50 protein-coding genes (2 of these 50 running past the window's edge) are annotated in these 57,671 nt (G+C 70.7%); 21 read left to right on the forward strand and 29 right to left on the reverse strand.

Annotated features, from left to right (window positions below):
- A protein-coding gene (locus RIN75_RS01370; protein WP_309109874.1) for a sodium:solute symporter family protein crosses the window boundary here: on the reverse strand, positions 1-1,482 show its 5' portion. Its footprint begins 27 nt before the window's first position; the window shows 1,482 of its 1,509 coding nt (coding positions 1-1,482); it begins with the start codon at positions 1,480-1,482; its stop codon lies off the left edge, out of view.
- 230 nt (positions 1,483-1,712) lie between these two features.
- Between RIN75_RS01370 and RIN75_RS01375 the strand changes: the two genes are divergently transcribed.
- Together RIN75_RS01375 and RIN75_RS01380 are read left to right on the forward strand one after the other, a co-directional pair.
- Positions 1,713-2,417, forward strand: coding sequence for a response regulator transcription factor (locus RIN75_RS01375; protein WP_309109875.1), 705 nt, complete (start codon positions 1,713-1,715; stop codon positions 2,415-2,417).
- A gap of 116 nt (positions 2,418-2,533) precedes the next feature.
- The gene (locus RIN75_RS01380) at positions 2,534-4,372 is read left to right on the forward strand and encodes an acyl-CoA dehydrogenase (protein WP_309109876.1); all 1,839 of its coding nucleotides are present in this window, start codon (positions 2,534-2,536) and stop codon (positions 4,370-4,372) included.
- Positions 4,373-4,448: 76 nt separating this feature from the next.
- Here the strand turns inward: RIN75_RS01380 and RIN75_RS01385 are convergent, their stop codons facing one another.
- From RIN75_RS01385 to RIN75_RS01415, 7 genes are all read right to left on the reverse strand, one after another.
- On the reverse strand, positions 4,449-5,237 hold the full coding sequence (locus tag RIN75_RS01385) for a DUF1206 domain-containing protein (protein ID WP_309109877.1): 789 nt from the start codon (positions 5,235-5,237) through the stop codon (positions 4,449-4,451).
- Between the two features lie 212 nt (positions 5,238-5,449).
- A complete protein-coding gene (locus tag RIN75_RS01390) occupies positions 5,450-7,186 on the reverse strand; it encodes a VanW family protein (RefSeq protein ID WP_309110416.1) in 1,737 nt (578 codons plus the stop codon).
- Between the two features lie 672 nt (positions 7,187-7,858).
- The gene (locus tag RIN75_RS01395) at positions 7,859-8,152 is read right to left on the reverse strand and encodes a co-chaperone GroES (RefSeq protein ID WP_309110417.1); all 294 of its coding nucleotides are present in this window, start codon (positions 8,150-8,152) and stop codon (positions 7,859-7,861) included.
- 49 nt (positions 8,153-8,201) lie between these two features.
- Positions 8,202-10,031: an NHL domain-containing thioredoxin family protein gene (locus RIN75_RS01400; RefSeq protein WP_309109878.1), complete on the reverse strand. Its 1,830-nt coding sequence runs from the start codon at positions 10,029-10,031 to the stop codon at positions 8,202-8,204.
- A 74-nt stretch (positions 10,032-10,105) separates the two neighbouring features.
- A complete protein-coding gene (locus tag RIN75_RS01405; RefSeq protein ID WP_309109879.1) occupies positions 10,106-10,480 on the reverse strand; it encodes an NTP pyrophosphohydrolase in 375 nt (124 codons plus the stop codon).
- A 448-nt stretch (positions 10,481-10,928) separates the two neighbouring features.
- Positions 10,929-11,075: a hypothetical protein gene (locus RIN75_RS01410; protein WP_170199033.1), complete on the reverse strand. Its 147-nt coding sequence runs from the start codon at positions 11,073-11,075 to the stop codon at positions 10,929-10,931.
- A gap of 222 nt (positions 11,076-11,297) precedes the next feature.
- Positions 11,298-12,491, reverse strand: coding sequence for an ATP-binding protein (locus tag RIN75_RS01415; RefSeq protein ID WP_309109880.1), 1,194 nt, complete (start codon positions 12,489-12,491; stop codon positions 11,298-11,300).
- Positions 12,492-12,623: 132 nt separating this feature from the next.
- Here RIN75_RS01415 and RIN75_RS01420 point away from each other — a divergent pair, with 132 nt between their 5' ends.
- Positions 12,624-13,244, forward strand: coding sequence for an SIMPL domain-containing protein (locus tag RIN75_RS01420; protein WP_309109881.1), 621 nt, complete (start codon positions 12,624-12,626; stop codon positions 13,242-13,244).
- Between the two features lie 6 nt (positions 13,245-13,250).
- Here the strand turns inward: RIN75_RS01420 and RIN75_RS01425 are convergent, their stop codons facing one another.
- The gene (locus RIN75_RS01425) at positions 13,251-14,528 is read right to left on the reverse strand and encodes an acetyl-CoA C-acetyltransferase (RefSeq protein WP_309110418.1); all 1,278 of its coding nucleotides are present in this window, start codon (positions 14,526-14,528) and stop codon (positions 13,251-13,253) included.
- An 84-nt stretch (positions 14,529-14,612) separates the two neighbouring features.
- Here RIN75_RS01425 and RIN75_RS01430 point away from each other — a divergent pair, with 84 nt between their 5' ends.
- Positions 14,613-15,932 carry a 3-oxoacyl-ACP reductase gene (locus RIN75_RS01430; RefSeq protein ID WP_309109882.1) on the forward strand — a complete coding sequence of 440 codons (1,320 nt, stop codon included), beginning with the start codon at positions 14,613-14,615 and terminating at the stop codon, positions 15,930-15,932.
- Entirely contained in the window at positions 15,932-16,744 is an 813-nt protein-coding gene (locus RIN75_RS01435; RefSeq protein WP_309109883.1) for a MaoC/PaaZ C-terminal domain-containing protein, read from the forward strand. The genes RIN75_RS01430 and RIN75_RS01435 overlap by 1 nt, the downstream gene beginning before the upstream one ends.
- Here RIN75_RS01435 and RIN75_RS01440 read toward each other — a convergent pair.
- Positions 16,741-17,418 (reverse strand): TetR/AcrR family transcriptional regulator, encoded by a 678-nt coding sequence (locus tag RIN75_RS01440; protein WP_309109884.1) that lies wholly within the window; start codon positions 17,416-17,418, stop codon positions 16,741-16,743. The genes RIN75_RS01435 and RIN75_RS01440 overlap by 4 nt on opposite strands.
- 101 nt (positions 17,419-17,519) lie before the next feature.
- On the opposite strand from RIN75_RS01440, the gene RIN75_RS01445 reads away from it, so the two are divergent.
- Together RIN75_RS01445 and RIN75_RS01450 are read left to right on the forward strand one after the other, a co-directional pair.
- Positions 17,520-18,161, forward strand: coding sequence for an SCP2 sterol-binding domain-containing protein (locus RIN75_RS01445; protein ID WP_309109885.1), 642 nt, complete (start codon positions 17,520-17,522; stop codon positions 18,159-18,161).
- Positions 18,158-19,375 carry an acyl-CoA dehydrogenase family protein gene (locus RIN75_RS01450; protein ID WP_309109886.1) on the forward strand — a complete coding sequence of 406 codons (1,218 nt, stop codon included), beginning with the start codon at positions 18,158-18,160 and terminating at the stop codon, positions 19,373-19,375. The genes RIN75_RS01445 and RIN75_RS01450 overlap by 4 nt, the downstream gene beginning before the upstream one ends.
- Positions 19,376-19,437: 62 nt before the next feature.
- On the opposite strand, the gene RIN75_RS01455 is transcribed toward RIN75_RS01450, so the two are convergent.
- The 4 genes from RIN75_RS01455 to pdhA form a co-directional block, all read right to left on the reverse strand.
- Positions 19,438-20,340, reverse strand: coding sequence for a MerR family transcriptional regulator (locus RIN75_RS01455; protein WP_309109887.1), 903 nt, complete (start codon positions 20,338-20,340; stop codon positions 19,438-19,440).
- A gap of 722 nt (positions 20,341-21,062) precedes the next feature.
- Positions 21,063-22,487: a dihydrolipoamide acetyltransferase family protein gene (locus RIN75_RS01460; protein ID WP_309109888.1), complete on the reverse strand. Its 1,425-nt coding sequence runs from the start codon at positions 22,485-22,487 to the stop codon at positions 21,063-21,065.
- A 13-nt stretch (positions 22,488-22,500) separates the two neighbouring features.
- Entirely contained in the window at positions 22,501-23,523 is a 1,023-nt protein-coding gene (locus RIN75_RS01465; RefSeq protein ID WP_309109889.1) for an alpha-ketoacid dehydrogenase subunit beta, read from the reverse strand.
- Complete coding sequence (gene pdhA / locus RIN75_RS01470; protein WP_309109890.1) at positions 23,523-24,716, reverse strand: pyruvate dehydrogenase (acetyl-transferring) E1 component subunit alpha; 1,194 nt, start codon at positions 24,714-24,716, stop codon at positions 23,523-23,525. Before pdhA ends, RIN75_RS01465 begins: the two co-directional genes overlap by 1 nt.
- A 442-nt stretch (positions 24,717-25,158) precedes the next feature.
- On the opposite strand from pdhA, the gene RIN75_RS01475 reads away from it, so the two are divergent.
- From RIN75_RS01475 to RIN75_RS01505, 7 genes are all read left to right on the forward strand, one after another.
- Positions 25,159-26,571, forward strand: a complete 1,413-nt coding sequence (locus RIN75_RS01475) for a M20/M25/M40 family metallo-hydrolase (protein WP_375295884.1) — start codon at positions 25,159-25,161, stop codon at positions 26,569-26,571.
- A gap of 219 nt (positions 26,572-26,790) precedes the next feature.
- Entirely contained in the window at positions 26,791-29,466 is a 2,676-nt protein-coding gene (locus RIN75_RS01480; protein WP_309109891.1) for a glucosidase, read from the forward strand.
- A gap of 156 nt (positions 29,467-29,622) precedes the next feature.
- On the forward strand, positions 29,623-30,444 hold the full coding sequence (locus tag RIN75_RS01485) for a transporter substrate-binding domain-containing protein (RefSeq protein WP_309109892.1): 822 nt from the start codon (positions 29,623-29,625) through the stop codon (positions 30,442-30,444).
- 84 nt (positions 30,445-30,528) lie between these two features.
- Positions 30,529-31,353 (forward strand): amino acid ABC transporter permease, encoded by an 825-nt coding sequence (locus tag RIN75_RS01490; protein WP_309109893.1) that lies wholly within the window; start codon positions 30,529-30,531, stop codon positions 31,351-31,353.
- Positions 31,354-31,367: 14 nt separating this feature from the next.
- Entirely contained in the window at positions 31,368-32,129 is a 762-nt protein-coding gene (locus RIN75_RS01495; protein ID WP_309110420.1) for an amino acid ABC transporter ATP-binding protein, read from the forward strand.
- Between the two features lie 117 nt (positions 32,130-32,246).
- Positions 32,247-34,844 (forward strand): hypothetical protein, encoded by a 2,598-nt coding sequence (locus tag RIN75_RS01500; RefSeq protein ID WP_309109894.1) that lies wholly within the window; start codon positions 32,247-32,249, stop codon positions 34,842-34,844.
- 73 nt (positions 34,845-34,917) lie between these two features.
- Complete coding sequence (locus RIN75_RS01505) at positions 34,918-37,299, forward strand: NEW3 domain-containing protein (RefSeq protein ID WP_309109895.1); 2,382 nt, start codon at positions 34,918-34,920, stop codon at positions 37,297-37,299.
- An 86-nt stretch (positions 37,300-37,385) separates the two neighbouring features.
- On the opposite strand, the gene mctP is transcribed toward RIN75_RS01505, so the two are convergent.
- From mctP to RIN75_RS01520, 3 genes are all read right to left on the reverse strand, one after another.
- The gene (gene mctP / locus RIN75_RS01510; protein ID WP_309109896.1) at positions 37,386-39,020 is read right to left on the reverse strand and encodes a monocarboxylate uptake permease MctP; all 1,635 of its coding nucleotides are present in this window, start codon (positions 39,018-39,020) and stop codon (positions 37,386-37,388) included.
- A complete protein-coding gene (locus RIN75_RS01515) occupies positions 39,021-39,287 on the reverse strand; it encodes a DUF3311 domain-containing protein (RefSeq protein WP_309109897.1) in 267 nt (88 codons plus the stop codon). It lies immediately after the preceding gene.
- A 121-nt stretch (positions 39,288-39,408) separates the two neighbouring features.
- Positions 39,409-40,107: a GntR family transcriptional regulator gene (locus tag RIN75_RS01520; RefSeq protein ID WP_309109898.1), complete on the reverse strand. Its 699-nt coding sequence runs from the start codon at positions 40,105-40,107 to the stop codon at positions 39,409-39,411.
- 99 nt (positions 40,108-40,206) lie between these two features.
- Here RIN75_RS01520 and RIN75_RS01525 point away from each other — a divergent pair, with 99 nt between their 5' ends.
- Genes RIN75_RS01525 through RIN75_RS01535 form a run of 3 tightly spaced genes read left to right on the forward strand, consistent with a single transcriptional unit; the run spans position 40,207 to position 43,150 of the window.
- A complete protein-coding gene (locus RIN75_RS01525) occupies positions 40,207-40,980 on the forward strand; it encodes a 5-oxoprolinase subunit PxpA (protein WP_309109899.1) in 774 nt (257 codons plus the stop codon).
- Positions 40,981-41,033: 53 nt separating this feature from the next.
- The gene (locus RIN75_RS01530) at positions 41,034-42,308 is read left to right on the forward strand and encodes a hypothetical protein (protein WP_309109900.1); all 1,275 of its coding nucleotides are present in this window, start codon (positions 41,034-41,036) and stop codon (positions 42,306-42,308) included.
- Positions 42,309-42,313: 5 nt separating this feature from the next.
- Positions 42,314-43,150, forward strand: coding sequence for a septum formation family protein (locus RIN75_RS01535; protein WP_309109901.1), 837 nt, complete (start codon positions 42,314-42,316; stop codon positions 43,148-43,150).
- A 41-nt stretch (positions 43,151-43,191) separates the two neighbouring features.
- Here the strand turns inward: RIN75_RS01535 and RIN75_RS01540 are convergent, their stop codons facing one another.
- Together RIN75_RS01540 and RIN75_RS01545 are read right to left on the reverse strand one after the other, a co-directional pair.
- Positions 43,192-43,692 (reverse strand): hypothetical protein, encoded by a 501-nt coding sequence (locus RIN75_RS01540; RefSeq protein WP_309109902.1) that lies wholly within the window; start codon positions 43,690-43,692, stop codon positions 43,192-43,194.
- A 231-nt stretch (positions 43,693-43,923) separates the two neighbouring features.
- Positions 43,924-45,735: a phosphoenolpyruvate carboxykinase (GTP) gene (locus tag RIN75_RS01545; RefSeq protein WP_309109903.1), complete on the reverse strand. Its 1,812-nt coding sequence runs from the start codon at positions 45,733-45,735 to the stop codon at positions 43,924-43,926.
- A gap of 695 nt (positions 45,736-46,430) precedes the next feature.
- Between RIN75_RS01545 and RIN75_RS01550 the strand changes: the two genes are divergently transcribed.
- Entirely contained in the window at positions 46,431-46,562 is a 132-nt protein-coding gene (locus RIN75_RS01550) for a hypothetical protein (RefSeq protein WP_309109904.1), read from the forward strand.
- A 6-nt stretch (positions 46,563-46,568) separates the two neighbouring features.
- Here the strand turns inward: RIN75_RS01550 and RIN75_RS01555 are convergent, their stop codons facing one another.
- The 8 genes from RIN75_RS01555 to RIN75_RS01590 all read right to left on the reverse strand — a co-directional run bounded on the left by RIN75_RS01555 (position 46,569) and on the right by RIN75_RS01590 (position 54,358).
- Positions 46,569-47,276: a hypothetical protein gene (locus RIN75_RS01555; RefSeq protein ID WP_309109905.1), complete on the reverse strand. Its 708-nt coding sequence runs from the start codon at positions 47,274-47,276 to the stop codon at positions 46,569-46,571.
- 79 nt (positions 47,277-47,355) lie between these two features.
- The gene (locus RIN75_RS01560; RefSeq protein ID WP_309109906.1) at positions 47,356-47,925 is read right to left on the reverse strand and encodes a cupredoxin family copper-binding protein; all 570 of its coding nucleotides are present in this window, start codon (positions 47,923-47,925) and stop codon (positions 47,356-47,358) included.
- Between the two features lie 57 nt (positions 47,926-47,982).
- Positions 47,983-48,864 (reverse strand): cupredoxin family copper-binding protein, encoded by an 882-nt coding sequence (locus RIN75_RS01565; protein ID WP_309109907.1) that lies wholly within the window; start codon positions 48,862-48,864, stop codon positions 47,983-47,985.
- Between the two features lie 26 nt (positions 48,865-48,890).
- Positions 48,891-49,790 carry a CopD family protein gene (locus RIN75_RS01570; RefSeq protein WP_309109908.1) on the reverse strand — a complete coding sequence of 300 codons (900 nt, stop codon included), beginning with the start codon at positions 49,788-49,790 and terminating at the stop codon, positions 48,891-48,893.
- Complete coding sequence (locus RIN75_RS01575) at positions 49,787-50,389, reverse strand: hypothetical protein (RefSeq protein ID WP_309109909.1); 603 nt, start codon at positions 50,387-50,389, stop codon at positions 49,787-49,789. The genes RIN75_RS01570 and RIN75_RS01575 overlap by 4 nt, the downstream gene beginning before the upstream one ends.
- 275 nt (positions 50,390-50,664) lie before the next feature.
- The gene (locus RIN75_RS01580) at positions 50,665-52,482 is read right to left on the reverse strand and encodes a dynamin family protein (RefSeq protein WP_309109910.1); all 1,818 of its coding nucleotides are present in this window, start codon (positions 52,480-52,482) and stop codon (positions 50,665-50,667) included.
- Entirely contained in the window at positions 52,479-52,844 is a 366-nt protein-coding gene (locus RIN75_RS01585; RefSeq protein ID WP_375295885.1) for a nucleotide exchange factor GrpE, read from the reverse strand. Before RIN75_RS01585 ends, RIN75_RS01580 begins: the two co-directional genes overlap by 4 nt.
- Complete coding sequence (locus RIN75_RS01590; RefSeq protein ID WP_309109912.1) at positions 52,841-54,358, reverse strand: dynamin family protein; 1,518 nt, start codon at positions 54,356-54,358, stop codon at positions 52,841-52,843. Before RIN75_RS01590 ends, RIN75_RS01585 begins: the two co-directional genes overlap by 4 nt.
- 87 nt (positions 54,359-54,445) lie before the next feature.
- Here RIN75_RS01590 and RIN75_RS01595 point away from each other — a divergent pair, with 87 nt between their 5' ends.
- The 3 genes from RIN75_RS01595 (at position 54,446) to RIN75_RS01605 (ending at position 56,887) form a co-directional block, all read left to right on the forward strand.
- Positions 54,446-54,928: a hypothetical protein gene (locus RIN75_RS01595; RefSeq protein WP_309109913.1), complete on the forward strand. Its 483-nt coding sequence runs from the start codon at positions 54,446-54,448 to the stop codon at positions 54,926-54,928.
- A 107-nt stretch (positions 54,929-55,035) separates the two neighbouring features.
- Positions 55,036-56,220, forward strand: a complete 1,185-nt coding sequence (locus RIN75_RS01600) for a sensor histidine kinase (protein ID WP_375295886.1) — start codon at positions 55,036-55,038, stop codon at positions 56,218-56,220.
- A gap of 10 nt (positions 56,221-56,230) precedes the next feature.
- Positions 56,231-56,887, forward strand: a complete 657-nt coding sequence (locus RIN75_RS01605) for a response regulator transcription factor (RefSeq protein WP_309109914.1) — start codon at positions 56,231-56,233, stop codon at positions 56,885-56,887.
- 20 nt (positions 56,888-56,907) lie between these two features.
- Here the strand turns inward: RIN75_RS01605 and RIN75_RS01610 are convergent, their stop codons facing one another.
- Positions 56,908-57,555 (reverse strand): hypothetical protein, encoded by a 648-nt coding sequence (locus RIN75_RS01610; RefSeq protein WP_309109915.1) that lies wholly within the window; start codon positions 57,553-57,555, stop codon positions 56,908-56,910.
- 91 nt (positions 57,556-57,646) lie between these two features.
- A protein-coding gene (locus RIN75_RS01615; RefSeq protein ID WP_309109916.1) for an SDR family oxidoreductase crosses the window boundary here: on the reverse strand, positions 57,647-57,671 show its 3' end. The gene runs 884 nt beyond the window's last position; the window shows 25 of its 909 coding nt (coding positions 885-909); the start codon falls outside the window, past its right edge; the stop codon is at positions 57,647-57,649.

Consider the following 57,671-nt stretch of genomic DNA (forward strand, 5'->3'; position numbering starts at 1 on the left):
GTCGGACTGCAACGAGTCCACCAACGCGGCCCGGTCCTCGGACGGCTCCGGCTTCAGCGCCAACCCGACCACCAGGTACAGCACCAACGACACCAGCAACGGCCAGGAGACGATCACCGCCTGGGTCACGAACTCCACCTTGTTCTGCTGCAACACGTACAGCACCGCCCACGTCCCGAGCCCGCCCACCACGGACGAGATCGCCGCCGACGGCCCGACCCGCTTGAACCACGGCAGCAGCCCCAGCATCAACGGGATCGCGATCGGCCCCATCGTCGCCGCCACCAGCGCGATCACGACCTTCAGCACGAACCCCTTGGTGTCCGCCGTCAGCGCGATCGTCATGGACAGCCCGATGAACGCGAACGTCGTGATCCGCGCCAACTGCAGTTGCGCGGCCTCGGACAGCCGGGTCACGCCCTTCCACAGGCGCGGCAACATGTCCCGGGTGATCACGGCCGAGATCACGTTCGCGTCCGACGACACCATCGCCATCGTGTGCGAGAAGAACCCGGCCAGCACCAGCCCGACCATGCCCGCGGGCAGCATCGCCTTGCCCATCTCGACGTACGCCTGCTCCGCGTTGGCCTCCATGCCCGGCACGATCAGCGGCGCCGCCCACATCGGGAAGAACAGCACGAGCGGCCACACCAGCCACAGCACGGAGGACAGCAGCGCCGACCGCTTCGCCGCCGCCCCGGACGGCGCGGCCATGTAGCGCTGCGCCAGGTTCCACATGCCGCCGTTGTACTCAAGCGTCTTGATCAGGAACAACGCCATGAAGAACACCAACGTGTACTGACCGGCCAACGGCTCGGAGTGCGACTCCGGCAGTTGGTCCCAGATCTCCCACATGAAGGAGATGCCGCCGAAGTGCGCGGCCACCGCGACGAACATCGCGATGCCCGCCAACCCCTGGATGATGAACTGCCCGAAGTCGGTCAGCGCGTCGGCCCACAGACCGCCGAGCACCGAGTAGACCATCGTCACCAGGCCGACCAGCGTGATGCCCAGCCACACCTCGACGCCCGCGAAACCCTTGAGCAGCAACGCGACCGCGACCCACTTCGCCGCGATGTCGACGACCTTCAGCGCCGCGCCGGCCCACGCCATGACCTGCTGCGTCGGCACGTTGTACCGGCGGGCGAGGTACTCCAGCGGCGACTTCACGCCGTGCTTCGAGCGCAGCCGGTTCCACGCGCCGGCCCACAGGAACGCGCCGATGCCCACGCCGACGCCGATGGTCAGCGCCCACCAGATGTAGACGGTGAGCCCGAGCCGGTAGGCCTCGGCGGCGAAGGCGACGAACATGACGGCGCTGTAGCCGGACATGTGGTGCGAGATGCCGGACAGCCACCAGGGCATCTTGCCGCCGGCGGTGAAGAAGTCCGCGATGTTCTTGATCCGCCCACGTGACCAGTAGCCGATGGCCACCATCACGAAGAAGTACCCACCTACGACCAGCCAGTCGAGGGTGCCCATCCAACCTCCCTGAACGTCCTCGGCGGGCGGCAGCGCGACAGAACGGGCGGCGGTGCGCGGCGTCCCACGTGCGGGTGTGTGACGTAGGTCTTACGGAGCCGTTGCACTGTGCGGAAGACCACAGCAGCCAACTGACTCACAGTTGTGACTCTTGTTCACATACGTGACCAAGTCATACCGACAGTTTTGTTTCGCGAAACCCCGTCATGTCCCCGCGGCGAACAACTCCCATGGACATGCAAACCGGTGTCAACGGCCGTCCGCTGCCCGCGGGCGCGGGCCGGCATGCCTCGGGGCCGGGGATCGCGCTGGTCGATCCCATCCCGCTGTTCCGCGAGGGCCTGTCGGCGGTCGTGCGCCGAACACCGGGCCTGAACTGGCTCGGCTCGACCGGGCACCTGCACACGGCCGTGCGGCTCCAGGAGCGGCTGCGGCCGGACGTGCTGCTGGTGGACTCGGTGCTGGACCCGCAGGGCCACCTGGCCACCCTGCTGGTCGGCAACGACCCGCAGCTCGTGGTGATCTCGCTCGTGCGCGAGCCGCACCGGACCGCGAAGTACGTGCGGGGCGCGCTCGCGGCGGGCGTGCGCGGGCTCGTGCCGCGCGGCGGCGAGGTGGGCGAGGTGCTCCAGGCGATCGTGCGCGGGCACCAGGAGCGCATGTACGTCGACCCGACGCTCGCGCCGCTGGCCGCGGGGTTCACGCCGACCGCCGAGGCCGGGTCGCGGCGGGCGCTGTCGCGGCGGGAGTACGAAGTGCTGCAGTTGATCGCCGACGGACTGGAGAACCAGGCGGTGGCCAACGAGCTGTACGTGTCGGTGGAGACCGTCCGCACGCACGTGAAGAACATCCTGCGCAAGCTGCGGGCCCGGGATCGCACGCACGCCGTGTCCCTCGCCTACCAGGCCGGACTGCTCAGCTCGAACATGAAGTGATCTCGTCTGCTCCGCCACAACCGGGTAGCCGCCCTTGCCGGGGTTACTGACAGGTAATAAACTGTTGTTACCGGTCAGTAGGGGACAGCCCCGACCTGTTTGGAGAGAGCGACGAGATGGGTCACTACAAGAGCAACGTCCGAGACCTCGAGTTCAACCTCTTCGAGGTCTTCAACGTGCAGGACCACCTCGGCACGGGGCCGTTCGAGCAGTCCGACGAGGACACCGCGCGCGGCGTGCTGGCCGAGTTGAACAACCTCGCGGTGGGCCCGCTGGCGGAGTCCTTCGCCGACGCCGACCGCAACCCGCCCGTGTTCGACCCGAAGACGCACTCGGCGACGCTGCCCGAGTCCTTCAAGAAGTCCTACCAGGCGATCTGGGACGGCGAGTGGTACCGCCTGTCCCTGCCCAACGAGCTGGGCGGCTTCGGCATCCCGCCGTCGGTGCAGTGGGCGGCGTCCGAGCTGATCCTGGGCGCGAACCCGGCGATCTACATGTACCTGGCCGGCCCCAACTTCGCGACCGTCGTGCACAAGAACGGCACCGACGAGCAGAAGCGCTGGGCCGAGATCATGATCGAGCGCGGCTGGGGCGCCACCATGGTGCTCACCGAGCCCGACGCCGGCTCCGACGTGGGCGCGGGCCGGACGAAGGCCGTGCTCCAGGAGGACGGCTCGTGGCACCTCGACGGTGTGAAGCGGTTCATCACCTCGGGTGACCAGGACCTAACCGAGAACATCATGCACCTGGTGCTGGCCCGCCCCGAGGGCCCCGGCATCGAGGCGAAGCCCGGCACCAAGGGCCTGTCCCTGTTCCTGGTGCCCAAGTGGCACTTCGACCCGCAGACCGGCGAGCCGACCGGCGAGCGCAACGGCGCCTTCGTCACCAACGTCGAGCACAAGATGGGCCTCAAGGTCTCCACGACCTGCGAGCTGACCTTCGGCCAGCACGGCGTGCCCGCCAAGGGCTGGCTGCTCGGCGAGGTGCACGACGGCATCGCGCAGATGTTCCAGGTCATCGAGTACGCCCGGATGATGGTCGGCACCAAGGCCATCGGCACGCTGTCCACCGGCTACCTCAACGCCCTGGCCTACGCCAAGGAGCGGGTGCAGAGCGCCGACCTGACCCGCATGACCGACAAGACCGCGCCCCGGGTCACCATCACCAACCACCCGGACGTGCGCCGCTCGCTCATGCTGCAGAAGGCCTACGCCGAGGGACTGCGCGCGGTGTACCTCTACACCGCCACGTTCCAGGACCAGGTCGCGCTGGGCGGCGAGGCCAAGGAGCTGGCGGAGAAGGTCAACGACCTGCTGCTGCCGATCGTCAAGGGCGTCGGCTCCGAGCGGGCCTACGAGCAGCTCGCGCAGTCGCTGCAGACCCTGGGCGGCTCCGGCTTCCTCCAGGAGTACCCGATCGAGCAGTACATCCGGGACTCCAAGATCGACTCCCTGTACGAGGGCACCACGGCCATCCAGTCGCTGGACTTCTTCTTCCGGAAGATCATCCGCGACAAGGGCCAGGCGCTGGGCTTCCTCAACGGCGAGATCCAGTCGTTCATCGACAACGAGGGCGGCAACGGCCGGCTCAAGGAGGAGCGGGCGCTGCTCAAGCAGGGCCTGGAGGACCTGCAGGGCATCCTGGGCGCGATGATCGGCTTCCTGACCAGCTCGCAGGAGGACGTGCGCAACCTGTACAAGGTCGGCCAGAACACCGTCCGCCTGCTGATGACCGCCGGTGACGTGCTGGTCGGCTGGCTGCTGCTGCGCCAGGCCGAGGTGGCCCTGGCCAAGCTCGACGGTCAGGTGTCGGCCAAGGACAAGGCGTTCTACGAGGGCAAGGTGGCGGTCGCGTCCTTCTTCGCGAAGACCGTGCTGCCCGAGCTGTCCGCGCGCCGCAAGATCACCGAGAACACCGACAACTCGCTGATGGACATCGACGAGTCCGCGTTCTGATCCTGCTGCGAGGACCAGGGCGGTTCCCCCGGGGCGTTGGGGGGACCGCCCTTTTCGTCAGCCCTTGTGCGCGTTGTCAGCCCTTGTGGGCGCGGGCCGCCGCGAAGCAGTAGACGCCGAAGCCCAGGAAGCCCAAGGCGATCAGGGCGAGCAGGAAGATGCCGTAGGGCTGGGCGGCGAGCGTGTGCAGCGCCTTGTCCAGCCCGCCGGATTCCGACGGGTCCGCCTCGATGGCCGCGAACCCGACCAGGATCCCGATCAACCCGTACGCGATCCCCTTGCCGATCCACCCGACCCGCCCCAGCCGCTCGACCCACTTCTGCGACCCGGCCGGCAGCTCGGACATGTAGAGGTCGTCCTCGAAGGACTTCTTGACCCCCTTGCGCGCGACCGCGACCCCCAGCCCGATCACGAACAACGCCACCGCACCCACCAACACCTGCCCGAGCGGCAGCGCCAACACCTTCGCCGTCCACGTCTGCGACTGCTCGGTGGACGTCTTCTGGCTCGACCCGGTCGCATAGTTGACGGCCGCGATACCGATCACGACCCCGGTGATCGCCCGCCCGACCGAGCCGCACCGCCGGTACCAGCGCTTCCGCTCCGGCGACACCCACTGGTACCCGGACACCGCCATGGCCACCTGCCACAGCGCGAACGCGAACAGCCCGACCGCCAACACCCACAGCAACACCGGCCCGAGGGACGTCTCGGCGATCGTCGCCACCGCACCCTTCTGGTCGGTGCGCTCCCCGGTGTCACCCAGCACCACCTGCGCGGTCAACACGGCCAGCAGCACGTGGACCACCCCGTAGCACACCATCCCCGCCCGGCCGAGCAGTTGCACGGCCGGGTGACGTCTCACCTCATGCACGCTCACGATCGAGTGAATACCCGCCCCCGACCAGCCCTAAGCCGCCCCACTCGTCGGCGCGCTCTCGCAAGATCAAAAGCCAGAAGCGGGCCTGGAGGCGCCCTTCCTTTGGCCGAATAGCCGACAGGAAGCGCCTTCGGCGCGAAGAGCAACGCCTACGGCACGTGAGCACCATAGGCGTTGAGGCGAGCGTTCATGCGGCGCTAACCCGCCGGCGGGGCCTCGCACACGATCTTCGGCGACGGGTCGTACTTGACCGTCCGCGACTCGGACCGCGTCTGCCCGGTGCGACGGTCCGTGATGGTCCGGGTGTCCGTCACCGTGAAGCCCTGAGAGCCGTTGCTGGGCACGCACGGCTGGGTGGTCTTCTTGATCTCCTGCGGCTCGGTGAAGTTCGTGCGCTCGCTGGTGGACCCGGTGACGTCGTAGTTCTTCGTCCCCCACAGCACGATCTTCAGCGACGACGGGGTCCAGATGGTCTGGATCGCGACGCCGGTCTGGTCGGGGTTGGTGAACTTGATGTCGATCAGGCTGTTGCCCGCGGCGTCCATGAACACCGTGGCCTCGCGACCCGCCGGGTAGCGGGAGATCCAGTAGCTGTGCTCCTTGTGCCCGGCGTCCTTCATGCCCGCGTGGTACGCCGCGTTGTACAGCGTCGTGGCGAACTGGGAGATGCCGCCGCCGACCGCGCGGCCGGGGGCGCCGTTCTCGATGATGCCCGCCTCGACGTAGCCCTGGGCGGTGCCGCGGGGGCCGGTGAAGCCGTTGAGGGAGAACGTCTCGCCGGGCTTCACGATCGCGCCGTTGACCTTCTGCGCCACCACGCGGATGTTCACGCCCGAGTCGGCCGCGAAGCCACCGGTCTGGAACTCGCCGATGACCTCCTTGATGCCCATCTGGTTGGCCTGCTCGGTGGTCACCTTGGCGGGCGACTTCTTGTACTCCGCCTTGATCTCGCGCTGATCGGCGCGCTTGAGCACGTCGAGGTACGGGGCCAGCGACTTCTCCCAGTCGATGGTCAGCCCGTCCACGGACTCCTTGACGGTGGGCCGGCCGCCCTCGAACACGATCTCGGCGTCCTTGCCCTCCTTCTCGGTGTCCTTGAGCTGGGGGCCTGCGGCCTCGATGACCTTGTTGTTGTCCACCTTGACGTTCAGGCTGCCGTCGTCGGCGGGCTCGAACACCAGCGTGCCGAAGAGCTGCTCGGGCGTGAGCGTGGCGTCCTTGCCCTCGCCCTTGATCAGGACAGGCGACGCGACGGCGGGCTTGGCGACCTCGTCGAGCGCCTTCTGCACGCCCTCCTTGGTCGTCTTGACCGGGGTGGTCGCGACCGGCAGTTCGACCGTGCCGCCGTCCGCCCAGTCGGCGAGCAGCTTCTCGCGTGCGCCGGCGGCGTCGAGCTTCTGGCCCTGCTTGGGGTCTACGGCGACGGCCGTGCCGCCCTCGAACTTGATGGTGCCCTCGGCCGGGTCGTGGTCGGTCTTGGCGCGCAGGCCCTCCACCGCGGCGGACAGCTTGCCCTGGTCGCTGCGGGTGGCGAAACCGACCTCGCGGGAGGTGAAGAACGAGGTGATGCGGGTGATCGGGGACAGCGGCTGGTCACCCGCCCGCTCGAACGTGCCCGCCCAGTCCAGTTCCAGGCCCGCGGCCTTGGGGTCGACCTCGGTGTCCACGTCGCCCGCGCGCGCCTTGACCGGCTTCTCCAGGCGGGGGCCGATCTCGGCGCGCAGCTTCTGCTCGGCGTCCTGGTGGCTCATGCCGCCCACGTCGACGCCCGCGACGGTCACGCCGCGCGGCACGTTGCCGCTGGAGACCAGGATGTCCAGGCCGTACAGGAGCACGAGCAGGCCGAACACGCCGGCCGCGACGAGCGCGACCTTCTTGCGGCTCTTGCGGCGCTGGTCGTCCTCGTCGGCGGCGGTGCCCTCGTCGACCATCATCGGGCCCAGGACGGTGGCCTCCGGCTCGCCGACCGGGGTCGCGAACACGGTGGTCTGCTCGGAAGGGGACGGGTTTCGCGGACCGTCCTGCGGCCCGTTGAACGCCCGGGTCTCGTCGAAGGCGCGGGTCTCGTCGAACGCCCGGGTTTCGTCGAACGCGGGCGCGCCCTGCGGGCCGCCGAAAGCGCGGGTCTCGTCGAACGCCGGCGCGCCCTGCGGGCCGGGGAAGGCGCGGGTCTCGTCGGCGGGCGGGGTCAGCTTGCGGGTGACCTCGTCGGGGTGGGGGTTGGGCACATCGTGGGTGACGCCCGTGGGGGCCGAAAGGTTGCCGCTGTCGATGTACCGGGTCGCGTCCGAGGGTGCGACGTCGCGCACGGTGGCGTCGGCGGGCGCGGCCTCGCGGCCGGACGCGTCGGCGGGCTCGTCGGGCTCCTCCTGCGGCCAGGCGTCCTCTTCCCGGGGCCACTGCGCCTCCCCGGCGGACGGCCCGGAGCCGTTCGTCGGGCGCTCCGAACCGGTGCCCGACGGGCGGACCGGCTGGAACGCCGTGGTCCGCTCAGCGTCGTACTCCGGTCTCTGGTTCTCCGGCACCGCTCCCCCTCTTGCCTCTCACGCAAGGTCCTGGGACTGCTTACCCGACCGCCGTCACACGTCGATCACGGTCGGGCGGTTCTAGAGGTAAAGGCCCGTTCCGTGATCCGACCGCTCGGTGGCGGTGGCGTGCACGTCGCGCTCGCGCATGACCAGGTAGGTCGCGCCCTGCACCTCGACCTCGAACTGCTCGTCCGGGTTGAACAGGACCCGGTCGCCGACCTTGACGTGCCGCACGTTCGTGCCGACCCCGAGCACCTCGCCCCAGGCCAGACGCTTGGCCATCTGGGCGGTGGCCGGGATCAGGATGCCGCCGCTGCTGCGGCGCTCGCCGTCCTCCGGGGAGATCCGCACCATGACGCGGTCGTGCAGCATCTGGATCTCAAGCTTGACATCGGGCACCCGATGAGTCTACGTGGGCTCTCTACACGTCCTCGTCCAGACCGCCCATCATGAGCGGCAGTCGGTTCGGTCCGTCCGCACTGATGCGCACCGGGACGCCCCAGTCCTGCCGGGTGAGCTTGCACACCGGGTGCTCGACGGCGGGGTCGTCCGTGCAGCTCGCGGCCTGCGCGACGACGTGCAGGACACCATCGGTGAAGCCGTCCGCGATGCGCAGCGTCCGCTTCAGGTCGGTGCCCACGCCCGCGCCCTCGACCAGCAGTTCCGGGGGCGAGCTGGTGATCTCCAGACGGGTCGACGGGCCGTAGCGGTCGTCCAGCTTCTGGCCGGTCGGCGGGGTGAAGACGACCGACAGCTCCAGCTCGCCGGGCGCGATGACCGTGGGCGGGCGCTTGACCTGGTGCGCCTCGCCCAAGACCTTCGTGCCGGGTGCCACGGGCCGCTCCAGGCGGTGCGCGGCGGAGGCGACGACGACCAGCTCACCGTCGACGAACAGCACGTCGCTGGGCTCGGCGATGTCGGTGGCCAGCGTGGACACCTCGCCGGTGGCCGGGTCGTAGCGGCGGACGGCGCCGTTGTAGGTGTCCGCGACCGCCACCGAGCCGTCGGGGAGGACGGCGACGCCCAGCGGGTGCTGGAAGAGGGCTTGGTCGGCGGGGCCGTCACGGTGGCCGAAGTCGAAGAGGCCCTTGCCGACGACGGTCTTGACCTGGCCGTTCTCCAGGTAGCGCAGGGCGGAGGTCTCGGAGTCGACGAGCCAGAGGCGGTCGCCCTGCGCGGCGAGGCCGGAGGTCTGGGCGAAGAAGGCGTCCTTGAGCGGGGCGTCGCTCAGGCCCTCGACGGTGGTGCCGGCGAGGCGTTCGAGGCGCTGCTCGACGGGCTTGAACAGGCCGAGGGTGTGGTTGCCGGCGAGCGCGATGGCGATGCCGCCGGCGGGTTCCCACCAGGCCACGTCCCACGGGCTGGTGAGGTGGATCGCGTCGGCCGGCCCGTCGGTCTCGCCGTCGCGCCACTGCTCGCCGGTGCCGGCCACGGTGGTGACCTCGCCGGTGTCCAGGTTCAGGCCGCGGAGCAGGTGGTTGACCGTGTCGGCGACGACGACGTGGTAGCCGACCGCGGCTGCCGCGTCGGACGGGAGGAGGGCCAGGCCGGCGGGCTCGGAGAAGGTGGGCGCGAGGCCGTCCTGCCGGCCGCGCTCGCCGGTGCCGATGCGGCGGACGACGGTTTCGCCGTCGGGTCCGAGTTCGACCAGGCTGTGGTGCGCGGAGTCGCTGACCAGCAGGTTCCCGTTCGGCAGGACGATCGCCTTGGCGGGGAAGCGCAGGGTCGTGTCGGCCGGGGCGGGCGGGACGTAGGGGCCGTCGCCGCGGTGGAGCGTGCCCTTGGCCTCGTGCTCGGCGATGAGTTCGCCGATGACCGTCCGGAGCGCGTCGACATGCCCCTCACCGGCCGCGACGTGCACGACGTACCCCTCGGGGTCGACGACGACCAGCGTGGGCCACGCCTTGACGGCGAAGTTCTGCCACGTGGTCAGCTCGGGGTCGTCCAGCACGGGGTGGTGCACCTCGTACCGCTCGACGGCGGCCTTGAGCGCCTCGGGGTCGGCCTCGTGGACGAACTTCGGGGAGTGGACGCCGACGGTGACCAGGACGTCGGCGAACTCGGCCTCCAGGGGGCGGAGTTCGTCCAGCACGTGCAGGCAGTTGATGCAGCAGAAGGTCCAGAAGTCGAGCAGGACCACCTTGCCCCGCAGGTCGCCGAGCTTGATGTCCTTCCCACCGGTGTTGAGCCACCCGCGGCCCACGAGTTCGGGGGCGCGGACACGAGCACGGCGGCGCTGAGCAGTCGTCACGACCGAAGTCAACACTCTGGGACGGCCGGCCTGTTCCGGGGTCCACTTGTCGAGAACGCGAGCGGGACTTCGGATCACCGAACCGATCTTGGGCCCAGGACTTCGGCGCCCAGCTCGGTCACCCGGCGGCGGAGTTCGCGGTCGGCGGTGACGACTGCGCGGGGGCGGTCCTCTGGGTCGGTGCGGACCACTTCGACGATCTTGTCGTCGCCGGAGCCGTCGGCCGCCACCACGCGGACCCCGGGGATGGATTCCACGTGACGGGCCTTGCCCTCGACCACCAGGACGACTTCGAGCGGACCGTCGTGGAACGGCGTTAGGCCGTGTTCGGCCACCGCGGTCAAGGAGTCGCGGAGGCGGGTGGCCGCGCCCGCGCGGTCCCGCCACCAGCCGTCGGGGACGGAGCCCACGACGTTGGCCGCGTCGACCACCAGGAGCGGGAGGGTCATCGGCCCATGCTCTCAGCAAACCTTCAAAAACCTGTCGCACCCCGGTGGCACCATGGATGGTGTCCATGGGGGACAAAACACATCAGGGGGAACCAGTGATGATCCGGCGCGCCCGCAGACAGGACGACGACACCTGGACCGGTTCGGCCACGTCCAAGTAGTCCGGGCAACCTGGTCGGGGGACACATGGGAAACCCCGCGGTGCTGCCAGGTCGGGGGTCCGACAGCATCGCGGGGTCACCATGAACATCGATACACGATAGTGGTCTGTTACACCCTCTCCAGGGTGTGAGCCAGATCACGTTTCACAGCACTCAAGATAACCGGAGGCCCTGCCGCGCGGGAGGTGCGGCAGGGCCTCCGGCGTTTCCCCCTTCGCCGGTCGCGCGCGACGGCGGGGCGTGCACCCGGTGTCGATGTCGGGTGGCCGTCACGCGCGGAGGGCGGTTCAGCGGAGGGTGGTCACCTGGGCCTGCGCGATCGCCATCAGCTCGTGGCGCATGGCCGGGGTGGGCGCCTGGTCGATCGCGCGGGCAACGGCCTTGCGGTTGCGAGCCTCGACACGACGAGCGCGGAGCTTCGCAGTGAAGTTCACGGGGTTCATCCCTCTCGGAGTGCTTCTCGGTGTGTGACTCAAGTATGCACCCTCGACACCCGCGACGCACCCGATTATCCGGTGAGATGGGGCACAAGCCGATGAATCTCCGGTGGCTACCCGTTCAACACCCTCGATTCGCCTGGATGTCACCTGGTTCCGCCGGACAGCCCAGCGACGGTTCTCCAGTGTGACCGCTAGAGAACCCGATGCGACCGGAGATCAGTCCTCGCGCCCCAGCAGGAACCGCCCGAAGTGCGGCACGGTGAACGCGATCTGACCGCGTTCCGCGCTGTAGACCAGGCCCTTCTTGATGAGGCTGTCCCGCGCCGGCGACAGCGACGACGGCTTGCGCCCCAGGTGGTCGGCGACCTGCGCGGTGTTCACGCCCGCGTCCTTGCCGTCGGTCAGCTCCGCCATCGCCCGCAGGTACTCGCGCTCGGCCGGCGTCGCCCGCTCGTACCGCGACCCGAAGAACCCCACCGCCAGCTCGGCGTCCGCCTCGGGCGCGGCGACGGCCACGTCCAGCGGGGTGATCGGGTCGGCCGGCGCGGCGTCCCACGCGGCCTTGCCGTAGGCCTGGATGAAGTACGGGTAGCCGCCGGACGCGTCGAACAGGGCGTCCAGCGCCTCGTCGTGGATGCCCGCCTGCTCCCGCTCGACCGGCGCCAGCACCGCCCGGTCGGCGTCCTCGCGGGACAGCCGGTCGATCCGCACGTACCGGAACAGCCGCTCCGAGTACGACTTGGACGCCGACAGCACGGCCGGCAGGTGCGGCAGCCCCGCGCCGACCACCACCAGCGGGGCACCCGACTGGGACAGCTCGTGGCACGCCGCGCACAGCGCCGACACGTCGTCCGCCCGCACGTCCTGCATCTCGTCGATCAGCAGCGCCACGCCCGTGCCCACGTCCTGCGCCAGCTCCGCGACCTCGGTGAACAGCTCCACCAGGTCGATCTCGATGTCCCCGGAGTCGGCCCGGCCCTGCGCGGCGGGCACGTCGATGCCCGGCTGCCACCGGTCGCGCAGCTTCGCGTCCTCGGGGTTGGCCTTCAGCGCGAACGCCTTGAGCACGCCCAGCACCGCCTCCACCCGGTCCGGCGCGCGGTGCCGCACGGCCAGGTCGCGGATCGCCCGGTGCAGCGCGGCGGACAGCGGTCGCCGCAGGCCCGCCTCGGGCCGGGCCTCGATCTTGCCCGCGCCCCACCCGCGCTTGACCGCCATGGACCGCAGCTCGCCCAGCAGCACGGTCTTCCCGACGCCGCGGAGCCCGGTGAGCACGAGACTGCGCTCCGGCCGGCCGCGCGCGACCCGTTCGAGGACCACGTCGAACGCGCTCAGCTCCTTGTCCCGCCCCGCCAGCTCGGGCGGGCGCTGCCCCGCGCCGGGGGCGAACGGGTTGCGGACCGGGTCCATCCTCGGACGGTATCGAGCTGTCTACGGCCGATCCAATACTCGGCGCGTGTCGCGCCTTATTAATCTGTCTAGTGTTTGTACTAGATCGTCTTATCGTTGCGCATGATCCGGCATGCGAGTTGGCTGGGCGCCGTGGCTGAAGTCGTGACCAAGGGCACCGGCAAGGTCGAGCGCACCGCCGACCGCGCCGAGGTGCAGGTGAACTTCGAGACCTCCGGCGCGACCCGCGGGGAGGCGGTCGACCTGCTGACTCGGCGGGTGGCGTCGGTCGAGCCGCTGCTCGCGCGGCCCGGCGTGGAGGTGCGGTCGCGCCAACTCAACGTGCACGACAACTGGAACGGGAAGCGCCGGTCCGGCAGCCGGGCCTCGCAGTCCTACACGCTGCGGATCGACGACCTCGACCAGCTCGACGACCTGCTGGGCGCCCTGGTGGCCGCCGAACCCACGTGGCTCAACGGCCCGTCGTGGCAGCTCGCGTCCGACACGGACGCGGTGCGGGAGGCGCAGAAGGAGGCCGTCGTGGACGCGCGCCGCCGCGCCGAGGGGTACGCCGAGGCCCTGGGCGCGCGGCTGGGGACGTTGCTGCGGCTGGCCGACGGGGACAGCGAGATGTGGGCGATGGAGTCGGTGCGGGCGGTGGCGGGCTACGGCGGCGCACCGGGCGCGCCGCCGCAGATGGACCAGCTGAACCTGGAAGCCCAACAGATCACGGTCACCGTCCGCTGCACCGCGACCTGGTCCCTTCTGGACTGAGGGCCGTCAGCGCTCCACGATCGCGGTCACGCCCTGGCCGCCCGCCGCGCAGATCGAGATCAGGCCGCGGCCCGAGCCCTTCTCCGCCAGGAGCTTCGCCAGCGTCGCCACGATGCGCGCGCCGGTGGCCGCGAACGGGTGGCCTGCCGCCAGCGACGAGCCGTTGACGTTGAGCTTCGCGCGGTCGATCGGGCCGAGCGGGGCGTCCAGGCCGAGCCTGCCCTTGCAGAAGTCGGCGTCCTCCCAGGCCTTCAGGGTGGCCAGGACCTGGGACGCGAAGGCCTCGTGGATCTCGTAGAAGTCGAAGTCCTGCAACGACAAGCCCGCGCGGGCGAGCATCCGGGGCACCGCGTAGGCCGGGGCCGTCAACAGGCCCTCGCCGCCGTGGACGTAGTCGACCGCCGCGGTCTCGGTGAACGTCAGGTACGCCAGGACCGGCAGGTTCCGGGACGCCGCCCACTCCTCGCTCGCCAGCAGCACCGTGGACGCGCCGTCGCTCAACGGGGTCGAGTTGCCGGCGGTCATGGTGGCGCCCTCGCCGCGGCCGAAGACCGGCTTGAGCTTGGCCAGCTTCTCCACCGACGAATCGGGGCGCAGGTTCTGGTCCCGGGTCAGGCCCTGGAACGGGGTCAGCAGGTCGTCGAAGAACCCGCGGTCGTAGGCGGCGGCCAGCTTGTGGTGGCTCGCGGCGGCCAGGGCGTCCTGGTCCTCGCGGGCGATGCCCCACTCGCGGGCGGTGATCGCCGCGTGCTCGCCCATCGACAGGCCGGTGCGCGGTTCGCCGTTGCGGGGGATGTCGGGGACGACGTGCTTGGGGCGCAGCTTGGTGACGGCCTTGAGCTTGGCGCCGGTCGACCGGGCCCGGTTGAACTCCAGCAGCACGCCGCGCAGGTCCTCGTTCACGCCGATGGGCGCGTCGCTGGTGGTGTCCACGCCGCCCGCGATGCCGACCTCGATCTGGCCCAGCGCGATCTTGTTCGCGACCGCGATCACGGCCTGGAGACCGGTGCCGCACGCCTGCTGGACGTCGTAGGCCGGGGTCTCCGCGGACAGGGCGCTGCCCAGCACGCACTCCCGCACCAGGTTGAAGTCGCGGCTGTGCTTGAGCACCGCGCCCGCGACCACCTCGCCGAGCCGCTCGCCCTGCAACGCGAACCGGCCGACCAGGCCGTCCAGGGCCGCGGTGAACATGTCCTGGTTCGACGCCGTGGCGTAGGGGCCGTTGGAGCGCGCGAAGGGGATTCGGTTGCCGCCCAGGATGGCAACCCTGCGGATGTCGGCCATGTCGTCCTCCCGGTACGGGTGTGTGTTGTCCATATTACCTACTCGTCAGTAGACTTACTACTGAGTAGGGAGTGTGATGTGCGCATGGATCGCTACCAGTCGTTCGCCAAGTCCGGCTTCGGGCGTCTCGTCGTCGGCAAGCTCGGCCTGCCCAACCCGTACCCCCTGCGCCGGCACACGCCCGGGAAGCCCGCGCTGGACGGCCCCGTGCTGCTCGGCGGGAGCGGACGACTGGTCGAGCCGGTCGCCGAGGTGTGCGAGTCCATCGGGCTCGACGTGGTCACCGAGGCCAAGGAGAGCGAGCGGTACGCGGCCCTCGTCTTCGACGCCACCGGCATCGACACCACGGAGAAGCTGCGCGAGCTGTACGAGTTCTTCCACCCGGTGATCCGGTCGCTCGGCCCGTGCGGCCGGGTCGTCGTCCTGGGCACACCGCCCGCCGAAGCGGCGTCGCGGGTCGCGCAGCGCGCGCTCGAAGGGTTCACCCGCAGCGTCGGCAAGGAACTCAAGCACGGCGGGACGGCCCAGCTCGTGTACGTCGCCGAGGGGGCGGAGGGCAACTTCGAGTCCACCCTGCGGTTCCTGCTGTCCGGGCGCTCGGCGTACGTGTCCGGCCAGGTGGTGCGGATCGGCACCGGTCCGCTGGAGGTCCCCGACGACTGGGACAAGCCGTTGGCGAGCAAGGTCGCGCTGGTCACCGGGGCGTCCCGGGGCATCGGCGCGGCGATCGCGCAGGTCCTCGGGCGCGACGGCGCGCACGTCGTCTGCCTGGACGTGCCCGGCCAGGGCGACGAGCTGTCGGCCGTGGCCAACGAGGTGGGCGGGTCCACCCTCCAACTCGACATCACGTCGGCGGATGCCCCGAAGCGGATCGTCGAACACGTGACCCAGCGGCACGGCGGGGTCGACATCGTCGTGCACAACGCGGGCATCACCCGTGACCGCACGCTCGGCCGGATGGACGCGGGCCGCTGGAACGCCGTGATCGAGGTGAACCTGTCCAGCCAGGAACGGGTCAACCAGGCCCTTTTCGACTCCGGCGCGCTGCGCGCCAACGGCCGGATCATCGGTGTCTCGTCCATCGCGGGCATCGCGGGCAACGTCGGCCAGACCAACTACGCGACCACCAAGGCGGGCGTGATCGGCATGGTCGACTCGCTGTCCTCGACCGTCGCGGGCACCGGGGCCACGGTCAACGCGGTCGCGCCCGGGTTCATCGAGACCAAGATGACCGCCGCCGTGCCGCTCATGATCCGCGAGGCGGGTCGGCGGATGAACAGCCTGTCGCAGGGCGGGTTGCCGGTGGACGTGGCGGAGGCGATCGCGTGGTTCGCGCACCCGGCGTCCTCCGGCGTGAACGGCAACGTCGTGCGGGTGTGCGGGCAGAGCCTGCTGGGGGCGTGATGGGGAACCTGACCTGGCTGTACGCCAAGGCCGCGCTCACCGGGTTCACCCGGAAGGGGTCGACGCTGCCCGCGTCCTCGCGCGAGTTGCGGGTGGAGGTCGATCGGGAGCACCTGGCGGCGTACAACCGCGTGTGCGGGTTCGGGGTGCGCGACGAGCTGCCGGTGACCTACCCGCACGTGCTGGCGTTCCCGACGCAGATCGAGCTGATGACCGGGCCGGGGTTCCCGTTCCCGTTGCCCGGCTTGGTGCACGTGGCGAACCGGATCACGCGGGTGCGGCCGTTGCGGGCGGACGAGCCGCTGGACATGGCCGTGCGATTGGAGAACCTGCGCCCGCACGAGAAGGGCCGGCAGTTCGACGTGGTGTCGGCGGTGTCGGCGGGCGGCGAACAGGTCTGGGTCGACGTGTCGACATATCTCCGGATCGGCGGCGGGTCGGGCTCCGGGTCCGCGGAGAACGAGCGCGGTCTGGAGGAGCCGCCGGAGCCCACCGGCGTGTGGCGCGTCGGCGGGGACGTCGGCCGCCGGTACGCCGAGGTGTCCGGTGACCGCAACCCGATCCACCTGCACCCGCTGACCGCGCGCGCGTTCGGCTTCCCGCGGGCGATCGCGCACGGGATGTGGTCGAAGGCGCGCTGCGTGGCGGCGTTCGAGGGCCGGCTGCCGGGCGCGTTCACCGTGGACGTCCGGTTCAAGGCGCCGATCCTGCTGCCCGGGAAGGTGGACTTCTCCGCGTCGCCGACCGCCGACGGGTGGCGGTTCGCGCTGTGGTCGACGAAGCCGCACCTGGAGGGCGTGATCAGCCGCTAGTCCCCTTCTGGCGCCCGCCGTGAGGGCGGGTGCCAGATGTTGCCCTCGACCAGGTCGCCGAAGCCCATCCAGACCAGGTTCATCAGCCGGGCGGCGACGACGCCCGCGGGCTCGTCCGGGTTGTCCAGCCACCAGTCGGCGAGCGCCTCGGCCGCGCCGACCAGCGCGGCAGCCAGCGACTCGGCCTCCTTGTCGCCGGCGCGCGGGACGTTGGGGAAGTCCGCGGAGTGCACCAGCAGCGCGGCGACGAGGCTGATCGCCCGGCCGCGCATGTCGGCCAACTCCTGCGCGAACGGGCCGCCCTGGGAGGATGCCTGGCGGTGCAGGACCTGCCAGCTCGACCGGTTCTCCCCGACGAAACCGAAGAACGCGCGCAGGCCGCTCCACAGCTGGACGTCCGGCGGCTGGTCGGCCTCGACGCCGTTCGCGATGGCCTCCATCATCCGCGTGGACTCGCGGCGGATGCAGGTCGCGAACAGCTCCTCCTTGGAGCCCAGGTACGCGTAGAGCATGGGTTTGGAGATGCCCGCGACCTCGGAGATCTCGTCCATCGACGCGGCGTGGAAACCCAGCCGCGAGAAGACGTCCACCGCGGCGTCCATGATCTGCCGTTCGCGCACCGCGCGGGGCAGTCTCTTGGCTCGTCCGGCGCTGACCGGTTGCTCTGCGTGCATCGCACCCCCTGAAGGCTGGGCGCAAGATTACTCCGCGCTCCTTGCCAGCCTACCTACTCACCAGTAGTCTTACCGCCCAGTAGGTACGCGGAGGTGCCACCATGACCAACCTCACCACCGAGGCCATCGCCAAGCTGAGCCCGAAAGACCTGATCAAGGCGCTCCAGCAGGTCGACCCGGCCGACCCCGCGCTGCGCGAACTGGACATCGACGTCATCGCGCGCGGCATCGACCCCAAGAAGCTCGGACAGGACGAGTTCGCCGACCTCCTCGGCACCCTCGGTGACCTCGCGGACGCGGGCGCCGACCTCGACCTGGCCAAGATGGACCCGCAGAACTTCGCCCGGATCGTGTCACGCGCGTCCAAGGAGCAGATCGAGGCCGTCACCGCGCGCCCCGGCCTGCGCGAACGCGTGCTGGACGAGGTCTTCCGCCGCATGGAGGTCCACTTCCGCACCGACCGCGCCGGCGCCACGCGGGCCGTCGTGCACTTCCGCCTGACCGGCGGCGCATCCGGTGACGACGTCTACGAGGCCGTCATCGAGGACGCGAGCTGCACCATCAACAAGGGCGCCACCCGCGAGTCGCGGGCGACGGTCACCCTGGGCCCGGTGGAGTTCCTCAAACTGGCCACCGGCAACGCGTCCGCGCCCGTCCTGTTCATGACCGGCAAGCTGAAGGTCAAGGGCGACCTCGGTTTCGCGGCGGGTTTCATGAGCCTCTTCGACATCCCCAAGGCGTGACCGCGTTGTTCTCCTTGGAGCTGAACGAGGACCAGCGCGACCTGCGCGACTGGGTGCACGGCTTCGCCGCCGACGTGATCCGGCCCGCCGCGTCCGAGTGGGACGAGCGGGAGGAGACGCCGTGGCCGGTGATCCAGGAGGCCGCGAAGATCGGCCTGTACGGGTTCGAGGCGCTGGCGACGTGGTTCGCCGACCCGGTCGGGTTGTCGCTGCCGATCGCGGTGGAGGAGCTGTTCTGGGGTGACGCCGGGATCGCGCTGGCCCTCATGGGGACCGGGCTGGCGGCGGCCGGGATCTTCGCCTCCGGCGAGCCGGAGCAGTTGGCCGAGTGGGTGCCGGAGTGCTTCGGGACGCCGGACGAGCCGAAGCTGGCGGCGTTCTGCGCGTCCGAGCCGCAGGCGGGGTCGGACGTGGCCGGGTACCGGACGCGGGCGGTGTACGACGAGGCTTCCGACGAGTGGGTGATCAACGGGCAGAAGGCGTGGGCGACCAACGGCGGGATCGCCAACGTCCACGTGGTGACGGCCGTTGTCGATCCTTCGCTGGGTTCGAGAGGGCAGGCGGCCTTCGTGGTGCCGCCGGGGACGCCGGGGTTGTCGTCGCCGGGGAAGATCAAGAAGCACGGGATGCGGGCGTCGCACACGGCGGACGTGTTCTTCGACGACGTGCGGGTGCCGGGCCGGTGCCTGCTGGGCGGTCGGGAGCGCTTGGAGAAGCGCTTGGCGCGGGCTCGGGAGGGCGTGTCGGCCGGCGGCCAGGCGGCGATGGCGACCTTCGAGACGACCCGGCCGACGGTCGGCGCGATGGCGGTCGGGGTGGCGCGGGCGGCTTACGAGTACGCGCTGGCGTACGCGAAGGACCGCGAGGCGTTCGGGCGGAAGATCATCGAGAACCAGTCCATCGCGTTCGACCTGGCGAACATGAAGATGGAGATCGACGCGGCCCGCCTGCTGGTGTGGCGGGCGGCGTGGATGGGGCGCAACAACGTCCCGTTCACGGCGGGCGAGGGGTCGATGTCCAAGCTCAAGGCCGGCGAGGTGTCGGTGTGGGCTACGGAGCGCGCGATCCACATCCTTGGTGGGGCTGGGTACACGCGGGAACACCCGGTGGAACGGATGCACCGGGACGCGAAGATCTTCACCATCTTCGAGGGGACTTCCGAGATCCAGCGGTTGGTGGTGGCGCGGGCGATCTCGGGGATGCACATCCGGTGATGTGACAGGCGGGGGACGGGGCGAGGTCTTCCGGGCGCGGACAACCCCGCCCCTTCGCCTTCTCAGCCGCCGGCTTCGGAGAGCCACCTGCGTTCGGCGGTGGTGTCGGGGACCGGGGGCCAGTTGTTGATCTTGGCCAGCAGGGCCCAGTAGCGCTCTGCCCTGGGTTCGCCGAACTCGTCCAGCCAGCGGGACAGGTCGTCGCCTACCGGGACGCCCAGGACCTCGGACCAGCGGGTGTTGATCTCGGCGGCGATGTGGCGGCCTTCGGGGGAGGTTGGGGGGATGTCTGCCGCCAGGGCTTCGCGGGCCCTGGTCATGGCGTATTGGAAGACCTCCATCTGTTCGGCGCTGGGACCCGACAGGTCGGCGCCCTCGGCGCGCATTTCCTGGTGGCGGACGGACATCCTTCGGATGGAGGCTCGAAAGTCCTTGTCGCGCACCAGGTTGGCCAGTTCGATCCACGCCTCCAACTGTTCCGGCGTCGGGTCGTCGGGCAGTTCCACTCGAACCGAGCGCATCCGGTCGTGGAAGGTCGGGTCCAAGTCCAGGCCGCCGAAGACCTCGTCGAAGAAGTCGTCGAGGATCGCCTGGCGCTCCTCCTCCGACAGCCGCGCCAATTCGTGCACCATCTGCACCTCCCCGGTCCGGGCCACCACGCGCAGCACGGCCCGGCGCAGCCGGAGCGTGCGCAACTGCGCGTCGATGGCCTCCGCGTGCGTCCGGGCCACCTCGGCCACGGACACCTCGCTCGCCAGCACGCGGTGCGCGGTGGGCAGGTCGACGCCCAGGTCGCGCAGGGTGCGGACGAGCTTGAGCCGCGCCAGCCCGTCGACGTCGTAGGTGCGGAAGCCGCCCGTGGTCCGCCCCGCCACCGGGACCAGGCCCGAGTCGGAGTAGAACCGGATCGTCCTGGTGGACAGGCCGGTCAGCCGCGCCAGTTCGCCGATCGAGTAGTGCGTCACGCCGACCACCCTGAACTCTCCAGTTGCTGGAACTTCAACCGAATAACGCGATGATCCGGCACGATCACCACCCGTGCGCGCCTACCTCGACACCTACGGACCGGCAACGGCGGCGTTCGGGGCCACGGTGCTCGTGTTGTTCTTCCTGCGCGTCGCCCGGCACCTGGAGCGGGGCACGGAAACGCCCGACAAGGGGCCCAAGCCGGTGACGGTCGGCACGCGCGGGTCGGTGGGCGGGGCGGTGGTTGCTGGTGGCCGGGGTGACCGCGACCGCGACCGGGTTCGGGCTGCACTGGCTGCTGGGGCGGCCGCGGCTGCCCACGGCGACCAGTTTCACCACCACCGAGCTGCTGGACCTGCTCAAGATCGGGCTCGCGGTGGTCGGCGGGCTCGGTGCGGTGGTGGCGCTGGCGGTCGCGTACCGGCGGCAGCAGGTGTCCGAGGCCGCGCACCACATCGCGACCCGGCAGGAGGAGCGGGACGACGTCAAGCTGCTCAACGAGCGGTACGCCAAGGCCGCCGAGCAGCTCGGGCACGACAGCTTCGCCGTGCGGCTGGCGGGCGTGTACGCGATGGGCGCGCTGGCCGACGACTGGGAGCGGCAGCGGCAGACGTGCGTCGAGGTGCTGTGCGGTTACGTACGCCACCGTGGAGGAGTTCGCGGAAGCGTTGCGGCGCAAGAAGGACGCCGGAGGCCCGCAGGCCCCCGGCGTCGATCCTTCCTAGTACGTCAGCGCCACGCCCGGGTCGGACAGCAGGCGGCCCACGTCGGCCAGGAACTGCGAGCCCTGCTGGCCGTCGACGACGCGGTGGTCGAAGCTGAGCGCCAACTGGCACACCTTGCGCGGCACGACCTGGCCGTCCACCACCCACGGCATGTCGCGGATCGCGCCGAACGCGAGGATCGCGGACTCGCCCGGGTTGATGATGGGCGTGCCGGTGTCGACGCCGAAGACGCCGACGTTGGTGATGGTGATGGTGCCGCCGAGCATGTCGGCGGGCGCGGTCTTGCCGTCGCGGGCCGTGGTGGCCAGTTCGTCCAGCGCCACGGCCAGCTCGCGCAGCGACATCCGGTCGGCGTCGCGGACCTTGGGCACCACCAGGCCGCGCGGGGTGGCGGCGGCGATGCCCAGGTGGACGTAGTCCTTGTAGACGATCTCGTTCGCCGCCGCGTCCCACGTCGCGTTGACGTCGGGGGTGCGGCGGGTCGCCAGGACCACGGCCTTCGCGCAGAACGCGAGCGGGGTGAGCTTCACGCCGCGGAACTCCGGCGTGTCCTTCAGCCGCGCGCGCAGCTCCATCATCGGCGTGACGTCGATGGTCAGGAACTCCGTGACGTGCGGTGCGGTGAACGCGCTGTCCACCATCGCCTGCGCGGTCGCCTTGCGGACGCCCTTGATCGGCACGCGACGCTCCCGCGCGCCGGTCGCCACGGGGGCCGCGGCGGGCGTCACCGCGGGCGCGGCGACGGCCTGTTCGACGTCCTCGCGGGTGATGACCCCGTTCGGACCGCTGCCGGTCAGCGCGTACAGGTCGACGCCCAGGTCCTTGGCCAGCTTGCGGACCGGGGGCTTCGCCAGCGGCACGTAGCCGCCGGGCGACCGGGAACCGCTCGCGGCCGGAGCGGAGCCCGCCGGCGCGGGGCTCGTCGGGACAGCGGCGGCCGGTGCCACGGCAGCGGGTGCGGCGGGTGCCGGCGCGACAGCGGCCGGAGCCGGGGCGACCGGAGCAGCGGCGGCCGGAGCCGGGGCGGCCGGCGGGGCGACGCGGGGCCGGCGCTTGGCCGGGCCCGACTTCGGACCGTAGCCGACCAGGTTGGCCACCCGGCCCTCGGTCGCGTCCGGAGCCGTGCCGTTGATCGCCGGAGCGCCCGCGACCGGAGCCGGGGCCGCCGCGCCGGACGGGTCGACGTCGATGGTGATGATCGGCACGCCGACCTCCACCGTCTGCCCCACCTCGGCGAGCAGCTCGGTCACCACGCCGTCCCACGGGCACGGCAGCTCGACCGCCGCCTTGGCGGTCTCGATCTCCACGATGATGTCGTTGACCTTGACCGTGTCACCGGGCTGGACGTGCCAGGTGAGGATTTCAGCCTCGGTCAGCCCCTCCGCCGTGTCCGGCAGGGGGAATTGCTTGAACTGCGGCATCCCAAGTGTCCCCTTACCAGGCCAGTGAACGGTCGACGGCGTGCAGCACCCGGTCCAGGTCGGGGAGGAACTCCTCCTCGAGCTTCGACGGCGGGTACGGCGTGTCGAACCCGGTCACCCGCAGCACCGGCGCCTGCAGGGAGTAGAAGCACTCCTGCTGCACCTTGGCCGCGATCTCGCTGGTGATGGACGACTCGCTGGGCGCCTCGGACACCACGACCAGCCGGCCGGTGCGCCGCACCGACTCGTAGACCGGGGGCAGGTCCAGCGGGGACAGCGTGCGCAGGTCGATGACCTCCAGCGACCGCCCCTCCTCCTCGGCCGCCGCGGCGGCGTCGAGGGCGGTGCGGACCATCGGCCCGTACGCGACCAGGGTGGCGTCCGTGCCGGTGCGCAGCACGCGCGACTGGAACAGCGGCGAGGGCGCGGTGGTCGTGTCGACCTCGCCCTTCTCGTAGTACCGGCGCTTGGGCTCGAAGAACAGGATCGGGTCGTCGGACGCGATGGCCTGCTGGATCATCCAGTAGGCGTCGGCCGGGTTGGAGCACGACACGACCTTGAGGCCCGCGGTGTGCGCGAAGTACGACTCGGGGGACTCGGAGTGGTGCTCGACCGCGCCGATGCCGCCGCCGAACGGCACCCGGATCACCATGGGCAGCTTGAGCCGGCCCTGGGTGCGGAAGTGCAGCTTGGCGACCTGCGACACGATCTGGTCGAAGCCGGGGAAGATGAAGCCCTCGAACTGGATCTCGCACACCGGGCGGTAGCCGCGGATGGCGAGGCCGACGGCCGTGCCGATGATGCCCGACTCCGCGAGCGGGGTGTCGAGCACGCGCTGCTCGCCGAAGTCCTTCTGCAGGCCGTCGGTGATCCGGAAGACGCCGCCGAGCTTGCCGACGTCCTCGCCCATCACGATGACCTTGGGGTCGGCTTCCATCGCCGCGCGCAGGCCGTTGTTGATGGCCTTGGCGATGGTCATGGTCTGCACCGCGGCGGGGGCGGCGGACGTGGGTCGGTCCATCGTCGGAGCAGCCATCAGTGCTCACCTCCCGCGAAACCGGCGTGGTAGGCCAGGAACTCGTCGCGCTGCGCCTCGAGGACGGGGTTGCCCTCGGCGTAGACCTCGCTGAAGATCCGCTCGGCGGGCGGGTCGGGCAGGTTGACGCAGTAGTCGCGCAGCTCGATCGCGATCTGCTCGGCCTCGGCCTCGACGGAGTCGAAGAAGTCCTGGTCGGCCCACTGCTGCTTGACCAGGTGCACCTTGACCCGCTCGATGGGGTCCTTCAGCTTCCACAGCTCCAGCTCGTCGGAGAGCCGGTAGCGGGAGGGGTCGTCGGACGTGGTGTGCGCGTCCATGCGGTAGGTGAAGGCCTCGATGAGGATCGGGCCGTTGCCGTGCCGGCACTCGTCCAGCGCCCACCTGGTGACCGCGAGGGTGGCCATGACGTCGTTGCCGTCGACCCGGATGCCGGGGAACCCGTAGCCGCGCGCCCGCTGGTAGAGCGGGAGGCGGGACTGGCGCTCGGTGGGCTCGGAGATGGCCCACTGGTTGTTCTGGCAGAAGAACACCAGCGGCGCGTCGTACACCGCGGCCCAGACGAAGCCCTCGTGGACGTCACCCTGGCTGGTCGCGCCGTCGCCGAAGAAGACCATGGTGGCTTCGCCGTCGTCGTCGCCGACCTTGCCGTCGAACTTCTGGCCCATCGCGTAGCCGGCGGCGTTGAGCACCTGGTTGCCGATCACGATGGTGTACGGGTGGAAGCGGTGCTTCACCGGGTCCCACGTGCCGTTGTCGGTGCCGCGGAAGATGCCGAGCAGGTCCGTCGGCTTGACGCCGCGGCACCACGCGATGCCGTGCTCGCGGTAGCTCGGGAAGGCCATGTCGTCGGGCCGCATGGCCCGGCCGGCGCCGATCTGCGCGGCCTCCTGGCCCAGCAGCGGCACCCAGATGCCGAGCTGGCCCTTGCGCTGCAACGCGTTCGCCTCGCGGTCGACCCGGCGCACCAGGACCATGTCGCGGTACAGCCCGCGCAGCTCCTCGGCCGTGATGTCGATGTCGAAGTCCGGGTGGTGCACGCGCTCGCCCTCGGGGGTGAGCAGCTGCACCAGGTCGGCGCCGCCCTCGTCTGTCGCTCGCAAGCCTGCGATCACCTGTTCCGCGGTCGGTTTGGCGGCGGTCGCCGGTGGGCTGTCCGGCCCCGGGTGCGTCCATTTCTCAGGGGACGACATTGCGCCTTACTCCTCGTCTTCGAGGCCGCCAAGTCGCTTGTGACGACCTTGCGCGGCGGCACCGCCAGTCGCCGCCACCCTGGGTTGGGGAGGTCGGACAACCGTCGGCGCTGGCGGTGTTCCTATCCACATCCTGACACGCGCTCACCCGGCTTGGTGAGCCCCGTCCCACTTTGTAACAGTCGGCGCACCCTCCTGAACAGGGAGAACTGTAGGAAGCCCAATCTTCGGCAGTCCGACCGAGGTGTTCGTTTTGCGGACATCCGCGTCCCGGTTACCGATCGTTAACCACCGTCCGTACGCCGGTGAACACGTCCGGTCGGCTTCGACCCCCGCCGAAGAGCTGGGTCCTTCCCGGTCGGCAACGGTGGACGTCCGAAGGTCGGGTTTTCAAGGGGTTGCCCGGCTGGTGAACACGCCAACCCGTGATTGGATTCGACGTGTGGACCGTTCTGCGCTGACCCGTACCGTCCGAGGGCTCTGGGACGACGACATCCTCCCCAGCCTGTCCGAACTCGTCGCCGTGCCGGCGATCTCCCCGGCGTTCGACCCGGCCTGGGAGGAGCACGGGCACCTCGCCGCCGCGATCGAGCACGTGCGCGCTTGGCTGGTCGGTCGTGACCCGGGCGCGACCGTCGAGGTGGTCACGCTGCCCGGCCGGACGCCGTTGTTGCTGGTCGACGTGCCGGCAACGGCCGACACCCGGGACACCGTGCTGATGTACGGCCACCTGGACAAGCAGCCGCCGGTGGCGAACTGGTCCGAGGGCCTCGGCCCGTGGACGCCGGTCGTGCGGGACGGCCGCCTCTACGGGCGCGGCGCGGCCGACGACGGCTACTCCGGGTACGCGGCGATCGCGGCGATCGAGGCGGTGCGCGCGGCGGGTGGGCAGCACGCCCGGTGCGTCGTGCTGCTGGAGACCGGCGAGGAGTCCGGCAGCCCCGACCTGCCCGCCTACCTGGAGCACCTCAAGCCCCGGCTGGGCGAGGTGTCGCTGGTGGTGTGCCTGGACTCGGGCGGCAACGACTACGACCGGATGTGGCTGACCACGTCCCTGCGCGGGCTGACCCAGGTCACGTTCACCGTGCGGGTGCTGGAGAGCGGGATGCACTCGGGCATGGCCAGCGGCATCGTGCCCAGCTCGTTCCGGATCGCCCGGCAGCTGCTGGACCGGCTGGAGGACTCCGCGACCGGCGAGGTGCTGGTGCGCGAGATGCACGTGGACGTCCCGGAGAACCGGGTCGCCGAGGTCCGCGACGCGGTCGCCGCCGCGCCCGGCGTGCTGGCCGGGTCGGTGCCGTGGGCCGGGTCCACGGGTCCGATGGCGCAGGACGAGGTGGAGCTGGCGCTCAACGCCGGGTGGCGGCCGACCCTGTCGGTGACCGGCGCGGACGGCCTGCCCGCCCCGGACGACGCGGGCAACGTGCTGCGGCCGTTCACGACCCTGGTGCTGAGCTTCCGCCTGCCGCCGACCGCCGACTCGAAGGCGGCCCTGGACGCGGTGGTCGAGAAGCTGACCACGGACGTGCCCTACGGCGCGACGGTCGAGCTGTCGCGGGTCGAGCACGCGGACGGCTGGAACGCGCCCGAGCTGGCCCCGTGGCTGCGGGAGACCCTGGACCTGGTCGGCAAGGAGGTGTTCGACGCGCCGTGGCGGACGGTGGCGTTGGGCGGCTCGATCCCGTTCATGGGGCTGCTGCACGAGGCGTACCCGCAGGCCCAGTTCCTGGTCACCGGCGCGGTGGGTCCGGACAGCAACTGCCACGTGCCGGACGAGTGGCTGAACCTGGCCCACGCGGCCCGGATCACCGAGGGCGTCGCGCACGTCCTCGATTCACACGCCAAGCGCAAGTGACAGGCGGAAGCGGGCGAGCCGGCGGAGGTCGGCCGCCCGCCTCCACCCTGCCGCGGCGGACACGGACGAGCGTCCTCGTGCGCGGCTCGGGTGAGGAGGTCGCAGGAGCCGCCCACCCTCGGTAACGGTCCGTTGCCGGCGAGCAGCGACGCCGGGCGTGATCTGTGACCCTAACCCGTCGGTAACCGCTTTACTGGATCGATGCCGCACACTGGCCCGGTGAACGAGCAACGGCAGCAGGCCGAACGGGTGCGCTTGGGCGAGTCGGACTCGCCCACCGCTCCCTGGCGGCTCTGGGGTCCCTACCTCGCCGGGCGCCAGTGGGGCACGGTGCGGGAGGACTACTCGGCCGGCGGTGACGCCTGGACCTCCTTCCCGTTCGAGCACGCCCGCGCGCGGGCCTACCGGTGGGGCGAGGACGGCATCGCGGGCATCTGCGACGTGCACGGGTTCCTCAACCTCGGCATCGCCCTGTGGAACGGCCGCGACCCGATCCTCAAGGAGCGGTACTTCGGGCTGACCAACAACGAGGGCAACCACGGCGAGGACGTCAAAGAGCACTGGTGGGTCACCGACGGCACCCCCACGCACTCGTGGATGCAGGTCGTCTACCGGTACCCGCAGGCCGAGTTCCCCTACGCCGAGCTGCGCGAACTGGCCCGCAGCGCCGGTCGCAACGAGCGCGAGCCCGAGCTGTCGGACACCGGGGCGCTGGACGGGAACCGGTTCTTCGACGTCCAGGTGACCTACGCGAAGGCCTCGCCCATCGACATCTGCGTCGAGGTCACCGCCACCAACCACGGCCCGGACCCGGCCCCGCTGCACCTGCTCCCCCAGCTCTGGTTCCGCAACACGTGGGCGTGGGGCCGGGACGAGCGCCGCCCGTCGCTGCGCGCGTCGACCGAGGACGGCTGGCGGCGGGTCACCGCCGAGCACGCCGCGCTGGGCCGCTACACGCTGCACGTCGAGGGCACCCCGACGCTGCTGGTCACCGACAACGAGACCAACGAGGTCGAGCTGTTCGGGGCCGCCGAGAACCCCACCCCGTACACCAAGGACGGCATCGACCGGTACGTCGTGCGCGGGGAGAGCAAGGCGTGCCGGGTGGTCGGCCCGCACGACACCAGCGACCCGGGCACCAAGGCCGCCGCCTGGTACTCGTTCGACCCGGTCCAGCCCGGCGAGTCGGTGACCGTCCGGCTGCGGCTCATCGCGGGCGACGGGCACATCGACGCGTTCGGCCCGACGTTCGAGTCGACCGTGGAAGACCGGCGGCAGGAGGCGGACGCGTTCCACGAGACCGACCTCGACCCGCTGCGCGCCAACGTCGTGCGCCGCGCCCTGGCCGGGCTGATGTGGACCAAGCAGCACTACCGGTTCCGCACCCGGGAGTGGCTGGACGGCGACCCCGCGCAGCCCGCCGCGCCGAAGTCCCGGCAGTCGCCGCACGCCCGCAACGCCCACTGGCGGCACCTGGACGTCGCCGACGTCATCTCCATGCCGGACGAGTGGGAATACCCGTGGTTCGCGGCCTGGGACCTGGCGTTCCACACCGTGCCGTTCGCGCAGGTGGACCCGGCGTTCGCCAAGGAGCAGCTGCTCCTGCTGTGCCGGGAGTGGCTGATGCACCCCAACGGCCAGCTGCCCGCCTACGAGTGGGAGTTCGGCGACGTGAACCCGCCCGTGCACGCGTGGGCGGCGCTGCAGGTCTACCAGGTCGACCACGACCGGAAGTTCCTGGCGAAGGTCTTCCACAAGCTGCTGCTGAACTTCTCGTGGTGGGTCAACCGCAAGGACGCCGACGGCAGCTACCTGTTCGAGGGAGGGTTCCTCGGCATGGACAACATCGGCCCGGTCAACCGGTCGGAGCCGATGCTGGGCCAGTGGCGGCTGGAGCAGTCCGACGCGACCTCGTGGATGGCCGCCTACTCGCTGCACCTGATGCGGATGGCGCTGGAGCTGGCGCGGCACGACGAGTCGTACGAGGACGTGGCCACGAAGTTCGTGGAGCACTTCCTGAGCATCGCCGAGGCGTCCACCCGGTTCGGTTCGGGCAAGAGCGGGATCTGGGACGAGGCGGACGGCTTCTGCTACGACGTGGTGACCCGGCGGCTGCCGGACGGCACCGTGGAGTCGCAGCCGGTGCGGGTGCGGTCGATGGTGGGCCTGATCCCGGTGCTGGCGTGCGCGGTGCTGGAGCCGTGGGTGTTCGAGGAGCTGCCCGGGTTCACCCGGCGGCTGGAGTACCTGCTGGCCCGCCGGCCGGAGCTGAACCAGTTCCTGACCAGGCAGGACAACCGGGCGCTGCTGTCGCTGCTGGACGAGCGCAAGCTGCGCCGGGTGCTGGGCCGCATGTTCGACGAGAGCGAGTTCCTGTCCCCGCACGGCATCCGCAGCCTGTCGGCGGCGCACCGGGAGGGCCTGGAGGTCCAGGTGGCCGACCAGGAGCACCGGATGGGCTACGAGCCGGGCGAGTCCCGCACGCCCATGTTCGGCGGCAACTCGAACTGGCGCGGCCCGGTGTGGTTCCCGACCAACGCCCTGCTGGTGGAGGCGCTGCGGACGGTCGAGTCGTTCCACGAGGGTCGGTTCCACGTGGAACTTCCCACCCGGTCGACCCGGCACGTCACGGCCGGCCAGGCGGCGGACGAGCTGGTCAGACGGCTGGTGTCGCTGTTCCTGCCGGACCACGACGGGCGGCGGCCGGCGGACGGCAAGCGGATCGAGGCGACCGACTCCCCGCTGTGGCGATCACACGTCACCTTCAGCGAGTACTTCGACGGTGACACGGGCGAGGGACTCGGCGCGACGCACCAGACGGGCTGGACCGCGCTGGTCGCGTCGCTGTTGACAGATCGTCGTCAAACCGGCGCTCTGGGTGTATCTATTGTGTGATTTAGCCCAAACGCCTGAACATCTTGTGCTTGAAAGGCCTCTGTGACGCAAGATTCATGCGTCACTTCGGGCTGTAACACGCGCGTGCTGTGCACCACGTCACCCAAGTGGCAGTATGCCGAACACTCGACCGACACAGTTACGAGGAGTGACGCCGTGGCCCGTCGTACCAGGAACGTGCTCGCCTTGTTCCCCGCGATCGCCCTAGCGGTCGTGGTGGCGGGCTGCGCCGAAAAGGTCAACACCGGCTCGTCTGGGGACAGCGGGTCGAACAACATCTCCCTGGTCAAGAGCGGCAAGCTGGTCACCTGCACGCACCTGTCCTACAAGCCCTTCCAGTTCTCGGAGGGCGACAAGACGGTCGGCTTCGACGTCGACCTGGTGGACCTGGTGGCCAAGGAGCTGGGCGTCACCCAGGAGATCTTCGACACCCCGTTCGAGAACATCACCTCCGGCACGGTCTTCGCCACCAACGAGTGCGACCTGGCCGCCGCCGGCATGACGATCACCGAAGAGCGCAAGAAGGCGATCGACTTCTCGGACCCGTACTTCGACGCCTCGCAGGCCCTGCTGGTGAAGAAGGACTCGCCGATCAAGGACCTGCCCGACCTCAAGGGCAAGCGCCTGGGCGTCCAGCAGGACACCACCGGTGAGGAGTACGCCAACAAGAACGCCGCGGCCCACGGCTACACCGTCGTGGAGTTCGAGGACCTGCCGCTGATGGAGACCGCCGTCCGCACCGGCGCCGTCGACGCGGCCATCAACGACAACGGCGTGCTCTACGACTACGTCAAGGAGTTCCCGGACACCGCGGTGACCAAGGAGTTCGCCACCGGCGAGGCGTACGGCATCGGCATGAAGAAGGGCAACACCGCCCTCCAGGCCAAGGTCAACGAGGTGCTGAAGAAGGCCAAGGAGAACGGCGAGTACGACCGGATCTACGAGAAGTGGTTCGGCAAGAAGCCGGAGAAGAAGTGACCGGCTGAACCGCCCACGGGGCCGGTGCTCACGCCGCACCGGCCCCGGCTCTTGTCCGACCCCCTGCTAGGAGTGCCGAGAGAAATGGCCATGTCCAAACGCCGGCGGGCGATCATGTTCCGCCGGGCGCAGTACGCGCTGCTGATCGTGATCGTCGCGCTGATCGCGGTGTTCGCGGACTGGGAAGACATCCGCCGGTCGTTCTTCAACGTCGACACCGCGGCCAAGATGTTCCCGACCGTCATCCAGACGGCCCTGGTGAACACCATCATCTACAGCGCATTCGGCTTCGCGATCGGCCTCGGCCTCGGCCTGCTGCTGGCGCTGATGAAGCTGTCGCCGGTGGCGCCCTGGCGGTGGATCGCGACCGCGTACATCGAGTTCTTCCGCGGTGTGCCGGCGCTGCTGGTGTTCGTGGCGCTGAGCGTGGCGGTGCCGCTGGCGTTCGGCCTCAAGTTCGACATCAACTCGACCGCGGGGCTCGCGCTGGGCATCGTCGGGTCGGCCTACATCGCCGAGACGATCCGCGCGGGCATCCTGGCGGTGCCCAAGGGCCAGATCGAGGCGGCGCGGTCGCTGGGCATGTCGCCCGGCCGGACCCTGGTGACGGTGACCATCCCGCAGGCGTTCCGGATCATCCTGCCCCCGCTGACCAACGAGCTGATCATGCTGATCAAGGACTCGTCGCTGATCAGCGTCGTGGGCCTGACCGCGGCGGACTACGAGCTGACCAAGTTCGGCCGGGAGACGCTGAGCCGGTCCCCGTCGCTGACGCCGCTGCTGGTCGCGGGCCTGTGCTACCTGATCATCACGCTGCCGCTGGGCCACCTGTCGCGGCACTTGGAGAAGCGGACGGGCGGCCGGAAGATCGGCACGCCGGAGTCGACCGGGCTGGGGGTGTCGGCGTGAAGTCGTCCGACGTGGTGACCGACGTCGCGGTGGAGATCACCGGGCTGAAGAAGTCGTTCGGGCCGCTGGAGGTGCTCAAGGGCATCGACGTGTCGGTCGCGCGCGGCGAGGTCGTGTGCATCATCGGGCCGTCGGGCTCGGGCAAGTCGACGCTGCTGCGGTGCGTGAACCTGCTGGAGGAGCCGACCGACGGAAAGATCGTCGTGAACGGTGTCGAGCTGACCGACCCGGACTGCGACATCGACGCGGCCCGGACGCGGATCGGCATGGTGTTCCAGGGGTTCAACCTGTTCTCGCACCTGAGCGTGCTGAACAACCTGACCGTGGCGCAGCGGAAGGTGCTCAAGCGCGGCGAGAAGCAGGCGCAGGAGATCGCGCTGCGCAACCTGGAGCGGGTCGGGCTGTCGGAGAAGGTCAACGCGATGCCGGCGCAGCTGTCCGGTGGGCAGCAGCAGCGGGTGGCGATCGCTCGGGCGCTGTCGATGGACCCGTCGGTGATGCTGTTCGACGAGCCGACCTCGGCGCTGGACCCCGAGCTGGTCGGGGACGTGCTGGGCGTGATGCGGGCGCTGGCCGACGAGGGCATGACCATGCTCGTGGTGACGCACGAGATGCAGTTCGCGCGCGAGGTGGCGGACCGGGTGCTGTTCATGGACGGCGGGTACGTGGTCGAGGAGGGCCCGGCGGCGCAGGTCATCGGGGACCCGCAGCACGAGCGGACGAAGTCGTTCCTGGCACGCGTGCTCGACCCGACGCACCAGGGGCCTTCGGCGTGACGTCGCCCACGGCCGCTTTCGCCATGAGCGCGGCAGGCCGGCGGCCTTCGGCGTAACTTTCCGCTTTTTGGCGCGTTCGCTTGCGGGCGATCTTGGTCTGCCCCCATTGTCGATCACATGACCGAGACGGGGGCGCGCGGGCTGGACGTGTTCGACCCCAGCCCGCCGCGCGCCTACCGGATGCCCGCGGCGGACGTGCTGCGCGGGTTGGGCGAGGGCGCGTTCCGGCTGGGGTTGCGGCGGCCTTCGGTGCCACCGGTGATCCGGGTGGAGGACCGGTTCCTGACCGGGGTGCTCGACCTGCGGGCGGTGGAGCTGAACTACCTGCTGGAGTTCGTGCGGTGCCGGTTCGAGGAGGTGCCGGACCTGCGGCAGGGGCGGTTGGCCGGGGTGGTGTTCTCCGGGTGCCGGTTGCCGGGGTTGTGGGGGCGGAACCTCAGCAGCGCCAACGAGGTGTCGTTGTCGGGGAGCACGGTCGAAGGGCTGGTGGACCTGACCGACGCCGACATCGCGGGGTCGTTGGTGTTGCGCGATGCCCGGTTGGTTGCGCCGACTCCCGGTGGCCTGGCGCTGCACGCCGATCGCGTGAAGCTGGCCGGGGCGTTGCTGGCGCAGGGGGTTTCGGTCTCCGGTGAGCTGCGGATGGCCGGGGCTCAGGTGGGCGGGAACTGCAATTTCTCGAGTGGGTCGTTGAACAATCCCCATGCGCACTCGGTGAACGCGACCGGAATGCACGTGGGCGGGAACCTGTTGTTCAACAATTCTACGATCTTCGGCACGGTGCTGCTGGCGAACGCGCGGGTGGACTCGGCGTTGACTCTGCGGGGTGCGTCGGTGGCGGCGGGGAAGGTCGACGAGGAGGCGGGGCTGGACCCGCACGCGGACCCGACGTCGACGGTGGTGCTGGACCGGGTGACGGTGGACGGGGACGTGCAGCTGGACCGGGAGTTCAGCAGCGCGGGGACGGTCCGGATGGTGAACGCGCGGCTGGGCGGGACGTTGTCGCTGTCCGGCGGGCACTTCGACGCCGAGGACCACGCACTCGGGGACGGCGTTGATTCGGCTGAGGCAGCGGCCGAGTCGGGCAGTGACGAGCCTGATGGCGGTGAGTCGGACGGCGCCGAGCCGGGCAGTGCCAAGTCGGCCGGTGCCGAGCCGGGCGGCGACAACCAAGCCGGCGCCGGGCCGAGCAACGTCAAGCAAGCCGGCGCCGGGCCGGGCAGTGGTGAGCCGGGTGGGAACGGGTTCGGTGGCGGGGCGGCTGGTGGTGGGGCCGGGAGTTCCGGGTGGGTGGCTCGGGTGGAGGCTGCTCGGACTGCCGCGGCGGGACTCGCCGGCACCGTTCGCGCGAGGGTGGGTAAGGAGTCGGGAGAGACGGCGCCGGTGCGTGCCGAGAGCGCGTTGGAGCCCAGCGAACCGGTCGCCAAGAAGGCGGGCGCGGCCTCCGGCCCCCGTCTCCATCGTCTCATGGGGGACCGACAGAGCGGTGGGGAGCGGGTTGCGGAGCCCACTGGGTTCGGGCGGGCGTTGCACCTGGACGGGGCTCAGGTCGGTGGGGACCTCATCGCTCGGCAGGCCTTCGTGCGGGGGCAGATCCGGATGGTGGATCTTCAGGTCAAGGGCAGTCTGACCTTGGACGGGTCCGCGTTGGACAACCCTCGGGCGGATGCCGTTCTCGGGAACCGGTCGAACATCGGGAGCAATCTGACTGCTCGCGAGGTCGAGGTCGCGGGTGGGTTGGAGCTGCGAGGGGTGCGGATCGGGGCGAATCTCGACCTCCGCGGCAGTCGGATCACGCAGCCCGGGCGGTATCGGCACATGCCTGCGGGCAAGCCCTCGCTGGACGTGGGTGGGGCGGTCATCGGGCGGGATTTGATCTGTGCGGGCGGGGCGAAGGAGTTCGTGGCGCACGGGGGTGTGCGGGCTCGGCGGGCGCAGGTCGGGCGGATGGCCAACTTCAGCGGGGCGGTGTTGGGGGACAAGCTCGACAGCCATGCGCTCAACGCGCTGGGGCTCCAAGTTCAGGAACTCGTCCTCACGCCTGTCAGTCCGCCGCGCGGCGACGTCACCCTGCGCCAGGTCCGCTGCACCTCGCTCGACGACAACGAGAACTTCTGGTCGGCCACCGGCTGGATCGACCTCGAAGAGTTCCGCTACGACTCCCTGCGCAACCCGATCGACCTGCGCGACGACGACGAGGTCGACCGCCGCCTCCGCTGGCTCCGCCAGGCCATGCGGCGCGCCTACCGGCCCGGCCCGTACGACCAGTTCGCCGACATGCTCCGCGCGTGCGGCAACGACGAGCACGCCGCCACCGTCCTGGTCGAGAAGCAGCGCCTGCGGTACCGGGCGGTGGCCGAGGGGCGTCGGTGGCTGCGGCCGCTCGTCCTCCTCTGGAGCTGGTTGCAGCGGTCGATGGTCGGGTACGGGTACCGGCCGGCTCGCGCGCTCGCGTGGCTCGTGGTGTCCTGGGTGTTGGGCAGTGTCTGGTTCTCCGTCGGCGAGCCGCTGGAGGTGATCAACTCCGATGACCGCCTGCCGTGGAACCCCTGGCTGTTCACGATCGACCTGGTGGTGCCGATCGTCGACTTCGGCAACAAGAACCGGTGGCAGCTGGCCGGGGCCTCCCAGTGGATCGGGGCCGGGTTGATCGTCACGGGGTGGGTCCTGGCCACGACGGTCGCGGCCGGCCTCACTCGGATGCTCAAGCGCTGACCGCGCAATTGCGGGTGCGGCTTGCCGGTTTGGGGGATTTCCACATCGGACGTTCCAGTGCTGAGGTCGAACCATGGTCGTCGTCGAGTCCACCGACTTGTTCGTCGGCTCCCTGCAGGTCGTCCGCGTGCGCACCCCCGACCACGAGGGACCGGTGCACGTCCACGTCGAGGGTGCGGGAGTCCGCAGTGCGCGCCACGGCACGGACGTCGAGCCCGGGCTGTTCGGCTACGAGGTCCCGGTCGACGTGTCCGCGCACCCGCCCGGCACGGTGCTGCCCGCGCGGGCCGTCGTGCGGCACGGCGAAGAGCACCACGAGGTCGACTTCGAGCTGACCGTCGCCGAACCCGGCCGGACCCTCCACCTGGTCGCCCAGGCGACGGCGGTGACCGAGGTCCGCCCCCACCTCGAACTGGCGCTGGCCGACCCGTCCTACCGGTTCGGGCTGCTCGCCGGCGTCGTCGAGCCCTACCTGGACACCCGCCCCCAGGACCGGGAACCGCTGGCCGCCCTGGTCGACCAGAACCGGGTGGAACTCGTCGACCGCCTCCTGCCCGCCAACAGCGGTCCCGTCGAGGCCGCCGAGACCCTCGCGGACGCCGAGCGCGCGGCCTACCGGCAGCTGAGCAGCGGCCACGCGGCGCTGGTCGGCGGCGGGCGCTGGTTCACCCAGATCCACCACGACTGGAACTCGCGGTACTCGTCGCCGCGGTTCGTGTGCTCGCTGCCGCAGGACGTGCCGGTGCCGCAGGGGATCGAGGTGCGCGCGGCGACGCGGGTGGTGGAGGAGGCGGAGGCGTTCGCATCGCTCGTCGCGGAACCGCCTGAGGACGTGCTGGCGCACGCCCGCGCCCGGCTCGCGGACGACGCGGACCCACAGGTGTCGTTGCGGGAGGCCCACTTCCTGGCCACCGAGGTGCGGGCGCGGGTGCTGCGCGCACTGTCGTCCATTGTGGACACCTCAGGTGACGGTGTGCCGGTGGTGGTGTGGAACCCGTTGGCGCGCAAGCGGTCCGGCATGGTCGAGGTGCGGCTGGAGGACGACCTGGCCGACGTGTCCGTGGTGTCGGCGGACGGCTTGCACCCGTGCGTCCACGAAGGTCACACGGTGGTGTTCCACGCGGGGGACGTGCCCGCGTTGGGGTGGAAGGTCTTCCACCTCACCGGCGGGACGTCGCAGGGCTGGACGCGCGGCGGCGGCGCGCAGATCGCGAACTCCGCCCACCTGCTGACCGTCGACCCGGCGCGCGGCGGTGTGGTGGCCGGCCTGGTGCGGCTGGTGGACGAGGCCGAACTGCTCGCGCCCGCCGTCGGCAACGACCTCGGCGCGACCACCCCGGCGACGGTGACCGTGTGGCACAGCCCGGTCGGCGAGCGGGCCGTGGTGCGCGGGCGGACCGGTGGTGTGGCGTACGCGCAGACCGTGACGCTGTGGGAAGGCGTCGACTGGGTGGACTGCGTGACGTCCGTGGACTACCTGCGGGACGAGGTCCGGATCACCTGGCCCGGGGTCGAGGAGGTGCTGCGGCCGGCGGACTTCCCGCAGCAGCAGACCGTGGAGTACGCCGTGCCGTGCGGTGATCCGGCGCGGGCGGTGGAGGAGTGCGCGCACCCGTTGACGGCCGTGGTGGGGGTGGACGGGTCCGGGCGGCTGCCCGCGTCCGGGTCGCTGGACGAGCCGGTGGACGTCGGTCCGATCGTCGTGTCCTGCGAGCCCGATGTGCCGCTCTTTTCCGACCACCTGCGGCACGAGCGCGGTCCGGCGCCGGGTCGGCCGCCGGTGGGTGTGCGGTTCCGGGGTGACGGTGAGGTGGTGGTGACGTCGGCGGCCGAGGAGGAGTTGGCCGGGCGGGTTCGGCTGGTCGCGCCGCCGGGGTGGTCGGTCGCGCCCGAGGAGCTGCCGTTCACGCTGCCGCCCGGCGGGTCGACGCGGTCGGAGGTGTCGATCGGGCGGCCGCGGTGGGCGGCACCGGGCATGTACCCGGTGCGAGCGCAGGTCGACGCCGGGCGGGTCGTGGACGCCGAGCGGGTCGTGGACGCCGAGCGGGCCGAGGACGCCTGGCGGGTCGTGGAGGACGTGCTGCTGGTGGAGGTCCCGGAGTGGGGCGGGTCCTTGCTGGAGGACGGGCCGGTGCAGCCGCTGTGGATCGCGCGGGCGCCGGAGCCGCTGCGGCTGCGTCCCGGCGAGCGGGCCGCGGTGCCGGTGGCGGTGGCTTCGGCGCTGTGGGCGCCGGTCGCGGTCGAGGTGCGGCTGGTGAGCCCTTGGGAGACATGGGACTTCGCGCGGCCCCTGGTGTGCGGCGGCGAAGTGCCGGCGCGGGGGCGGATGGAGTTCGCGTTCGAGGTGGTGGTGCCGCGGTGGGCCACCACCGGGCGGTGGTGGCTGCGGGCCAAGGCGGCGGGAGCGGGACTGGTGCGCAGGTCGGCCGCCGTGCCGCTGGAGGTCGTGGACTAGCGGCGGCGGTCGTGGGCTAGCGACGGCGGATGAGCCCGCCCGGCGCGATGGCCGGGCGGGCTTTCTGCCGAGTCCTCAGTGGACGGTCAGTGCACGGCGACCGGCTTGACCCGCGGGCTGTCCTCGTCGACGTGGTAGTCGTCGGCCTGGGTCTCGTCGGTGCCGTTGAACACCCGAAGCCGCCGGGCCACGACCGTCACCAGGACGGCGACCAGCAGGTTCGCCACGACGGCCACCGCGCCCACGTAGATCTGGAGCGTGGAGCCGGCGAACGGGTGCCAGCCGAACAGCGACAGCTTGTCCAGCGCCAGCGCGGAACCACCGAAGTGCGGGCGCTTCCCGTCGGCGCTGGGGATGCCGTAGAGCAGCCACATGCCCCAGCCCATGCCGACGACCCAGCCGGCGATCAGGCCGTAGACGTGGAACCACCGGGTGTAGAGGGCGATCGCCACGGCGGGCAGCGTCTGGAGGATCATGACGCCGCCGATGAGCTGCAGGTCGATGGAGAACTGCGGGTCGATGAACACGATGAACGCGACCGCGCCGAACTTCACCACCAGCGAGGCGAGCTTGGCCTGCTTGGCCTCCTGCGCCGGGGTGGCGTCCTTCTTCAGGTACTCCTTGTAGATGTTGCGGGTCCACAGGTTCGCCGCGGCGATGGACATGATCGCCGCCGGCACCAGCGCGCCGATGCCGATCGCGGCGAACGCGACGCCCGCGAACCAGGACGGGAACTCCTGGCCGAACAGCTCCGGCACGATGGTGTTGGTGTCCGGGCGGCCGGTGGCCTCGTTGGTGATCGGCTTGACGCCCGCGATGATCGCGACGAAGCCCAGCATCGCGAGCAGGCCCAGCAGCAGCGAGTACGCGGGCAGCGCCACCATGTTGCGCTTGATGACGTTGCGCCCGCGGGAGGCAAGGATGCCGGTCAGCGAGTGCGGGTAGAGGAACAGCGCCAGTGCCGAGCCCAGCGCCAAGGTGGCGTACTGGAGCTGGTTGTTGCCGTTCAACAGGATGCCGTCGCCCTTGGCCGGCGTGGCGTCGAACTTGGCCTGGGCGCTGTCGAAGATCGCGCCCCAGCCGCCGAACTTCGCGGGCAGGTAGATCACCGCGACCAGGATCACCAGGTAGATCAGGGTGTCCTTGACGAACGCGATGAGCGCCGGCGCGCGCAGGCCCGACTGGTAGGTGTACAGCGCCAGGATGACGAACGCGATGAACAGCGGCGCGTGGCCGAGGATGCCGGCGCCGTTGAGGCCCATGCTGCGCAGCACGGCCTCCAGGCCGACGAGCTGCAGCGCGATGTACGGCATGGTGGCGACGATGCCGGTGATCGCGACCAGCAGCGCCAGCCAGTGCGAGCCGTAGCGGCCGCGGACGAAGTCGGCCGGCGTCACGTAGCCGTGGACGCGGGACACCGACCACATGCGGACCAGCGGCAAGAAGACGATCGGGTACAGGATCACCGTGTACGGCAAGGCGAAGAAGCCCATCGCGCCCGCGCCGAACACGAGCGCGGGGACGGCGACGAACGTGTACGCCGTGTAGAGGTCACCGCCGACGAGGAACCACGTGATCCACGACCCGAACTTCCGCCCGCCCAGGCCCCACTCGTCGAGGTGGTCGAGCGTGTCGCCCGCCTTCCAGCGCGCCGCGACGAAACCGAGCACGGTGACCAGCAGGAACAACGCGCTGAACACCACGAGTTCGGTCCACTGCATCTACTTCGCCCCCTCGTCCAGGTCGTCCACACCGAGCAGGTCGGGCTTGCCCGTCACGGTCGGCTGATCCTTCGTCTTCACGTAGACGATGCCGACGCAGAGGACGCCCAGCGGGACCCAGACGAACTGGTACCAGTAGAAGAACGGCAGCCCGAGCAACCGGGGTTCGTCGGAGTTGAACCACGGTGTGATCAGCATGAGCAGGGGAACCAGCAGCAGCAGGTTCCACCAGCTCCAGCGCAGGCTGGATTGTCGAGCAGACGGCATGTGTGCCCTCCGTGCGGCCCGGATGACAAGGGTGTCGCGCGATGCTAGGCCCCGGGGAGTACGGCCGTCACGGTGTCCGGTGGATTGCCTGTCGGTGACGTAGTTGAATCGTGACCCTTTTTCACTCACCGCGCAGGGCCGTCACCAACTGCTGTTCCGCCGTCTCAAAATAGGCCGCGAGCGAGTCGACGGCGTTCTGGATCGCGCCCTTCTCGAGGTGGGCGACGATCTCCACGTTGAGCGGCAGGTAGGCCTCGTGGAAGCGCTTGGGGTCGGCCATGACGTGGAAGGCCAGGCGGAGCTCGGCGAGGAGGCGCTCCATCTCCTCGTTCAGGCGGGCGCTCCCGGCGAGCGCGGTGAGGGCCTGGTGGAACTTGATGTTGTGGGTGCCGACGGCGGTCCAGTCGCCCGCGGTGGCGGCTTCGACCGCGTTGTCGACCGCGGTGCGGACGGCTCTGCGGGCTTCGTCGTCGGCTTGGGGGTAGGAGCGGGCGGCACCGCACTCGATGACGCGGCGGGCGGCGTAGAGGTCGGCGATGTCGTGCCAGTCGGGCTTACGGACGAAGACGCCCTTGCTGTACTCGTGCACCAGCAAGCGCTCGTGGGTGAGCAGGCGGAAGGCTTCGCGGAGGGTGTTGCGGGAGACGCGGAGGGCGTCGCCGAGCGCCTTCTCGTTGAGCTGCCGGCCGGGGCGGATCTCGCCGCTCAGGACGCTGGCGCGGAGCTTGTCGGCGACCTTCTCGGCGGTGCTGGAACGGTCGATGTCGGCGCGGTCGCCGGCGAGGGTCCGCAGCCAGTCGTCCGCGTCCAGGCTCGTCATGCGGTGAGTCTATCGGTGAACAGGTCAATCGGAGTATTGCTGGATTGTTGAACAATCCCTACATTGAACAATGTTCCGGCGCGGGAGGAGGGGTGGGGTGTGGATCTCAATGCCGATCTCGGGGAAGGGTTCGGGCGGTGGGGGGTCGGGGATGACCTTCGGTTGTTGGGGGTTGTCACCAGTGCCAACGTCGCCTGCGGGTTCCACGCCGGCGATCCGGTGATCATGCGGCGGACCTGTGAGGCTGCCGCTGCTCGTGGGGTCGCCGTCGGGGCGCATGTCGGGTACCGGGACCTTGCCGGGTTCGGGCGGCGGTTTGTGGATGTCGAGCCCGCCGTTCTCACCGCCGAAGTGCTGTATCAGCTTGGCGCGTTGGACGCCTGTGCTCGCGCGGCCGGGACGCGGATCGCCTATGTGAAACCGCATGGGGCGCTTTACAACGCGCTTGGCACGCACGAGGCACAGGCCGATGCGGTGGTTGACGCGGTTCGGGCGTTCGACCCCTCCCTTCCCGTCCTCGGTCTGCCCGGCGCGGTGTGGTTGAAGCGGGCCGAGGTGGCGGGGTTGCCGGTCCGGTACGAAGCCTTCGCCGACCGCGCCTACACCGCGATGGGGACGTTGGTCGACCGGCGTCGACCCGGGTCCGTGCTGCACTCGGCGGTGGAGATCGCGGAGCGGTGCGTGGGGATCGCTGTCGACGGGCACGTGCGGTCGATCGACGGGCACCTGGTCCGGCTGCGGGTCGACTCGATCTGCGTCCACGGCGACACACCGGGAGCCGTGGGGATCGCTCGGGCGGTTCGGGACGCGTTGACCGAGGCGGGGGTGGGGCTGGCTGCAATGGACACCGGCGGGGCGCGGTTGAGTGCCTGAGGTGTCAACGTTCGGGGGTGGTGACGGCTGTCGTCGTTCGCCAGGATCGGTGCGTGATCAAGAGGATGCGCAGCGTGATGGCAGCAGCGGTGACGGTCGGGATGTTGGGCTTGCCGGGGGTGGCCTCGGCGCAAGAAGCGGCGGCGCAAGGAGCGGGAGGTTGCTTCGACACCGGTGTGCCGCTGACGGTTGAAGAGCAGCGGTTGGACGACTCGTTGGCGCCGGGGGCGCCGGCGGCGGGGCCGGAGCTGGTGCGGCTGGGTGGGTTCGAGTCGGTGGTTCGCGGGTTCGTGACGCGGTTGTGCGAGGTGCGGACGCGGGCCGGTGCGGACGCGTTGACCGCCGAAGTCGGGCGGGAGTTGTGGCGGAGTGCGGTCGATCGGGCCAAGGGTGAGCACGAGTGGGACGCCTATGACGACCGTCCCCTCTACTGGGCTCGGCTCCAGCTGACCTCCGCCGTCCGGCAGTGGCAGGCCCGGTTCCCGTTGTCGGCCGATGAACGCGCGCGGCTGGTGCGGCGTGTGGACTGGGCGTCGCGCGGGGTGGACGACGTGCGGTTCGGGGGCAACGGCCGGCGCATCCTGGTCACCGGGTTCGACCCGTTCCAGCTGACCGGCGCCTCCGTGCGGCGCAGCAACCCGGCCGGGGCGGCGGCGTTGCGGTTGGACGGGACGGTGGTGCAGACCGCGGACGGGCCGGCGCGGGTCGAGGCCGCTGTCTTGCCGGTGCTGTGGGGATCGTTCGACGAGGGGGTTGTGGAACGTTTCTACGGGGGGACGATTCTCCGGGGGTTGCGGCCGGATGCGCTGGTCACGGTGAGCCAAGGGCGGCCGGGGCGCTTCGACGTCGAGCGGTGGGCGACGCGGTGGCGCGGCGGGTTCGCGGACAACAACGGGATCGGGGTGAAGGGTCCCGTGCCGGACGCGGGCGGGTGGCCGCAGCCGGCGCTGGAGTTCATCGAGACCTCCTTGCCGTGGCAGCGGATGGTGGACGCGGGCACGACCCCGTTCCCGGTCAACTTCAACCGGTCGTTCTGCGAGTGGCCCATCGGCACCACGCCGGGCACCGGCACGCCGGTCTGCCGCACCGACGAACCCACGCCCGGCGCGGTCGCGGCGGTCGGCAGCGGCGGTGACTACCTGTCCAACGAGTCCATGTACCGGGCCAACCGGGTCCGCCTCGGCCTGGGCTCGACCGCCGCCGGCGGGCACCTGCACACCCCGGTCCTCCGGCAGCCGGTCGACCCGACCGCCCTCACCGACGCCGCCTTCGAGGCCGAGCGCCGGGCGATCGCCGATCAGGTCCGCGCCCTGGTTTCAGTAGTCTGACCACCGTGCGGCGCAGGCGGGCGGCGGTGGGTGTCGGACTGCTGTCGCTCGCCCTCCTCACGGGCTGCACCACCCCCGTCCCGGGCACGCCGGACGGCGAGGTGGTCCGGCCGTCGATCACCCCGAGCCCCGAGGAACTCCCCCAGCACGGCCAGTGCACCGACGGCGGGCTGAAGACCGTCCCGTGCACCGAGCCGCACGAGGGCGAAGTCGTCGCCATCGGCCAGTTCACTGGACTGGGTGACGCCTACCCGAGCGAACGGGACCTGCGCCGCAGCGCCCTCCCCGCGTGCCGCACCGCCCTGGCCGTCTACCTCGGCAGCACCGACCACGACGCGACCCGCCTCCAACCGCAGGTCCTGTGGGTGAGCCGGGACGGTTGGGCGCGCGGCGACCGCTGGCGGTTGTGCACGGTCGTCGAGATCGGCCCCGACGGTCAGCGCAAGAAGCGCACCGCACCGCTGAAAAGCCTGCTCAAAGCCGAAGGCTTCGCCCAGGTCCAGCTCTGCGCACAGGGCTCACCCGGCGTCGACGAACAGCTCAAGATCGTCACCTGCGACGCCCAGCACAAGGCGGAGGCCGTGCCCGGCGTGCTCAACCTCGGCGCGCACACCTCCCCCACCCCGTCCAAGGACCAGGTCGACGCCAAGGCCAAGGACCACTGCGCCAAGGCCGTCACGGGGTACGTCGGCGCGGAACGCCCGGACGTCTTCGCCTCCTGGCGCGCGTTCGGCAGCCAGGCCTGGTCCGAGGGCAACACCACGGTCGTCTGCTACGCCGAGGCGACCCGACCGTTCACCGGACGCCTGTGGGGCCTGGGCGACAAGCCGCTCCCCAGCTGACCCACAGGCTGTGCACAGCTCCATCCACAGGTTGTGGACAACTACCGCCGACGCAGGGCCACGACCACCAGCAGCACCCCGACCGCGACCGGCGCGCCGCTCTCCAGCACCGGCCTGAGCACGGGCAACGCCGGGAAGTACCCCAGTTCGTAGACCACCGACGCGCCCACCGCGGTCAGTCCACCGACCAGCGGCGCGCTTGGGGACAGCCGCCCCAAGGTCATCAACCCCACCAGGAGTCCCGCCAGTCCCAGGCCCACCAGCCCGCGCCAGCGCAACTCGTCGAACTGGTCGATCCCGTACCCCCACGCGAACGCACCCGCAGCAACCAGAGCGGGTCCCAGGATCACGCCGAGGACGTGCCACCACCACCTCGTGCGCGGGCGGTCAGGTGCTCGCGGCGGCACCGGCGACCCGTTCTCGGGCGGCGAGTCGCCCGGCGCCACGGGGTAGTACCGCACGATGCCGGTCTGCGGTCCCACCTGCACGTCCCGCGGCCCGTCGAAGTGGAGGCCGCCGGGCAGATCCTCCTGCTGGGTCACACTCCATTGGTACCTCCGGACCAGCCGGAAATCACGGGGAGTCACCAAAAAGAGACCCGGTGGACGCCGTTGTCCACCGGGTCTGTGCACTGTGTTGGCTGGTGCCGCCTCCGGAGTCGCGGCGAGGCCGCCTGGAAGTCGGCCCATCGCGGCGCGTTTCGCTCCGATCGAAGAGCGTGATCGGAGCGAAACGCGCCGCGACAGGCCGACGCGGCCTCGCCCCGAACGACCTCAGCCGAGGCGCTGCTTCAGGGCCTCCAGCTCGTCGCGCAGCGAGGTCGGGACCTTGTCGCCGATCTTCGCGAACCACTCCTCGATCATCGGGATCTCGGCGCGCCACTCGTCGGCGTTGAACTCCAGCGCCGCCTCGACGTCCTCGCGCGGCGCGTCCAGGCCGGTCAGGTCCAGTTCGTCGGCGGTCGGGACGTGGCCGATCGGGGTCTCCTGCGCGGCGGCCTTGCCCTCGATGCGCTCGATGGCCCACTTCAGCACGCGCGAGTTCTCACCGAACCCGGGCCACAGGAAGCGCTTGTCCTCGCCCCGGCGGAACCAGTTGACGTAGAAGATCTTCGGCAGCTTGTCCGCGTCGGCCGACTTGCCGGTGTCGATCCAGTGCTGGAAGTAGTCACCGGCGTTGTAGCCGATGAACGGCAGCATCGCCATCGGGTCGCGGCGCACCACGCCGACCTGGCCGACCGCCGCCGCGGTGGTCTCGCTGGACAGCGTCGCGCCCATGAACACACCGTGCTGCCAGTCGCGGGACTGGGTGATCAGCGGGACCGTGGTGGCGCGGCGGCCGCCGAAGAAGATCGCCGAGATCGGGACGCCGTTCGGGTCCTCCCACTCGGGGGCCTTGATGTCGCACTGGGCGATCGGCGTGCAGTAGCGCGAGTTCGGGTGCGAGGACAGCTCGTCCGAGTCCGGCGTCCAGTCCTGCTTCTTCCACGAGGTCAGGTGGGCCGGCGGCGCGCCCATGCCCTCCCACCACACGTCGCCGTCGTCGGTCAGCGCCACGTTGGTGAACAGCGAGTTGCCCTTCTCGATGGTGCGCATCGCGTTGGGGTTGGTGTGGTAGTCGGTGCCCGGCGCGACGCCGAAGAAGCCGTTCTCCGGGTTCACCGCGTACAGGCGGCCGTCCTCGCCGAACCGCATCCACGCGATGTCGTCGCCGAGGGTCTCGACCTTCCAGCCCGGGATGGTCGGCTCCAGCATGGCGAGGTTGGTCTTGCCGCAGGCGCTCGGGAACGCGGCGGCGATGTAGTACGCCTTGTTCTCCGGCGAGGTCAGCTTGAGGATCAGCATGTGCTCGGCGAGCCAGCCCTCGTCGCGCGCCATCACCGAGGCGATGCGCAGCGAGTAGCACTTCTTGCCCAGCAGGGCGTTGCCGCCGTAACCCGAGCCGAACGACCAGATCGTCCGCTCCTCGGGGAAGTGGGTGATGTACTTCGTCTCGTTGCACGGCCACGGCACGTCCGCCTGGCCGGGCTCCAGCGGCGCGCCGATCGAGTGCAGCGCCTTGACGAACTCGGCGTCCTCGCCGAAGCGCGCCAGGGCCTTGGTGCCCATGCGGGTCATGATGTGCATGGAGACGACGACGTACTCGGAGTCGGTGATCTCGACGCCCAGCATCGGCTTCTCGGCGTCCAGCGGGCCCATGCAGAAGGGGATCACGTACATCGTGCGACCGCGCATCGAGCCGCGGTACAGCTCGGTCATGATCGCCTTCATCTCGGCCGGGTCCATCCAGTTGTTCGTGGCGCCGGCGTCGGCCTCGTCCACGGAACAGATGAAGGTGCGCTCTTCGACCCGGGCGACGTCGGTCGGGTCGGAGGCGGCCCAGAACGAGTTGGGTTTCTTCTTCAGCGGGACGAACGTCCCGGCGTCCACGAGTTTCGCGGTGAGGCGGTTCCATTCGTCCTGGGAACCGTCGGCCCAGACCACCTCGTCGGGGCAGGTCAGCTCGGCGACCTCCCGCACCCAGGACAGCAGGCGCGCGTGGTTGGTGGGTGCCTGGTCGAGACCGGGAATGGTCACTGCCGTCATCTCGTCTCGTCTCCTAGCTGAGCGCCAGCCCACGTGGACGCCGTTGTCCTGGTGGGACGTCCTCGGGAATGGCTCCGCCCGCCCGGTGGAGGGCGTGCCGTTTAAGGGGATAGACGGAGGTTAGCCGGGTTAATCCTCGGTAACGCACATCTGACCTGTCGGCTCTCTCACAAAACCGATTCTGGAATCGATTCAGCACCCGATCATCACAAACCCGGCTGTGACCTGGGCTTTAGTTCCCGGAATGCAAGGGCATGGGGGTGCGGCGGTGACCACACGGTGAGGTTGCGACTTCGTAACGTTGTGAGAGCGCTCTCATGTTGCGGCGCAAGAATTGCACGAAGAATGTCCGACTTTGCCCACTGCTGTTCGGCGGGTCGGTCGCGCGGTTCAGCGGGCGAAAAAGTGGTGGTGCACGGCCGAGATGGCCTCTTCGGGATCGATGCCGAACGCGCGGGCGTGGGACGCGTAACGGGCGGCGGCGAGGTCGAGCGATTCGACCGGCACCGGGGGCGGCGCGGGGAGTGGCGCTGGGAGTGGCGCGGAGGCCGGCGGGTCGGGCGCGACCACAGGCGGCGGGGCGGGCGCGACCACGGCGGACGAGCCGGCGGATCGGCGGCAGTGGCGTGCCCACCGGCAGTTCGCCGGTGCGGACCAGGTGCTATACGCCGCTTGGGAGCGGGTCGTCCGGCGGTGTGCAGGTCGCGCTGTTCAGCGGGGTGGGCACGGTCAAGTGCGCGCGGGAGCAGTTCGCCGGGGTCGGCGTCTACGCGCCCCGGCTGACGTTCGACCGGGCCGGCGACATCACCGAGATCACCGGCCGCTAACCGCCCCTAGTTGGGGCTGATCCACTGCCCGGTCACGGAATCGATGCGCACGACCCCGCTGACCGTCACCTTGCGCTCCTCGGCCGCCGCCCACACCTCGTCGCTGTCCTCGGCGACGCCGTCGCGGCCGTCGGGCACGTACTTGCCGTTCTCGTCGATGCGGCCGTGCTCGACCTCGGTCCACTCGTCCTCGCCGGTGTGCTTGGACATCGTGACCTCGCCGGCGGCGGTGATCTCGGTGGCCAGGTCGGCCTCGCCGTCGCCGTCGACGTCGGTGAACAGCCAGGTGTCGCCCTGCTCGTCCTTCACCACCGCGGTGTCGGCGGTGCCGTCGCCGTCGGTGTCCTCGGTGGCCGGGCCGACGTTCTGGTCCGCGCCGTCCTCGACGTCCACGACGATGGACTTGCCCGCGTTGGTGTTGGTCTGCTGGGAGTGGTCGTCGGACGGCTCGACGGCGATCCACTCGCCGGAGCCCTCGTCGAACCGGGCCTGGCCGACCAGCTCGCCGTCCTTGTCGAACGTGCTCATCAGGTCCGCGTCGCCGTCACCGTCGGTGTCGCTGAACGCGAGGTGCCCGCCGTCGTCGGTCTCGACCACGGCGCTCTCGTCCACGCCGTCGTCGTTCAGGTCGTAGTTCGCCTCGGCGGTGTACTCCTCGTCCTCGACGGTGACCTTCAGCTCGCCGTCGGAAGCGCCTGTCTCGTCGACGTACACCGGATCCCACCCTCCTGCTGCCGCACAAGTACCGGTAGGACTCACGTTATGCCTGTTCGGTTCCGCTGCGGAACCCGCATCACTCTTTGTCGGGACGTGAACCGATGAGGAGCAGGCAGAACGTCGTCACCGCCGCAACGAGGCCGGCGAGCAGGAGCATCGGGTGCAGACCGGACGGCGTGGCGGTGCTCGCGGCCTGGGGAACGGTGGTCGTGGGCGACACGGTTTCGGTGGTGACGGCCGGGGTTGTCGCAATCACTTGCGGTGACTGGATCTGCGGTGGTGGCGGTGCCTGCGGGGCTTGGGGCTCGGGGGTGTCTTCGGGCAGCACGGTGATCTGCGCGCGCATGTCGGGGTGGATCGAGCAGTAGTACGAGTAGGTGCCGGCGACGGTGAAGGTGTAGGTCCAGGACTGGCCCGTTTCGAGCATCGGCGACTGGAGCGCGGCGGGACCCGCGGAGGTGACCACGTCGTGCGGGGCCTGGTCCTCATTGGTCCACGTCACGGTGTCGCCGACCCGGATGGTCATGGTCGCGGGCTGGTAGGCGTACTGGCGGATCGGGACGGCGTGGGTCCCGCCGGCGTGCGGCTGGACGGCGTGCGCGGGTGGGGCGGACAGTGCCAGGAGCAGGGCGACGAGCGCGAGCATGGCGGGTTCTCCGGGGAGGTGGGCGACCCGGGCGTCGTCGGCCGGGTCGCGGCGCGATCAGCAGGTCGCCTGCTCCAGCAGCGGGGTGAGCATCTGGTCCAGGAGCACGGTGTGCTGCTTGACGTAGTTGTCGAACGCCAACGCGTCGTTCATCTGCTGCAACGGGGACGTCTGCAGGTGCGCGGCCTTGAGGTGGGCGATGAACGGTTCGAGCACCTGTGCGTGGGTGTCGCTCGCGAGCAGCGGGTCGAGCACTTGGCCCAGCATCACCGTGTGCTGCTTGACGTAGTTGTCGAACGCCAACGCGTCGTTGACCTGCTGGAGGGGCGAGGTCTCCAGGTGCGCGGCCTTGATGTGCGCGAGGAGCGGTGCCAGGGATTCCTTGGGCACGCAGTCCGCGGGCGGTGCGGTGGTCGTGGTGGTCGGGGCGGTGGTGGTCGTCGGCGGGTGGGTCGGGTGGCCGGTGGTGGTCGTCGTCGGGGGTGCGGTGGTCGTGGTGGAGCCGGTGACCGTGACGCTCGCCTTCATGTCCGGGTGGACCGAGCAGTAGTACTGGTAGGAGCCGGGCTTGGTGAAGGTGAAGCTGAAGGACTGGCCCTTCTGCAGCGTCGGCGAGGTGAACTTCTCCGGGCCCGAGGTGACCACCACGTTGTGCGGCGCGGTGTCCTGGTTGGTCCAGGTGACCGTGTCACCGACGTTCACGGTGATGCTCGCCGGGCTGTAGGCGTAGCCCGAGATGGCCACCTGGTGCGCGGCCGCCGCGGCGGGTTGGGCGCCTTGCGCGTGGCCGGCCCGCGCCGCGAGGCCCACCTCCGCGGCCACGGGCGGTGCGGTCGGCGCCACCGCCGCCGCGGCGAGGCCGAACACCGCCCCCGCGATGCCGAGCGCGGCGAGCGCGAGCGCGAACCCGCCGCCCCGCCGGTTGTTGTCATCGTCCACAGTGGACTCCTTGGTTCTCGCAGGGATCACCGGCCGGGACTGGCGGTGACGAGGAAGGCCGCCGCGCCGAGGACGGCGACCGCCAGCACGGTCTCCAGGGCGACCGAGCGGGCGAAGGGCGCGACGGTGGTGGCGGTCGCGAGCCGGCGGTCCACCCACCGCTTGCTGAACAGGCCCGCGGCGAGCAGGACGCCGAAGAGCGCGAGCTTGACCAGCAGGATCCGGGCGTAGTCGGTGGCGACCTGGAAACCGTTGAGGCGCCAGGCGAGCAGCGCGCCGGCGGCGGTGAGGGCGGTGACCGAACCCAGGGCCAGCGTCGAGTACTTCGGCACGACCGCGCGCAGGGTGTCGGGGTCGCGGCCGGGCAGGACGCCGGTCAGCAGGACGGCCAGGCCGCCGACCCACAGGCTCACCGCGACCAGGTGGACCAGGACCGCGGCCTCCGCCCACCAGCCCAGGTCGGGGGCGTGCCCGGTCATGCCGCTGGTGCGGACCAGCCCGAACGCGACCGCGCCCGTCCCCACCCGCCACGGCAGGGACGTGACGGCGGTGCGGCCCCGGCGCAGGAGGTCGACCAGGACCACGGCGGCGAGGACCCAGAGCAGGGTGCGGGCGGTCCACGCGCGGCCGAAGGGGATGTCGAGCACCGCGCGGACCGTGCCCGCGGTGAGGTCCTGGGGTGCGGCGCGGGCGATCCAGGCGGCGGTCAGCAGGAGACCCGCGACCGTGCCCGCGGCACCCAGCAGCCAGGCGACGGTGAGCAGGCGTTTCGGGCGGCGTTCCTGCGCGCCGTCGGGCCAGGGGAACGCGAGGAACGCGGTGCCGCCGAGGAAGAGGACTGTGCCGGTGTAGTCGACGAGGCGGGCGAGGGTGAGCCAGGAGCGGGTCGGTTCGGCGGATGCTGCGGCCAAGATCGTGGGATTCATGGATTGCTCACCAATCCGACGATCCGACCGTCCGGCTGGACGAGCAGGCCGCAGCCGCCGAGGAGGTCGTTGAGCTGCTGGTTGTCGGTGGTCGTGACGAGAGCGGGTGGGGCGGCGGTGGGGAGGACACCGGTCAAGCCCGACGGCAGCGGGAGGTTCGTCACCAGCGGGAGGTCGCTCACGGCCGGCAGGGGCAGCGGGAGGTCGGCCAGCAGCGGCAGGTCGCCGACCAACGCGCCGAGTTGAGCGAGCAACGCGATGATCGCGTCGGTGTCGCACGGCGGAGTGTTGCCCGGCGGGGTCGGCCTCGGCGGGGTGGTGTCCGGGTGTGACGGCGTCGGGTGGGTCGGCGAGGGGTGGCTGGGCGACGGGTGGGTTACCGGCAGGCCCAAGCGGGGCGGGTTCCGCGGCAGTGACTGTCCGATGTGGACGATCGGTGGCGTGGTGGCCGTGGCGTGCTCGGGCAGGACGGCCGGTGGTCGGATCGCCTCCTGTTGGGTGGAGACCGGTGTCGGCACGCGACCCAGGCCCGACGCGTAGCCGAGCACCACCACGACCGTGCCCACCAGGCTCGCCGCGACCACCTGGTCCCTGTTCACCTTCACCGTTGCCCCCGCGGACCTCGCCGGAATCAATCTCCGGATCAGCGAATCAGCCCCGCGTGAACGGGCATGTCGTAATCGTGTATCGGCCGTTAAGTGGGTCGCCGAATACACCTCCCGGCACCGGGCAAGAACGGCAACACCGAATTTAATTTCCTCAACAACGAGCGCTGACCAGCACTAACGCTGTCGATCTTCGACCATCCGGGTGACACCGCGCACCCATTTCGGACAGCGGTCGTTGTGCCTTTTCCAGGCCACCGCAATACGTCTCAAACGCGGTCGCGGAGCGCCCGGATGCGGGACAGCAGGTCGTCCACCTTCGCCCGGCCGGCCTTCAGCTCGGTCACCTGCCGGGTCGCCGCGGCGAGCGCCTTCGACCGTTCGCCGGCCTCCATCCGCAGCGCCTTGTCCACCTCGCGCAGCTCCGCTTCGATGGCGTCCACGCGCTTGCCCAGCGCGTCGTCCAGCGCCAGCGACAGCGCCTGCTCGGCCTCGATCAGCTGCTCCGCCACCAACTGGTCCACTGTGGACCGGGCGTCCGCGATGGCGTCGGACAGCCACTGCTTGAGGTGCTGCTTGTCCGCCGAGTGCTTGCGGGTGCGGGCCATCCACCAGCCCGCGCCCAGGCCCAGCACGATGGTCACCGGCAGGACGATCGGGTTCAGCGCGGCCACCCCGAGCCCGGCCAGCGGCAGCGCGGCCAGCCGGCCCGCGCCCAGGCCACCGGTCACGCCCATGAACACCAGCAGCTTGTCCTCGGCGGTCGGCGCGCGCTTCTCCGGCGGGCGCAGCACGACCGGCGGCGTGGCGCCGCGCGCGAACTGGCCCCGGATCACGGCCAACTCGTCGGGCGCGAACAGGTCCGCCAAGGCCGCGTCGGCGACCCGCTGCAAACGGTGCGCCAGGCCCGCGCTGATCCGCCCGGACACCATCTGGAGCGCCGCGTCGACCTGCTGCGGCAGCGCCGCCAGCTGCTCGCGCGACGCCGCGTCGATCGCCGACCGGAACCACGTCTGGACGTCGCGCATCTGCCGGCTGACCTCGTGGCTGCCCTCGACGCGCGCCCGCTGCACCTCGCCGCGCAACTTGACCTGCCAGCTCCGGGTGGACGACCGGCGCTGCGAGTTCAGCTCGTCGCGCCGCACCCGCAGCGCCTCGGCCTCCTCCTCGCCCGACGACAACGCCCGCCGGTCCGCCTCGGTCCGCGCCACCAGCTCGTCCAGCACGGTCGCGAGGGCGCGCAGCGAGTTCGCCTCGCCGAGCATCGCCGCCCGGCCGACCACCATCTCCTGCAACGCCGCCTGCAACTCGCCGATACCGGACCGCTCGCGCAGCATCGCCGCCGCGTCCGGGTTCGGGGCCTTCGCGGCCATCTCGAACACCCGCGACGACACCGGGTGGAACACCGCGCCCGCGAACCGCGGCGCGTGCTCGGCCAGCAGGGCCTGGTCCGCCTCCAGCACGGTCCGCCAGCCGCGGAACTGGTCGACCTTGGTCAGCGCGAACACCACGGTCTCGACCCGCTCGCCCACGGTGCGCAGGAAGTCCAGCTCACCGCGGGTGAACGGGGCGGACGCGTCGACCACGAACAGCAGTGCGGTCGCGGAAGCCGCCGCCTCGGCCGCCAGCTCCCCGTGCACCGAGTCCAGCCCGCCGACCCCAGGAGTGTCCACAACGGACAGTCGTTCGAGCAGCGGGATCGGGGCCTCGACCTCGACGTACCGGGGCGGCAGCATCCCCGCCGGCAGCTCGTGCGCCGCCGACACCCAGTTCACCAGCTCGGCCCGCTCGAACGGCACCGGCGACATCGACCCCGCGTAGCAGGCGCGGGCGGCGAACTGCTCGCCGTGCCGGAACACCAGGTACGCCGCAGTGGCCACCTCGGCGTCCACCGGCGACAGGCCCGGTGTCGCCAGCAACGCGTTGACCAGGGACGACTTGCCCCGGTTGGTCTCGCCGACGACCACCACCGAGGCCGGACCGCCGCGCCGGGTCTCCACGAACGACGCCGCCGACGGGTCGATCGAGCGCACCAGGGCGGTCAGCCGCTCGCGGGTCTGCCGGACGGTCTGCGGGAGCGTGCTCATCGGGCCGTGTAGACCGTGACGATCGGCGCGCGCAGGGTGCGCCCGCGGTCGACGAACCCCACCACCTCGGTCTCCGCGACCACGCCGTCCAGCGAAGCGTCGTCGGTGGGCACCGTGCCGCCCGCCTCGTGCCGGGACGGGTCGAACCGCTCGCCGTCGGGCCGCACGGCGGTCACGCCGATGCCCGCGAGCCCTTCCTCGATCCGCTCGACCACGCCCGACGACCGGGCGCGGTCCAACGCGTACAGGCAGAGCTGCACGAGGGCGCGCCGCTCGGCCAGCGCCTGGTCCAGCAGCTCACCGGCGATGGTCTCCACACCCGGGTCGGACGAAGCCTGCGCCGGTTGGGTTCCGTCCGTCATCCCCGCCCCCGGAGTTGTTGCCAGATCAGGAAGTACGCCCGGTGCACCACGTGCGCGACCCGGCTCTGCGCCGGCGTCGCCCCGAACGACGCGAAGGACCGCCACCAGCCGGCGCGCTCCAGCGCGTACGCGATCAGCTCCTGCGGCGGGCGTCCGCGCAGGCCGAGCTGTTCGGCCGGGTCGGGTGACGTGCCGAACCGCAGGACCTCGTCGGCCAGGTCCGCGGGCAGCGCGACCGCGCCGGACGCCACCAGCGTCAACGCCTCCAGCAGCCGCAACTGGTGCGCCTCGGGCTTGGCCAGCAGCACCTCGATGGCGTCGTGCACGCGCTGCCGCTCGCCGGGGTCGCCGGACGCGGCGGCCAGCGCGGTCACCGACGCCAGCGCGGCGGCGGCCTTGATCCCGTCGGCCCGGGACCGGAACACCGCGTTCAGCTTGCCGCGTACCCCGGCCAGGCCGGACGCGTCGAGCAGCTTGCGCCGCAACGCACCGGCGGTGATCGCGGGCTCCGCGTCGAGGGCGTTGAGGGCACAGCGGATGCCGTACAGGTCGAGCTTTTCCAGCAGCCGGGTGCGCACGCCCACCGGCACGTCGCAGTCCCAGCTCACGAACAGGTCCGCCGAGATCAGCATGGTCTCGCGGGTCGCGTCGTCCAGCTCGGCCAGCTTGCGCAGCGCGTCGGCGTCGGCCGAGGTGAACCCGCCGGTCTCGGCCGACTCCGCGACCAGGCCGATCACCGGCAGCACGTCCGCGACCCGCGGCTTGAGCGTGTGCGCCTGGCGTTCGGCGAGCAGCACCGCGGCCTTCCAGGTGTCGCCGTCCGCGCCGTCCACGGTCTCCGCCGCGATGGTGTCGGCCTTGTTCAGCACCGCGATCGCGTTCACCGGGCCGGCCTCGCGGCTGGCGGTGGCGGCGGTGAACGCGGCCAGCGCCTGCTGGTCGTCCTGCCGCACGCCCTGCGTGACCACGTAGAGGACGGCCTCCGCGCCCGCGACCGCGCTGCGCGACACCGGGTCCAGCTCGTTGCCCAGCAACGCCTCCGTGCGCGCGACCGACGCGGCGTCCAGCGAGCCCAGGCCCGGGGTGTCGATCACGGTCAGGTCCCGCAGCACCGCGTTGGTCAGGTAGGCCTCGATGTGCGACACCTGCTCGACGTCCACGCCGAGGTCGGCCGGGATGGCGCCGTTCGCGTCGAACGGCAGCACCTGCTTGCGCCCGTCGGTGAACACCACCTCGACGCGGTCGACGGTCCCGTACTGGAAGCGGGTGACCAGGCGGGTGCACTCGCCCACGTCCGTCGGCGCGACCCGGCGGCCGATCAGCGCGTTGACCAACGTCGACTTGCCCGACTTGATCCGCCCCGCCACCGCCACCTGCAACGGCGCGGACAACCGGCGCAGCACCTCGCGGAACCCGGCGGCGGTGGTCGGCGACACCTGCGGTTGCAGCCGCACGCACAGGTTCGCCACGGCCGCCGAGAGCGGCCCGGCGAGCTGCTGCGCCTGGGCTGTCACGACGGAGATCGTGCCACGCGGGGTCGGGCCCCGGTTTCCGAACGGGCGCCTCGGGGTATTGCCAACGGCGAAGAGGGAGGTCACGTCATGGAACAGGGTTATGCGGTCTTCCTGCTGCTCGGCGTGGTTCTGGTGCTGATCGACGGCCAGTTGATCTACCGCAGCGGCCGGGCCTACATGAACCGGGCGTACGGCGACCCGGAAGCGGCCCGGTCCATGACGGCCCTGGCCACCGTGCTGTTCCACCTCGTGGTGCTGGGCCTGCTGGCGCTGGTGTCGATCATCACCGTGAACACCGGTGACCCGGTGAAGGACGTCGTGGTCAAGCTCGGCGTCGTGCTCCTGCTGCTGGCGCTGGTGCACGCGGTGACGATGATCATCCTGGGCCGCATCCGGGACCGGCAGCTCCAGCAGCAGCTGGCCGACGAGATGGCCGAGGAGCACCGGCAGTACGAGCGCGAGCACGGGGTGCCGTCCCAGGCGGTGCGCGTCGAGCCGGTCCCGCCGGTGGACACGAGCCGGGTGGATCCCACGCGGATCGACCCGAAGCAGATCAAGACGACCCGCTGACGCGAGGCCGCGACGCAGTCGCGGCCATCAGATTCAGCCCAGAGGATTAGGTCGAGGTCAGACCGTGGCGCGACGCGCCCGGTCTGGCCTCTCTTTAGGCTGGTGGCGTGCGGCGGCTGAGCCTGTGGATGCGTGCTCACCCGGTGTTCGGGGACTCCCTGATCGCCGGGCTGCTGTTCTTGTTCGACCTGGGCGCGATGGTGTCCTACAGCGACGTCGTGACGCCGCCCACGCTGTTCTTCGTCGCGCTCATGCTCGTCGTCCCGGTGGCGTTCCGGCGCAAGTACCCGGTCGGGTCGAGCTACACCATCCTGGCCGGCGGGCTCATCCAGCTGCTCACCCACGGCAACCTCGAGGACGGCCTGGCCGCCCGGCCGGCGGACTTCGCGTTGGCCGTAGCGCTGTACACGATGGTCGCGTTCGTCGGGCGCAGACCGGCCCTGCTCTACGCCGGCTGGCTCGCGCTGGGCACGGTCGTGTGGACCTTGACGCAGGTCGGCGCGGTGCCCGAGGCCGTGTTCCTGGTCTTCCTGATCGTCGTGATCTTCGGGTTCAGCTGGGCGCTCGGCGAGTTCGTCGGGGCCCGGCGCGCCTACCAGCGCGAACTGGAGCAGCGGCTCAAGCTGCTGGAGACCGAGCGGGACCAGCAGGCGCGGATCGCGGTGGGCGAGGAGCGGTCCCGGATCGCGCGCGAGCTGCACGACGTGGTGGCGCACGCGGTGTCGGTGATGGTGGTGCAGGCCGACGGCGCGGGGTACGCGATCAAGTCGCAGCCCGAGCTGGCCGAGGCCGCGGTGCGGACCATCGCCGAGACCGGCCGGCAGGCGTTGACCGAGCTGCGCCGGCTGCTGGGCGTGCTGCGCCAGGAGGACCAGTCGGGCACGCAGTGGGCGCCGCAGCCGGGTGCCGCCGACCTGGCCGACCTGGCCGAGAACCTGCGCGCGGCCGGGCTGCCGGTGCGCCTGGAGACCTCCGGCGACCTCACCGACCTGCCCGCTGGGCTGGGGCTGGGGCTGTACCGGATCGTGCAGGAGGCGCTGACCAACACGCTCAAGCACGCCGGGACGGGCGCGTCGGCCGTGGTCCGGATCGCCCGTGCGGGTGAGCACGTGGCGCTGGAGGTCGTGGACGACGGGTTCGGCACGCCGCACGACCTGGTCGCGGTGTCCGGGGGCAACGGGTTGATCGGCATGCGCGAGCGGGCCGGTGTGCTGGGTGGCACGTTGGAGGCAGGTCCGAACCCCGGTGGTGGCTGGCGCGTCCGGGCCGTGCTGCCGGTGGTGCCGTCATAGGGTGGAGAGCGTGATCCGAGTACTGCTTGTGGACGACCAGGAACTCATGCGGATGGGCTTTCGCATGGTGCTCGGCGCACAGGAGGACATCGACGTGGTGGGCGAGGCCGGCGACGGTCTCGACGCCGTCCACATGTCCGAGTCGCTGAAGCCGGACGTGGTCCTGATGGACGTGCGGATGCCGGTGCTGGACGGGGTGGAGGCGACCAAGCGGATCGCCGCGGCCGGCACGGCGAAGGTCCTGGTCATGACGACCTTCGACATGGACGAGTACGCGCTGTCGGCGCTGCGCAACGGGGCCTCGGGGTTCCTGCTCAAGGACACCCCGCCCGGTGACCTGGTCTCCGCGCTGCGGGCGGTGGCGTCCGGGGACGCGGTGGTCTCGCCGTCGGTGACCAAGCGGCTGCTGAGCCGGTTCCTCGGGGAGAGCGGCGGGGAGCTGCGGGACGCGTCGGTGCTGGAGGTGCTGACCGAGCGGGAGCGCGAGGTGCTGGTGCTGATCGCCAAGGGGCTGTCCAACACCGAGATCGCGCGCAAGCTGTTCCTGTCCGAGGCGACGGTGAAGACGCACGTGGGGCGCATCCTGGCCAAGCTCGACCTGCGGGACCGGGTGCAGGCCGTGGTGCTGGCCTACGAGACCGGCCTGGTCCGGCCCGGCGACGTCTGACCGGGCCGGACGCCCGCCCGTCAGACCTTCTCGATCAACGCCCGGCGGATGAGGAACTTGCCGGGCTCGCGGACCTGCTCGAAGGCCGCGTTGTTGAGCAGCGCGCAGCTGCCCGATGGGCCGACGACCGGGACCGTGGTGGACTTGCCGTTGTCCAGGTTGGTGATCTTCAGCTTCGTGCCGACCGGGAACTGGTTGCTGGTCGCGCCCGGCGCGCCGCCGTCCCCGGACAGGGTGACCGTGCTGCCGTTGCACACCTGCTGACCAGACGGTGCGGCTTGGTTCGACGTCGTGGCGGGGCGGGCCTGCGAGACGACCTCGACGGTGTTGCGGCGGATCAGGTTCTTGCCGGGCTCGCGGAGCTGCTCCATCGCCGCGTTGTTCAGCAGGGCGCAACTGCCCGAGACACCGACCACGGGCAGGGTCGCGGACTTCCCGTTGTCCAGGTTGGTGATCTTGAGCTGGGTGCCGGCGGGGAACTGGTTGCTGGTGACCCCGGGTGCTCCGCCCTCGGCGGAGAACGTCAGCGCCTGGCCCTGGCAGGCCGTTCCCGCCGATCCGCCGCCCAAGGCGAGGGCGGTGCCCGCGCCGGCGGCGACCACCGCGACGAGTCCCGCCGCGATGGTCCACCGCCGAGCACGACCCTGGTCTGGCATCCTGCGGCTCATCAGGTTCTCCCTTCGTGACCTGCTGAGCCGTACGGACCGGCGGAACGCGGTGGTTCAGCCAATAGGGGCCGACCGGGACCCCTGACTCGGGTCAGCGGTACTTCGACGCGTCCACG

Source organism: Saccharothrix sp. (genome assembly GCF_031180885.1).
Classification (GTDB): Bacteria; Actinomycetota; Actinomycetes; order Mycobacteriales; family Pseudonocardiaceae; genus Actinosynnema.

What these genes read in the sequence shown, in the direction of transcription:
- RIN75_RS01375 (WP_309109875.1), top strand. Translation starts at nt 1,713, where the DNA reads ATGGACATGCAAACCGGTGTCAACGGCCGTCCGCTGCCCGCGGGCGCG.
- RIN75_RS01380 (WP_309109876.1), top strand. Translation starts at nt 2,534, where the DNA reads ATGGGTCACTACAAGAGCAACGTCCGAGACCTCGAGTTCAACCTCTTC.
- RIN75_RS01390 (WP_309110416.1), bottom strand. Translation starts at nt 7,186, where the DNA reads ATGATGGTCGACGAGGGCACCGCCGCCGACGAGGACGACCAGCGCCGC.
- RIN75_RS01395 (WP_309110417.1), bottom strand. Translation starts at nt 8,152, where the DNA reads ATGCTGCACGACCGCGTCATGGTGCGGATCTCCCCGGAGGACGGCGAG.
- RIN75_RS01405 (WP_309109879.1), bottom strand. Translation starts at nt 10,480, where the DNA reads ATGACCCTCCCGCTCCTGGTGGTCGACGCGGCCAACGTCGTGGGCTCC.
- RIN75_RS01415 (WP_309109880.1), bottom strand. Translation starts at nt 12,491, where the DNA reads ATGGACCCGGTCCGCAACCCGTTCGCCCCCGGCGCGGGGCAGCGCCCG.
- RIN75_RS01425 (WP_309110418.1), bottom strand. Translation starts at nt 14,528, where the DNA reads ATGGCCGACATCCGCAGGGTTGCCATCCTGGGCGGCAACCGAATCCCC.
- RIN75_RS01430 (WP_309109882.1), top strand. Translation starts at nt 14,613, where the DNA reads ATGGATCGCTACCAGTCGTTCGCCAAGTCCGGCTTCGGGCGTCTCGTC.
- RIN75_RS01435 (WP_309109883.1), top strand. Translation starts at nt 15,932, where the DNA reads ATGGGGAACCTGACCTGGCTGTACGCCAAGGCCGCGCTCACCGGGTTC.
- RIN75_RS01440 (WP_309109884.1), bottom strand. Translation starts at nt 17,418, where the DNA reads ATGCACGCAGAGCAACCGGTCAGCGCCGGACGAGCCAAGAGACTGCCC.
- RIN75_RS01445 (WP_309109885.1), top strand. Translation starts at nt 17,520, where the DNA reads ATGACCAACCTCACCACCGAGGCCATCGCCAAGCTGAGCCCGAAAGAC.
- RIN75_RS01460 (WP_309109888.1), bottom strand. Translation starts at nt 22,487, where the DNA reads ATGCCGCAGTTCAAGCAATTCCCCCTGCCGGACACGGCGGAGGGGCTG.
- RIN75_RS01465 (WP_309109889.1), bottom strand. Translation starts at nt 23,523, where the DNA reads ATGGCTGCTCCGACGATGGACCGACCCACGTCCGCCGCCCCCGCCGCG.
- pdhA (WP_309109890.1), bottom strand. Translation starts at nt 24,716, where the DNA reads ATGTCGTCCCCTGAGAAATGGACGCACCCGGGGCCGGACAGCCCACCG.
- RIN75_RS01490 (WP_309109893.1), top strand. Translation starts at nt 30,529, where the DNA reads ATGGCCATGTCCAAACGCCGGCGGGCGATCATGTTCCGCCGGGCGCAG.
- RIN75_RS01500 (WP_309109894.1), top strand. Translation starts at nt 32,247, where the DNA reads ATGACCGAGACGGGGGCGCGCGGGCTGGACGTGTTCGACCCCAGCCCG.
- RIN75_RS01505 (WP_309109895.1), top strand. Translation starts at nt 34,918, where the DNA reads ATGGTCGTCGTCGAGTCCACCGACTTGTTCGTCGGCTCCCTGCAGGTC.
- mctP (WP_309109896.1), bottom strand. Translation starts at nt 39,020, where the DNA reads ATGCAGTGGACCGAACTCGTGGTGTTCAGCGCGTTGTTCCTGCTGGTC.
- RIN75_RS01515 (WP_309109897.1), bottom strand. Translation starts at nt 39,287, where the DNA reads ATGCCGTCTGCTCGACAATCCAGCCTGCGCTGGAGCTGGTGGAACCTG.
- RIN75_RS01520 (WP_309109898.1), bottom strand. Translation starts at nt 40,107, where the DNA reads ATGACGAGCCTGGACGCGGACGACTGGCTGCGGACCCTCGCCGGCGAC.
- RIN75_RS01545 (WP_309109903.1), bottom strand. Translation starts at nt 45,735, where the DNA reads ATGACGGCAGTGACCATTCCCGGTCTCGACCAGGCACCCACCAACCAC.
- RIN75_RS01560 (WP_309109906.1), bottom strand. Translation starts at nt 47,925, where the DNA reads ATGCTCGCGCTCGTCGCCCTGCTCCTGGCACTGTCCGCCCCACCCGCG.
- RIN75_RS01570 (WP_309109908.1), bottom strand. Translation starts at nt 49,790, where the DNA reads ATGAATCCCACGATCTTGGCCGCAGCATCCGCCGAACCGACCCGCTCC.
- RIN75_RS01580 (WP_309109910.1), bottom strand. Translation starts at nt 52,482, where the DNA reads ATGAGCACGCTCCCGCAGACCGTCCGGCAGACCCGCGAGCGGCTGACC.
- RIN75_RS01585 (WP_375295885.1), bottom strand. Translation starts at nt 52,844, where the DNA reads ATGACGGACGGAACCCAACCGGCGCAGGCTTCGTCCGACCCGGGTGTG.
- RIN75_RS01595 (WP_309109913.1), top strand. Translation starts at nt 54,446, where the DNA reads ATGGAACAGGGTTATGCGGTCTTCCTGCTGCTCGGCGTGGTTCTGGTG.
- RIN75_RS01610 (WP_309109915.1), bottom strand. Translation starts at nt 57,555, where the DNA reads ATGAGCCGCAGGATGCCAGACCAGGGTCGTGCTCGGCGGTGGACCATC.